Origin of the sequence: Microbulbifer elongatus (genome assembly GCF_021165935.1) — a bacterium.
In the GTDB taxonomy this organism is placed as follows: domain Bacteria; phylum Pseudomonadota; class Gammaproteobacteria; order Pseudomonadales; family Cellvibrionaceae; genus Microbulbifer; species Microbulbifer elongatus.
Window position 1 is genome coordinate 3,570,172 of the sequence record NZ_CP088953.1, and the last position, 57,671, is coordinate 3,627,842.

46 protein-coding genes (2 of these 46 only partly in view) are annotated in these 57,671 nt (G+C 56.0%); 18 read left to right on the forward strand and 28 right to left on the reverse strand.

Going from position 1 to position 57,671, the window contains the following annotated elements:
- The 3 genes from LRR79_RS14775 to LRR79_RS14785 form a co-directional block, all read right to left on the reverse strand.
- A protein-coding gene (locus LRR79_RS14775; RefSeq protein WP_231757940.1) for a thioredoxin family protein crosses the window boundary here: on the reverse strand, nucleotides 1-489 show its 5' portion. Its footprint begins 144 nt before the window's first position; 489 of the gene's 633 nt are visible here — the first part of the coding sequence; its start codon is at nucleotides 487-489; its stop codon lies off the left edge, out of view.
- Between the two features lie 40 nt (nucleotides 490-529).
- On the reverse strand, nucleotides 530-2,596 hold the full coding sequence (locus LRR79_RS14780) for a protein-disulfide reductase DsbD family protein (RefSeq protein ID WP_231757941.1): 2,067 nt from the start codon (nucleotides 2,594-2,596) through the stop codon (nucleotides 530-532).
- 200 nt (nucleotides 2,597-2,796) lie between these two features.
- Nucleotides 2,797-4,245, reverse strand: a complete 1,449-nt coding sequence (locus LRR79_RS14785; protein ID WP_231757942.1) for a catalase — start codon at nucleotides 4,243-4,245, stop codon at nucleotides 2,797-2,799.
- Between the two features lie 1,355 nt (nucleotides 4,246-5,600).
- On the opposite strand from LRR79_RS14785, the gene LRR79_RS14790 reads away from it, so the two are divergent.
- The gene (locus LRR79_RS14790) at nucleotides 5,601-6,563 is read left to right on the forward strand and encodes an IS30 family transposase (RefSeq protein WP_231757943.1); all 963 of its coding nucleotides are present in this window, start codon (nucleotides 5,601-5,603) and stop codon (nucleotides 6,561-6,563) included.
- Nucleotides 6,564-6,591: 28 nt separating this feature from the next.
- Here LRR79_RS14790 and LRR79_RS14795 read toward each other — a convergent pair whose 3' ends face one another.
- The 3 genes from LRR79_RS14795 to LRR79_RS14805 form a co-directional block, all read right to left on the reverse strand.
- On the reverse strand, nucleotides 6,592-6,999 hold the full coding sequence (locus LRR79_RS14795) for a hypothetical protein (RefSeq protein WP_231757944.1): 408 nt from the start codon (nucleotides 6,997-6,999) through the stop codon (nucleotides 6,592-6,594).
- Nucleotides 7,000-7,121: 122 nt separating this feature from the next.
- Nucleotides 7,122-7,511, reverse strand: a complete 390-nt coding sequence (locus LRR79_RS14800; RefSeq protein ID WP_231757945.1) for a hypothetical protein — start codon at nucleotides 7,509-7,511, stop codon at nucleotides 7,122-7,124.
- A 168-nt stretch (nucleotides 7,512-7,679) separates the two neighbouring features.
- On the reverse strand, nucleotides 7,680-9,236 hold the full coding sequence (locus tag LRR79_RS14805; RefSeq protein WP_456085661.1) for an IS1182 family transposase: 1,557 nt from the start codon (nucleotides 9,234-9,236) through the stop codon (nucleotides 7,680-7,682).
- Between the two features lie 660 nt (nucleotides 9,237-9,896).
- Here LRR79_RS14805 and LRR79_RS14810 point away from each other — a divergent pair.
- Nucleotides 9,897-10,142, forward strand: coding sequence for a type II toxin-antitoxin system CcdA family antitoxin (locus tag LRR79_RS14810; protein WP_231757947.1), 246 nt, complete (start codon nucleotides 9,897-9,899; stop codon nucleotides 10,140-10,142).
- Complete coding sequence (locus LRR79_RS14815) at nucleotides 10,142-10,459, forward strand: CcdB family protein (protein ID WP_231757948.1); 318 nt, start codon at nucleotides 10,142-10,144, stop codon at nucleotides 10,457-10,459. Before LRR79_RS14810 ends, LRR79_RS14815 begins: the two co-directional genes overlap by 1 nt.
- A gap of 108 nt (nucleotides 10,460-10,567) precedes the next feature.
- On the opposite strand, the gene LRR79_RS14820 is transcribed toward LRR79_RS14815, so the two are convergent.
- The 10 genes from LRR79_RS14820 to sdhC form a co-directional block, all read right to left on the reverse strand.
- A complete protein-coding gene (locus tag LRR79_RS14820; RefSeq protein WP_231757949.1) occupies nucleotides 10,568-11,242 on the reverse strand; it encodes an alpha/beta fold hydrolase in 675 nt (224 codons plus the stop codon).
- A 411-nt stretch (nucleotides 11,243-11,653) separates the two neighbouring features.
- Nucleotides 11,654-12,526, reverse strand: a complete 873-nt coding sequence (gene sucD / locus LRR79_RS14825; RefSeq protein ID WP_231757950.1) for a succinate--CoA ligase subunit alpha — start codon at nucleotides 12,524-12,526, stop codon at nucleotides 11,654-11,656.
- A gap of 2 nt (nucleotides 12,527-12,528) precedes the next feature.
- Nucleotides 12,529-13,695, reverse strand: a complete 1,167-nt coding sequence (gene sucC, locus LRR79_RS14830; RefSeq protein ID WP_231757951.1) for an ADP-forming succinate--CoA ligase subunit beta — start codon at nucleotides 13,693-13,695, stop codon at nucleotides 12,529-12,531.
- Nucleotides 13,696-13,847: 152 nt separating this feature from the next.
- Entirely contained in the window at nucleotides 13,848-15,290 is a 1,443-nt protein-coding gene (lpdA, locus tag LRR79_RS14835) for a dihydrolipoyl dehydrogenase (protein ID WP_231757952.1), read from the reverse strand.
- 173 nt (nucleotides 15,291-15,463) lie between these two features.
- Nucleotides 15,464-16,666, reverse strand: a complete 1,203-nt coding sequence (gene odhB, locus LRR79_RS14840) for a 2-oxoglutarate dehydrogenase complex dihydrolipoyllysine-residue succinyltransferase (protein WP_231757953.1) — start codon at nucleotides 16,664-16,666, stop codon at nucleotides 15,464-15,466.
- A gap of 70 nt (nucleotides 16,667-16,736) precedes the next feature.
- Entirely contained in the window at nucleotides 16,737-19,562 is a 2,826-nt protein-coding gene (locus LRR79_RS14845; protein ID WP_231757954.1) for a 2-oxoglutarate dehydrogenase E1 component, read from the reverse strand.
- 189 nt (nucleotides 19,563-19,751) lie between these two features.
- Nucleotides 19,752-20,456, reverse strand: coding sequence for a succinate dehydrogenase iron-sulfur subunit (locus tag LRR79_RS14850; RefSeq protein WP_231757955.1), 705 nt, complete (start codon nucleotides 20,454-20,456; stop codon nucleotides 19,752-19,754).
- 18 nt (nucleotides 20,457-20,474) lie between these two features.
- Nucleotides 20,475-22,247, reverse strand: a complete 1,773-nt coding sequence (gene sdhA / locus LRR79_RS14855) for a succinate dehydrogenase flavoprotein subunit (RefSeq protein WP_231757956.1) — start codon at nucleotides 22,245-22,247, stop codon at nucleotides 20,475-20,477.
- A 3-nt stretch (nucleotides 22,248-22,250) separates the two neighbouring features.
- Nucleotides 22,251-22,619 (reverse strand): succinate dehydrogenase, hydrophobic membrane anchor protein, encoded by a 369-nt coding sequence (gene sdhD / locus LRR79_RS14860; RefSeq protein ID WP_231757957.1) that lies wholly within the window; start codon nucleotides 22,617-22,619, stop codon nucleotides 22,251-22,253.
- Entirely contained in the window at nucleotides 22,613-22,987 is a 375-nt protein-coding gene (gene sdhC / locus LRR79_RS14865; protein ID WP_231757958.1) for a succinate dehydrogenase, cytochrome b556 subunit, read from the reverse strand. Before sdhC ends, sdhD begins: the two co-directional genes overlap by 7 nt.
- 657 nt (nucleotides 22,988-23,644) lie before the next feature.
- On the opposite strand from sdhC, the gene gltA reads away from it, so the two are divergent.
- From gltA to LRR79_RS14895, 6 genes are all read left to right on the forward strand, one after another.
- Nucleotides 23,645-24,934 carry a citrate synthase gene (gene gltA, locus LRR79_RS14870; protein ID WP_231757959.1) on the forward strand — a complete coding sequence of 430 codons (1,290 nt, stop codon included), beginning with the start codon at nucleotides 23,645-23,647 and terminating at the stop codon, nucleotides 24,932-24,934.
- Nucleotides 24,935-25,133: 199 nt separating this feature from the next.
- Nucleotides 25,134-26,654, forward strand: a complete 1,521-nt coding sequence (locus LRR79_RS14875) for a vanadium-dependent haloperoxidase (RefSeq protein WP_231757960.1) — start codon at nucleotides 25,134-25,136, stop codon at nucleotides 26,652-26,654.
- Between the two features lie 297 nt (nucleotides 26,655-26,951).
- Entirely contained in the window at nucleotides 26,952-27,452 is a 501-nt protein-coding gene (locus tag LRR79_RS14880) for a hemerythrin domain-containing protein (protein ID WP_231757961.1), read from the forward strand.
- Nucleotides 27,453-27,621: 169 nt separating this feature from the next.
- Nucleotides 27,622-29,652 carry an FAD-dependent oxidoreductase gene (locus LRR79_RS14885; protein WP_231757962.1) on the forward strand — a complete coding sequence of 677 codons (2,031 nt, stop codon included), beginning with the start codon at nucleotides 27,622-27,624 and terminating at the stop codon, nucleotides 29,650-29,652.
- On the forward strand, nucleotides 29,653-30,999 hold the full coding sequence (locus LRR79_RS14890) for a cytochrome c3 family protein (protein WP_231757963.1): 1,347 nt from the start codon (nucleotides 29,653-29,655) through the stop codon (nucleotides 30,997-30,999).
- An 18-nt stretch (nucleotides 31,000-31,017) separates the two neighbouring features.
- Nucleotides 31,018-31,566: a Tll0287-like domain-containing protein gene (locus tag LRR79_RS14895; RefSeq protein WP_231757964.1), complete on the forward strand. Its 549-nt coding sequence runs from the start codon at nucleotides 31,018-31,020 to the stop codon at nucleotides 31,564-31,566.
- 84 nt (nucleotides 31,567-31,650) lie between these two features.
- Here LRR79_RS14895 and LRR79_RS14900 read toward each other — a convergent pair whose 3' ends face one another.
- Nucleotides 31,651-33,228 (reverse strand): glycosyl hydrolase family 18 protein, encoded by a 1,578-nt coding sequence (locus LRR79_RS14900; protein ID WP_231757965.1) that lies wholly within the window; start codon nucleotides 33,226-33,228, stop codon nucleotides 31,651-31,653.
- A 94-nt stretch (nucleotides 33,229-33,322) separates the two neighbouring features.
- Nucleotides 33,323-36,202 (reverse strand): glycosyl hydrolase family 18 protein, encoded by a 2,880-nt coding sequence (locus LRR79_RS14905; protein WP_231757966.1) that lies wholly within the window; start codon nucleotides 36,200-36,202, stop codon nucleotides 33,323-33,325.
- Between the two features lie 795 nt (nucleotides 36,203-36,997).
- On the opposite strand from LRR79_RS14905, the gene chaB reads away from it, so the two are divergent.
- Both chaB and LRR79_RS14915 read left to right on the forward strand, forming a co-directional pair.
- Nucleotides 36,998-37,228 carry a putative cation transport regulator ChaB gene (gene chaB, locus LRR79_RS14910; protein ID WP_231757967.1) on the forward strand — a complete coding sequence of 77 codons (231 nt, stop codon included), beginning with the start codon at nucleotides 36,998-37,000 and terminating at the stop codon, nucleotides 37,226-37,228.
- Between the two features lie 162 nt (nucleotides 37,229-37,390).
- Nucleotides 37,391-37,582, forward strand: a complete 192-nt coding sequence (locus LRR79_RS14915; RefSeq protein WP_231757968.1) for a glycine zipper domain-containing protein — start codon at nucleotides 37,391-37,393, stop codon at nucleotides 37,580-37,582.
- Between the two features lie 30 nt (nucleotides 37,583-37,612).
- On the opposite strand, the gene LRR79_RS14920 is transcribed toward LRR79_RS14915, so the two are convergent.
- Nucleotides 37,613-37,828 (reverse strand): DUF3820 family protein, encoded by a 216-nt coding sequence (locus tag LRR79_RS14920; RefSeq protein WP_231757969.1) that lies wholly within the window; start codon nucleotides 37,826-37,828, stop codon nucleotides 37,613-37,615.
- A 221-nt stretch (nucleotides 37,829-38,049) separates the two neighbouring features.
- On the opposite strand from LRR79_RS14920, the gene LRR79_RS14925 reads away from it, so the two are divergent.
- Nucleotides 38,050-40,347, forward strand: a complete 2,298-nt coding sequence (locus tag LRR79_RS14925; RefSeq protein WP_407665215.1) for a S46 family peptidase — start codon at nucleotides 38,050-38,052, stop codon at nucleotides 40,345-40,347.
- A 131-nt stretch (nucleotides 40,348-40,478) separates the two neighbouring features.
- On the opposite strand, the gene LRR79_RS14930 is transcribed toward LRR79_RS14925, so the two are convergent.
- From LRR79_RS14930 to dcd, 3 genes are read right to left on the reverse strand one after another with little or no spacing between them, the layout of a single operon-like run.
- Nucleotides 40,479-40,664 carry a hypothetical protein gene (locus LRR79_RS14930; protein WP_231757971.1) on the reverse strand — a complete coding sequence of 62 codons (186 nt, stop codon included), beginning with the start codon at nucleotides 40,662-40,664 and terminating at the stop codon, nucleotides 40,479-40,481.
- 3 nt (nucleotides 40,665-40,667) lie between these two features.
- Nucleotides 40,668-41,873, reverse strand: coding sequence for a BaiN/RdsA family NAD(P)/FAD-dependent oxidoreductase (locus LRR79_RS14935; RefSeq protein ID WP_231757972.1), 1,206 nt, complete (start codon nucleotides 41,871-41,873; stop codon nucleotides 40,668-40,670).
- A gap of 18 nt (nucleotides 41,874-41,891) precedes the next feature.
- Entirely contained in the window at nucleotides 41,892-42,461 is a 570-nt protein-coding gene (gene dcd, locus LRR79_RS14940; RefSeq protein WP_043318646.1) for a dCTP deaminase, read from the reverse strand.
- Nucleotides 42,462-42,738: 277 nt separating this feature from the next.
- Between dcd and imuA the strand changes: the two genes are divergently transcribed.
- The 5 genes from imuA (at nucleotide 42,739) to LRR79_RS14965 (ending at nucleotide 48,726) form a co-directional block, all read left to right on the forward strand.
- Nucleotides 42,739-43,443 carry a translesion DNA synthesis-associated protein ImuA gene (gene imuA / locus LRR79_RS14945; RefSeq protein ID WP_231757973.1) on the forward strand — a complete coding sequence of 235 codons (705 nt, stop codon included), beginning with the start codon at nucleotides 42,739-42,741 and terminating at the stop codon, nucleotides 43,441-43,443.
- 29 nt (nucleotides 43,444-43,472) lie between these two features.
- The gene (locus LRR79_RS14950) at nucleotides 43,473-44,978 is read left to right on the forward strand and encodes a Y-family DNA polymerase (RefSeq protein WP_231757974.1); all 1,506 of its coding nucleotides are present in this window, start codon (nucleotides 43,473-43,475) and stop codon (nucleotides 44,976-44,978) included.
- Between the two features lie 106 nt (nucleotides 44,979-45,084).
- Nucleotides 45,085-45,279, forward strand: coding sequence for a type II toxin-antitoxin system RelE family toxin (locus tag LRR79_RS14955; RefSeq protein ID WP_231757975.1), 195 nt, complete (start codon nucleotides 45,085-45,087; stop codon nucleotides 45,277-45,279).
- A complete protein-coding gene (locus LRR79_RS14960; protein WP_231757976.1) occupies nucleotides 45,263-45,604 on the forward strand; it encodes a helix-turn-helix domain-containing protein in 342 nt (113 codons plus the stop codon). Before LRR79_RS14955 ends, LRR79_RS14960 begins: the two co-directional genes overlap by 17 nt.
- A 35-nt stretch (nucleotides 45,605-45,639) precedes the next feature.
- Nucleotides 45,640-48,726 (forward strand): error-prone DNA polymerase, encoded by a 3,087-nt coding sequence (locus LRR79_RS14965; RefSeq protein WP_231757977.1) that lies wholly within the window; start codon nucleotides 45,640-45,642, stop codon nucleotides 48,724-48,726.
- Nucleotides 48,727-48,738: 12 nt separating this feature from the next.
- Here LRR79_RS14965 and LRR79_RS14970 read toward each other — a convergent pair whose 3' ends face one another.
- The 6 genes from LRR79_RS14970 to arfB all read right to left on the reverse strand — a co-directional run bounded on the left by LRR79_RS14970 (nucleotide 48,739) and on the right by arfB (nucleotide 56,774).
- A complete protein-coding gene (locus LRR79_RS14970; RefSeq protein ID WP_231757978.1) occupies nucleotides 48,739-49,938 on the reverse strand; it encodes a pyridoxal phosphate-dependent aminotransferase in 1,200 nt (399 codons plus the stop codon).
- Nucleotides 49,938-51,389, reverse strand: a complete 1,452-nt coding sequence (locus LRR79_RS14975; protein ID WP_231757979.1) for an amidase — start codon at nucleotides 51,387-51,389, stop codon at nucleotides 49,938-49,940. The genes LRR79_RS14970 and LRR79_RS14975 overlap by 1 nt, the downstream gene beginning before the upstream one ends.
- A gap of 137 nt (nucleotides 51,390-51,526) precedes the next feature.
- Complete coding sequence (locus LRR79_RS14980; protein WP_231757980.1) at nucleotides 51,527-52,453, reverse strand: hypothetical protein; 927 nt, start codon at nucleotides 52,451-52,453, stop codon at nucleotides 51,527-51,529.
- Nucleotides 52,454-52,528: 75 nt separating this feature from the next.
- On the reverse strand, nucleotides 52,529-55,129 hold the full coding sequence (locus LRR79_RS14985; RefSeq protein ID WP_231757981.1) for a TonB-dependent receptor: 2,601 nt from the start codon (nucleotides 55,127-55,129) through the stop codon (nucleotides 52,529-52,531).
- Between the two features lie 180 nt (nucleotides 55,130-55,309).
- Complete coding sequence (locus tag LRR79_RS14990; protein WP_231757982.1) at nucleotides 55,310-56,368, reverse strand: Ldh family oxidoreductase; 1,059 nt, start codon at nucleotides 56,366-56,368, stop codon at nucleotides 55,310-55,312.
- Nucleotides 56,369-56,405: 37 nt separating this feature from the next.
- Complete coding sequence (arfB, locus tag LRR79_RS14995; protein ID WP_456085662.1) at nucleotides 56,406-56,774, reverse strand: alternative ribosome rescue aminoacyl-tRNA hydrolase ArfB; 369 nt, start codon at nucleotides 56,772-56,774, stop codon at nucleotides 56,406-56,408.
- Between the two features lie 159 nt (nucleotides 56,775-56,933).
- On the opposite strand from arfB, the gene LRR79_RS15000 reads away from it, so the two are divergent.
- Nucleotides 56,934-57,671 carry the start of a BCCT family transporter gene (locus LRR79_RS15000; protein ID WP_231757984.1) on the forward strand. The gene runs 1,254 nt beyond the window's last position, so only the first 738 of its 1,992 coding nucleotides appear in the window; it begins with the start codon at nucleotides 56,934-56,936; its stop codon lies beyond the right edge, outside the window.

Genomic DNA, 57,671 nt, shown 5'->3' on the forward strand with positions numbered 1-57,671 from the left:
ACCGGCGTAAACTACCTGCCCTTCCGGGTTGATGATAAACATATGTGGCGTGGTCTTGGCCCCGTAAGCGCGCCCCATACTGCCGTCGGTATCCAACAGGAAGGGAGCACTTGCCGCGAGCTTGTGGCTCTCCGCCACTTCCAATGCCTGCGCCGGCTCCAGGTAACCCTGCTTGCCTTTCGCAGAAGAGATAACGGTTAGCCAGTTGATGTCCTGGTCGGTGTATTTTTTCTGCAGTGCCTGCATATTGCCGCTACCGTAATGTTTCTTCACATAAGGACAGTCCTTGTTGAACCATTCCAGCACCAGCCACTGGCCTTTGTAGTCTTCCAGGCCGCGGGTCTCGCCTTTTGCATCCACCTCACTGAAGGCCGGTGCCTGCTCGCCGGGAACCGCAACAGCCACGGCCAACGCCGGTAGCGCAAACAGCGCGACACTGCTGATAAATTGACGAAAAGACCGTTTACCACTTACACGCTGAGTATTCACGATGACGCATCCTCTTGGTTAAAAAAAATAGGGTAAAGAATTACTTGCTGTCGAATAGAGCTTCAATCATGTCCGCTTTCAAAATCTGTGGGAGCAAAACCGGTGTGGTCTCGCCAGGTGCATACCAGGCGTAAACCGGTACCGAGTTGCGCCCCAACTCTCCCAGCGCCCGGGTGATTTCCGGGTTCTGGTCGGTCCAGTCGGCCCGCACCAGATACACGTCATTCTCCCGGAACAGCGCCTCAACCTCCTGCGACTCCAGCACCAGCTTTTTGTTCACCTGACAGGTAATACACCAGGCTGCGGTGTAGTCGATAAATACACCCTGTTCGCGGGACAATGCCTGATTGATCGCACTGCGATCGTAGGGCTGCCAATCGCTGCTCTCCTGCGCCAGTGCCGCTCCTGCGGCGCCACTGTGCTGCAGCTTGTTGGCCGCACCAAAACTCAATACCAGTGCCGCCAGTACCAGCCCCCAGGCAAGCCAGCGGCTGCCACGGAACCCATGGCGTCCGAGCCAGAATGCAAACACGATAGTCAGCATCAGCATGGCCCCGATCAGCCAACCGCTCTCGCCCACCAGGCGGCCCAGCACCCACAGCAACCAGATCACCGTGGCATACAGTGGGAATGCGAGGAACTGGCGCAGGGTTTCCATCCAGGGCCCCGGCGCCGGCAGGCGGTTTAGCAACGCGGGAAAGACACACAGCAGAACAAACGGCAATGCCAGCCCGATACCCAACCCGAGAAAGATCGCCATGGCGCCGTACGCCGGCAGCAAGGTGGCGGCGCCCAACGCGGCCCCCATAAACGGCCCGGTACACGGAGCAACCACAAACACTGCCAACACACCGGTGACGAAGGCGCCGCCGCGGCTGTTACCGGCCAGGTTCATCAGATGATGGCCGAATTCGTACAGACCACTGAAGGACAGCGCCATAACCCAGAAGAGTAGAATCAGTCCCAGCACCACCGGTGCCGACTGCAGCTGGAACCCCCAGCCAATCGCTGCGCCACCGGCCCGCAGAACCAACAGCAGCGCTCCCAGCGCGGCAAAGGTCACCAGCACCCCGGCGGCATAGCGCAGGCCCTCGTGCAGACGCTCACCGGCATGCTTTTCCGGGCCGACCAGGCCAAACAGCTTGATCGACAGTACCGGAAACACACAGGGCATCAGGTTAAGAATGGCGCCACCGGCAATGGCCGCCAGCACCAGCAGCCACAGCGGCTGCCCGCCGTCGACCAGACTCGGCGCAGCAGTGGCCGCCGCCTGAATATCCAGCTGCTCCAGCTGCCAGGACCGGGTGCCGTCGCTGATCACAAAACCGGTGCTGTCCGGTAAGGGCGCACCAGGCACTCGCTGGAAGGTGTAACCGATGGTACTGCCGGACTGTGCGATCTGGGGCGCTTTTGCGGTCAGCAGGTTCCCATCAAGGGGAAAGACCGCCGGTGTCGCTGCAGAATCGCCTTCGCTCGCTTCCAGCACCAACTGCAGGCTATCCCCTCCCGCTTCCGCGGTAACACTTCGCACGGACCACGGAAAACCGGTGTCGCCACGGACCACAACCGGAACCTGCGCGGCAAACCGATCCCGCAGTGCCTTGTCGCCGTCCGGCCACACCACCTGGTCCGCCACCGGGCGGGACAGGCTCATGGCACCGAAGCCGGGGATGCAGTCCACCTTGCACACCAGCCACTCCAGATTCACCACCAGCTCCATACGCTCGGCTTCCGGTGTCACCGTGAACAGGTAGGCCACGTCACCTTCATAGCCGAGATTGGTAAGGTGCTCGATGGGTAAACGCACCGGGAACGGCCACTGGATCTCGCCAACCTTGCCGCTGGCACCGACAAAATCAAAGCGCGGTGCCGCACCGGAATCGCCGGCGTTGCGCCAGTAGACGTGCCAGCCGGGGTCGACCTCGAAATAGAATCCGATGGTTTCCTCGCCGGGGCCAAAGGTATCCGGCGCCAGCCAGCGGACTTTTACGTGGTCCCCAGTGGCGGTTTCCTGAGCGGAAGACAGTGTGCTCCAGCCCGTAAACACACCTACAAGCAGCAGAAACAACAAGGGAAATAGAGTGCGGTGCACGGACGTATTCGACAAAAGAGACTCCACCTGACAGCCAAAACCGATCTACCGGTCATATTGTTATACGCGCCGATCATTCAAATAGATTGCCGGCCCGGCTGCAAGGGGGGATTCGATAAGGTGAGAACGAGTGCGATTAGCGGATGCCGGGGAAAGCCTGGTAGCCGGGTTTAGCCCGGCGGAAAAACAGAGGGCCCGCTGCGCGGGCCCCTTGATCAACTACCTTTCACGCCCTTTTCGATACGGTCGCCAATGTCCTTGTCGATATTGCGCCAGTATTCGAAAGCGCGCTTCAGAACTTCGTCAGAAACGCCCGCGGAAAGGTGCCCGACAGCGTTGGAGACCAGCCGCTCGCGCTCTTCATCGCTCATTACCTCGCGCACCAGAGCACCCGGCTGCACAAAGTCATCGTCCTCCGGGTGCGGGGTGTAGGCGGCGTGCATAAACTCCCCGCTGGTCTCCCACTTTTCGGTATAGGTGTGATTTGCACTGGGGCCACCTTTGCTATTCGGGGCATACACTGGATCCGTCACATTGTCGACCCGCAGCGCGCCATCCTTACTGTAACTGTGGACCGGGCATCTCGGGCGATTCACCGGGATCTGCTTGTAGTTGACCCCCATACGCGCACGGTGCGCGTCGGCATAGGAAAATACCCGCGCCTGCAGCATTTTGTCCGGGCTGAAACCGATCCCAGGCACCACGTTGTTAGGCTCAAATGCGGCCTGCTCGATCTCCGTGTGAAAATCCGTCGGGTTGCGATCCAGTACTAGCTTGCCCACTTCCTGTAACGGGTAATCCCCATGGGGCCAAACCTTGGTCAAATCGAAGGGATTAAAACGGTAATTCTTCGCCTCCTCATAGGGCATGACCTGCACGTGCAGTGTCCAGCTGGGATGATCCCCCTTGGCGATCGAATCGAAAAGATCGCGGCGGTGGGCATCGGAATCCTGGCCGGCGATGCGGTCCGCCTCTTCCTGAGTGAGCGACTCGACCCCCTGATCCGACTTGAAATGATATTTCACCCAGAAGCGCTCGCCCTTGGCATTGACCCACATATAGGTATGGCTGGAATAACCATTCATATGCCGGTACGTCTTGGGAATACCGCGATCCCCCATCAGCCAGCTCACCTGGTGCGCGGACTCTGGTGACAGGGTCCAGAAGTCCCACTGCATATCGTGGTCGCGCAGGCCATTATCAGCGCGTCGCTTCTGCGAACGGATAAAGTGCTGGAATTTCATCGGGTCGCGGATAAAGAACACTGGTGTATTGTTGCCTACCAGATCGTAGTTACCCTCGGACGTATAAAACTTCAGAGCAAAACCCCGGGGGTCACGCCAGGTATCCGGGCTACCCTTTTCCCCGGCGACCGTGGAAAACCGGATCAATGTGTCGGTTTTCGTACCGGGCTGAAACACCGCCGCCTTGGTGTAGGCGCTGACGTCTTTGGTAACGGTAAAGTGCCCAAAGGCACCGGAACCCTTGGCGTGAGGCTGACGCTCAGGAATATGCTCGCGGTTGAAGTTCGCCATCTGCTCGATCAGGTAGTGATCCTGCAGAATGATAGGGCCGTCGGGGCCCACCGTCAGTGAATGCTCATCACTGGCTACCGGAATACCGGCATCGTTGGTTGTGCGTTGCGAGTCGTCTTTTTTCACCATTTAGTCCTCTGTTTATCTTTCCGAGTGACCCCGGCGACATTTGCGGGATTCACCTAAAATCACAGAAAACCATAGTGCACTCACGTAAGCAGAACCGCCTTCGAAGCAGTTCCACAACACATTTAGGCGCCGATTGGCACTTGACCACCGCGCTGCGCCGCCTCCCCTGGCGAGCCGCAATACTACCGCTCCGCCACTGTATTGAATCTACACATTACTGTCATGGCGATACTCAGCCTGGGCACGCACGAAGTATTGATGTACTCCGCGAAAAACGTTGACACCTTTTTTAACAGGTTAATCTCGTATCTTAACTTCCAGGAATTGCCCTCTCACCACTTGACTTGCGAAAGCTAATTTTATTGCTGGGCCATCCTCCCAATAGTCTCACTTCATCCGCGACAACGTGTATAAAGCGGGACGTGCCGAGGAGGGCAGAAGGCCCAAAGTAAATTACCCGGTCTTGCATGGTTTAGTTGTCACATTGCAATGGCAAGCGAGCGACTCCTTTCAACACCACTGAGAATATAATCGGTAGCACCAACACGAAAACAGCACTATTTTCCAGAAAGTCCGCGATGCCCACCGCACCCCAGAATGGAATCTGCAAGTATAAATATAAGTAAAATCCGTACTTCAGCGGTACAAAGCACTTAGCACCACAGCTTTCACATTGTGCAGGAGACAACTTTAATGGCACAGTGAATTTGGCACCCTGACTCAGAGCCATAGTCACTTGTTAGCACCTTTGATAGGGCTCAAGCGGCCCAATGCAATCATAATATTGTTCCCAAAAATGATCCTTTTCGTATCGTATAATGGATGGTAATACTTTTTTATAATTTCTATCAGATAAATCAAAGACCAGATTTAAGGAAAAGCTATTTTCGTACTCGGACAGCGCTATATCTAGCGATCCGCCCTCCGGATCTAGCTTGCCGACCATGTTAACTGCTGGGCTATTGTTTAGCCACGGACGGGACATCGGCTTAACCTCACCTGCCCGATAGAGTTTCACGCTCACAGTTTCATTATTACTCAAGGATACTTCTAATCGGTTTCCAGACTCACTCTCCCAAAGGCCACAATATTTTTCAATATATGAGTTCATCGCGTGATCTCGAGTGATTTTTAAGTGCTAACGCCCAGCGCAGGCGCAGCCAACGCGGAGCGCCTTTTGTGTTAATGTTTGAGCGACAGCGAGTAACACAAAAGGTGCGTAGCGTTGGCTGTCGCTCTGCCGCTGTTTGTTATGTGTCCCGGATTCATATACTAACCGCGACACATTACCTAAAACTGGAGGTGATCTGCGATACTAGGGGCATTTTACTCCCGCCAAGAAGTGAATTGCACCAATGAAGTATCAACAGATCACCAGAGAAGAAAGATACACGATTGCGGCCTATCGTGCACAAGGTCTTTCCGTCAGCCATATTGCCGAGTTGACTGGACGCCACAGGAGTACTCTCTATAGGGAGTTCCAACGTAACAGCTGCCACCGAACAGATGGCGGTTATAGACCGAGCAAGGCCGACAGTCGTACTCGAGGGCGACGTAGACGATCACGTCGTAATAGGCACTACTCTGAACGCCACTTTAAACTTGTGCGAGCGTTACTTCGGAAAAAGTACAGCCCAGAGCAAATAGTCGGTTATATACGCAGACATAAATTGATGAAACGCCGGTTAAGCCACGAAACTATCTACCAGTATATCTGGAGAAATAAGAAGAATGGCGGCAATTTATGGACGCATTTACGCCAAGCCTCAAAGCAGCGTCGAAAGCGCTACAAAGCCTATGACAGCAGGGGGCGACTTGCGGATAAACGGCACATCACAGACCGACCTAAAAGTGTTGAGGGCAGGCGTTACAAGGGCCATTGGGAAATTGACACTGTTCACGGCCGGGGCAGCAACCACTGCATTGTTACATTGCTGGAGCGTAAAACGGGGTTTGTCATGATTGGAAAGCTCAAAAATAAATCAACCTATGAGCTGAACAAAAAAACTGTACGGTTAATTAACCGTGATCCGAGAAATATTAAAACTATAACCGCTGACAATGGTACTGAATTCCACCAATATAAGAAGATTGAAGACTGCTGTGCAGTAAAATTCTATTTTGCCACCCCGTACCACTCCTGGGAGCGAGGAAGCAATGAGCATGTCAATGGATTAATCAGACAATATCTTCCGAAGAATCAAAGCATGGAAGACATTACGCAGCAGCAATGTGACGCTATTGCAATGAAATTAAATAGCCGCCCCAGAAAACGGTTCGGCTACAAAACCCCAGAAGAGATGTACTATGGAAGATAACAGTTATTGTCGCGGTTCAAACTTGATACTAGGCGTGCTGGAGGAGGTTCACGCGAATTACGTCTTTGTGGACCCCGTAGACCAGTACAATACCGAGTTTTTCATTGAAATAGTGGGCCATAATTCCGTTACTCAACCTCAGCTCCCAATCCTTCAGATTTCCGTACCTAGCAAGATATAGTTGTAATTTTCTTGCCTTTCCTTTCGCCCAAAACCTGCCAATTGGATCGTTGTACCAAACCGAAGAAACTATGCCACTTTTCACATAAATTGCGACATCAAACTGAGCAGTATTTACACGATACGAAATCTCACTATCAGAACTCTCTTCGACTAGAGATCCTAGTTCCGAAATAACTGCGATACCATCATTAATAGGTTGCCCGAGATCAATTTTTGGACTTAATAGTTTCTTTGGCCAAATTGAGTTAATCATGTTGTATCGCATAACGCCCAGCGCAGGCGCAGCCAGCGCGGAGAACCTTTTGTGTTAATGTTTGAGCGCCAGCGAGTAACACAAAAGGTGCGTAGCGTTGGCTGTCGCTCTGCCGCTGATTGTTATGTGTTTTCTTGGCACTCACTTGCAGCGATGACCTCTTGCTCTTGATATGGCATATAGCCATTTTTCAGGAAATAAATTGCTAAACTTCCATACAAGAAAAACAATCCTATCGAGTTTGGCCATGGTCCGTCATTGAATAATACTTCATATGCAACCCAACCTAGAAAACAAAGTACGAAGACAGCCAAAACATAATTACAGGCTTTCATGAACGGGCCAGTGCTGCGCTTTCGCCACTTGAGGAGGAATAGAGCTGGGAATCCGATATACATCATAAATGCGGAAACTCCGGCCGCCCAATTAGGCCCTAAAAACGGATGCAAAGCCCAATATAAGGGGAAAAATAGTACAACCGAAGCAATGCCAATTAATAGAAGTCTCATCACTTACTACACATAACGAGCCTGTAGAAAAACGACTCTCACAATCGCTCTCTCTTGGCTGCTTTCAATTGACATTTCTTGATCACAATTCAATCACACATCTTTAACATAATCACGCTTGTGTGTATTTTTCGCATATTTCGGCGACACAAGTGTGGATAACCCTGCTAATCAGTGGATAGCGCCGTAATTCATCAACTTCTCGATGTTGTGCACCAGACAAAACATCTGCCATTGCCCCTGCACCTTGCGTTTGCCACGCAACGAGAAGCGATTTAATCGCTTGTTGGTACCGATATTGCCAAAGACCGGCTCCACCACCGACATGCGATGACTGTAAATCGTTTTCCCTTCCAGGCTATCGATCCGCTTCTTCATCCAGTCCATTGCGGTTTTTCCATTGGTCCAGGTAAAGGACACCTGTCGGCCGTGGCCGTCTCGGGTATCGGCCGAAGCCGGGTTACGCATGCACTGGTGTTTAATTGGGCAGTGGCGACAATCCGTCAGCCGACCTTCAAAGAAGAGCTTTCGCTTTCCTGCACTGACGTGCTCTTCTCGATAGAGCAACATTTCATTGCCAGCGGGGCAGATACAGGTCTTGCTTCTTTTATTAAGCTTGAACTCGCTCGCAGGAATCACCTGCTTAACGCCCTTTACGGTATCTCGATGACGCTTGCCATGTTTCTCTTTTTGCTTAGCAAACGCCTTGTCGCGGGAGCGGAACTGGTTATCGGGGATGTAAGCGTTGATACCTTCGCCTCTCAGCAACGCATTATTGTCCTCACTGGAAAACCCGGTATCCGCGGTGACAATCACCTGCTCCGCAAGAATGTCCTCGGCGATGCCGGCATTCCGATAGCGCGTATTAATGCCATCGAGAATTGGCTTTAATGTGTGGGTTTCCTGCCCCTCACCAAAGGCCTGCGCCTCGACAATAATCTGGTGTTTCTTGTCCACCGCCGCGACACCGTTGTACCCCTGGATGGTACCTTTGCTGGTGGTCATCTTGGCCGACTCGTTGTCGGTGATGTTACTTTTGACTTCTTTCGGCTTCTTACCCTGCCCCATCCTTGGGGCTTGCGTCTTTAGGAAGTTGTCAATCTTTTCAAAGTGCTTCTCCAAGGTTTTATTCGCCTGCTCCAGACGCTGCTTCCGCTCCCGTTCGGCGGGCTTCCTTCCATCCAGCTTCTTATGTTCCGATAGACAATGACGGATCTTCTTGCGGATCTTTGCCTGCTTTTCCTCGAGCTCTTTAAAAGTTCCAGAGTGTGACTTGCTGGCATTCGACGACATCTTGCAGCCATCAATGGCAAAGAGTTCATTACCCAAAAGACCTTCCTGGTCGCAAACCATCAGCACCTGCTCGAAGACAGACTGTATGGCATCGGGATAACTACTCACAAAGCTGGCAATACTGGTGAAGTGCGGCACGCTGTCACAGGACAGAGCTTTGAACAGTATATTATGCTCACACTGCCATTGGATCTCCCGGCTGGACGTGATGCCTTTGGAGTAAGCGAACAGGATAATCTTCAAGAGAATAGCCGGATCATATGCAGACCGACCACCATCTTCATTCTTATACTTGTCGTAGAAAGCGGAAAGATTGATACGGTTGTCGATCAGGTGATGCAGCGTGTACTCGAAGGTATTCGGCTGCAATTGATCTTCGAAATTGATTACAACCATTGTGTCCTGGCTGTAATTATAGGGCTTGAAGTTAGGCATGACGGGATCTCGAAACCGGGCCCGCAGATTTTATCAAAATCCACTAGGTTTTAAGAGTTTTTCTACAGCCTGAACGCCGCCAGCAGGGGCAGCTTACTTTGGGCGCTTTATTGCGCAAAAATGGGAGCGCAGCGACCGCGCAATAAAGTGGCCAAAGTAAGCTGTCCCGCGGAGGGCCGCAGGCCCGGAGCGTACTGCCTGGCCTGGTTATGGCTGACGCGCTCCGGAATACCTAATGGCACTTTGGCAACGCTGCCCGCCGAACTATTGAAAGAAGTCCGAACCTTCTCTCAACCAAAAACTTTCTTACTTGCACTCCACGATACTGCAGCGGACTGCCCTATTCTACCGCAACAGAGCGAACACTCTAGGAACGGAACTGCTTGAATAGCACCTTGGCAAAATGCCAAATACTGGATGCCAAAACAGTGCCGGAAATTATCTGCCGGCACAAACAACAATTTTTATGACACGGCACCATAACGCCCAGCGCAGGCGCAGCCAGCGCGGAGCGCATTTTGTGTTAATGTTTGAGCGCCAGCGAGTAACACAAAAGGTGCGTAGCGTTGGCTGTCGCTCTGCCGCTGATTGTTAAATGCATTTGCCACGAAAGGGCTATGCGCATAAACTATGCACATGACCAATGCGAGGACTGTGACCATGAAGTCAATTTATGACCATTCAGCGGCCAAGAAACCTACAAACCTTAGCCTAAACAAAGACTTACTCACTAAGGCAAAGCAGCTAAATATCAACCTTTCCGCAACGCTTGAGAAGGCTTTGGCTGTCGAGGTCAGTAAACGACAGGCTGAAGAATGGCTAAAAGCCAATCATAAAGGCCTTGAAGCCTGCAATGAGTTCGTGGAAAAGAACGGCCTTTTCTCTGACGCATTCAGGGATTTCTAGTGAGCCAGTTTACCCTCTACGAAAACACAGATAAAACCACCAGAAAGGCCTATCCATATTTTTTGGATGTGCAAACTGACCTAATCTCTGTACTGAACTCCAGAATCGTGATTCCGGTAATTCCCGCTCAGAATCTGGAGAGAGAAGCGCCAGATCGTTTGTGCCCAATTTTTCAAATTGATAGCAACGAGTACGCACTACTTACACATCAGCTAACCAGTGCTCCGGCATCAATTTTGAAGCGCCCCGTCGAAAACCTAGAAACCTTTCGCGATGAAATTATAAACGCCATAGATTTTCTGATTACTGGCATTTAACGCCCAGCGCAGGCGCAGCCAGCGCGGAGCACCTTTTGTGTTAATGTTTGAGCGACAGCGAGTAACACAAAAGGTGCGTAGCGTTGGCTGTCGCTCTGCCGCTGTTTGTTACGTGGTTGTGGCACGGACTATGACTCTCGCACATGATTCCGGGGCCGTTTGAGCAATGAAATGTCCGCCTTCAACAGATTCGACACTTAGCTCGGGATATATATTACCCAAAACTTTGACTGCATCATATGCAACCAAGCGATCATTTGTTGGCCGGATATAAACTGCTGCGGTTGATTGTTGAACTTTCGGCTCATCAAGTTCAGCAATATTCAATAAACGCCGCTTTAGAGCGCTTGGCTTGACCTGTGTAATCGCTTGCCGAACTTGATCCATTAGCACCCTATTACCACGGCCGTCAAAACATAGCATTTTCATAAGCCAGTTTGGAAATAGATTTGGCTTAAGAAAATACTCTGGTAGGACGGCAGCAAGCTTTGCGAGCACTCCGGGGCATGAAACAAAGCTAGCTATAAAAACCACTTTCGAAACTCTGGCTCCGAGAATGCTGCATAATTCATATGCAATTCTTCCGGAATATGATTCTGCGACTACTAAAACGCTTGATGATCCAATTTTTTCAGCAATCTGCTCCGCTTGCTGGCGGTAGCTCACACCCTGTATTTCATTCAGGCAAATAACTTCTCGGTCGAATTCGCTAGGGATATTCAGAATTAGCTCATTAAAGAGCAATCCCGTTCCATCCATTCCTGGTAGAAATACAATTTTCAAAGTTTATTTACTATCACGTAACAGTTTTATTCATACGCCATAGGCTTTTGTTGCAGAAGCAATTGTTCCTCGGCACAGAAATCAACACCCCAACAAAAATAACCAAGAATCAATAACCTATAGAAACAGGCCATCACATTCATGCGAGCAAAAGAAGCCCATGGCTTTTGTTCTTGTTTTCCAAATGGCTTGTATGAAATACCCTAACCTTTTGTATATCAATGGTTTAGCCTATCTCATTCCCTGCACACAAGCCATAGGCTGCTGAACACAGGACTTTACCGTCCGCCGGAAGCAAGAATGTCAGTTTTGACACTAATTACACAGTTATTGATTCGCAAGACTTGTGGAGGGTAATTTCAGGCATAAAAAAAGCCGCCCGAAGGCGGCTTTTCAGAAAGGAATAGCTGATTACCAGCCAGTTACTTCCTTCAGTGCGTCGCCGATTTGCGCCAGGGAGCGTACGGTTTTAACACCGGCGTCTTCCAGAGCAGCAAATTTTTCGTCTGCGGTACCTTTACCACCGGAAATGATCGCACCGGCGTGGCCCATGCGCTTTCCGGGAGGTGCGGTTACACCCGCGATATAGGAAACCACCGGCTTGGTGACGTTTGCCTTGATGTAAGCAGCCGCTTCTTCTTCCGCGGAACCGCCGATCTCACCAATCATTACGATGGCTTCAGTCTGCGGGTCGTTCTGGAACATTTCCAGAATATCGATGAAGTTGGAACCCGGGATGGGGTCACCGCCAATGCCCACACAGGTGGACTGGCCGAAACCGTGGTCGGTAGTCTGCTTTACGGCTTCGTAAGTCAGAGTACCGGAGCGGGAAACGATGCCCACTTTGCCCGGCTTGTGGATGTGGCCCGGCATGATGCCGATTTTGCACTCACCGGGAGTGATCACGCCCGGGCAGTTCGGGCCAATCAGGCGCACGCCCAGCTCGTCACACTTAACCTTGGCATCCAGCATATCCATGGTAGGAATGCCTTCGGTGATGCACACGATCAGCTTGATGCCGCCGTTGGCTGCTTCCAGGATGGAATCCTTACAGAAAGGCGCCGGTACGTAGATAACAGACGCTTCTGCGCCAGTCGCTTCTACGGCTTCTTTCACGGTGTCGAATACTGGCAGGCCCAGGTGAGTCTGGCCGCCTTTGCCCGGGGTAACACCGCCGACCATTTTTGTACCGTACTCGATGGCTTGCTCGGAGTGGAAAGTACCCTGGGAGCCGGTGAAGCCCTGGCAGATGACTTTAGTATCTTTGTTAATCAGTACTGACATGATTATTTACCCTCCGCAGCTTTAACCACTTGCTCTGCCGCGTCGGTCAGGCTGGTGGCAGCGATGATGTTCAGGCCGCTGTCGCTCAGAACCTTGGCACCCAGGTCTGCGTTGTTACCTTCGAGGCGAACAACAACCGGGATAGTAACGCCAACTTCTTTCACTGCGCCGATTACGCCTTCCGCGATCATGTCGCAGCGTACGATGCCGCCGAAGATGTTGATCAGAACGGCTTTAACGTTGTCATCGGACAGGATGATTTTGAACGCTTCAACAACGCGCTCTTTAGTCGCGCCGCCGCCAACGTCCAGGAAGTTGGCAGGCTTGCCGCCGTGCAGGTTGACGATGTCCATGGTACCCATGGCCAGGCCAGCACCGTTCACCATGCAACCGATGTTGCCATCGAGGGCTACGTAGTTGAGGTCCCACTTGGCTGCGTGTGCTTCGCGCTCGTCTTCCTGAGACGGGTCGTGCATTTCACGCAGGTCCGGGTGACGGTACAGCGCATTGCTGTCGATTACGATCTTGGCGTCCAGGCAGTGCAGGTTCTTCTCTGGAGTGATTACCAGAGGGTTGATTTCCAGCAGGGCCAGGTCTTTTTCTTCAAACATTTTCGCCAGACCCAGGAAGATCTTGGTGAATTGTTTGATCTGGTCGCCTTCGAGGCCCAGTTTGAAGGCCAGCTCACGGCCCTGGTATGGCTGAGCGCCTACCAGCGGGTCGATGGTGGCTTTCAGGATTTTTTCCGGGGTCTCTTCCGCGACTTTCTCGATTTCAACACCGCCTTCGGTGGACGCCATGAAAACGATGCGACGAGTAGCGCGGTCAAGTACCGCACCCAGGTACAGTTCCTGGTCGATATCGGTGCAGCTTTCCACGAGGATGCGGGAAACCGGCTGGCCGTTTTCGTCTGTCTGATAAGTTACCAGGTTGTTACCCAGCCACTTCTTCGCAAATTCTTCAATTTCCGCTTTGGAATCTACCAGCTTTACGCCGCCCGCTTTACCGCGGCCACCAGCGTGTACCTGGGCTTTAACAACCCACTTGTCGCCGCCGATTTCGTCTGCTGCCGCTGCTGCCGCTGCCGGGGTTTCCGCTGCAATGCCTTTGGAAACCGGCAATCCGTATGCTGCAAACAGTTGTTTGCCCTGATACTCATGCAAGTTCATAGTCAATACCAATTCACATTTGAAATGTGTTTACCAATTTGCAGATTGCTCTGCACCTTTAGACAGAAGCCTGATTCTGCTTCATTACAAAATCAGCCCCCTGAAATGAATCCGGGGCGGAAACTGCTTTCCGCCCCGGTATAACGGGTCGCTTACTTGCGCTTTTTACGGTTGGCCATGTGAATGGCGTGACCGTTAACGGCGAGGGCCGCTTCCTTGACCGCTTCAGAGAAGGTCGGGTGACCGAATACGGTCATGCCGATGTCTTCCGCGCTGGAACCAAATTCCATGGCAATCGCTACCTGTTGCACCAGATCAGAGGCGCTCGGGCCTACGATGTGGGCACCCAGTACTCGATCGGTCTCAGCGTGGGCGATGATTTTCACCATGCCGCCGGACTCGTTTGCAGCAACTGCACGGCCAACCGCCAGGAACGGGAACACACCGACGTTATAGGGCTCGCCATCGGCTTTCACCTGCTCTTCGGTGCGGCCAACTGCGGCGATTTCCGGGTGGGTGTAGATCACGTTCGGGATCACGTCGTAGTTCATCATCGGCTTCTGACCGGCGATGCGCTCGGCAACCACCACGCCCTCTTCAGACGCTTTGTGGGCCAGCATCGGGCCGCGCACCACGTCACCGATCGCCCATACGCCCGGTGCAGAAGTCATGCAGAGGTCGTTGACGTAGATGAAACCACGCTCGTCCAGCTTTACACCGGCGTCTTCAGACAGCAGGCCTTCGGTGTACGGACGACGGCCCACACAGACGATCAGCTTGTCGAAGGTTTCGGTCTGTTCGTTGCCGTCTTTATCCTGATAGGTAACAACGACTTCTTTGCCTTTTACTTCACTGCCGGTAACGCGGCAGGAAAGGCGAATGTCGAGGCCCTGCTTCTTGAAGATTTTCTGAGATTCTTTGGCAATCTGCTGATCCATGATTGCCAGAAAGCTGTCCAGGGCTTCCAGAACAACCACGTCGGAGCCCAGGCGATTCCATACGGAGCCCAGTTCCAGGCCGATGACACCCGCGCCGATCACACCGAGACGCTTGGGCACTTCGGTGAATTCCAGTGCGCCGGTGGAGTCAACAATCACTTTGTTGTCCACAGGTGCCGGCGGGATATTTACTGGCACGGAGCCGGAAGCCAGAATCACATTCTCGGCTTCGTAAGTGGTGGTCTTGCCGTCTTTGTCGGTGACTTCCACTTTCTTGCCAGCCAGCAGCTTGCCGGTACCCTGGATCGAGGTCACCTTGTTGGCCATAAAGAGACCTGAGATGCCACCAGACATCTGCTTGACGACGCCTTCTTTGCGCTCGATCATTTTCTTGACGTCAATCTTTACCTTGCCGGTATCGATGCCGTGTACGTCGAGAGAGTCCTTGGCCTCGTGGTATTTCCAAGAGCTGTCCAGCAGCGCCTTGGAAGGAATACAGCCCACGTTCAGGCAGGTACCGCCATTCACGGTCTTGCCTTCTTGATTTACCCATTTTTCAACACAGGCAGTTTTCAGACCCAGCTGCGCTGCGCGGATTGCGGCCACATAACCACCGGGGCCGGAGCCGATTACAATTACGTCAAATTTTTCTGACATGGTCTGTTCCAAATTTGAGTGGATTCAACGTATGCGAATATTTCATCGCATAACCGGGGAGCTTCCCGGTATTCCCTGAGACGGTCTTGATGCCGTTGATGCCAGCGCGAGCGGCTGACTCATTTTTCATGGCGGCAGTCACAACTGCCGCCCTGTCTCCAAAATAGATCTGCTTATACTTCCAGCAGAATACGCGCAGGATCTTCGATCATTTCCTTGATCGCCACCAGGAAGCCCACCGCTTCCTTACCATCGATCAGACGGTGATCGTAAGACAGCGCCAGGTACATCATTGGCAGGATTTCTACCTTGCCGTCGACCGCCATCGGGCGCTCCTGGATTTTGTGCATACCCAGAATCGCCGTTTGCGGCGGATTCAGAATCGGGGTGGACAGCAAGGAACCAAACACACCACCGTTGGTGATGGTGAAGGTGCCACCGGTCACCTCTTCGATAGACAGCTTGCCATCGCGGGCACGTACGCCCAGATCACGGATATTGTTTTCCATGTCCGCCAAGCCCATGTTCTCTGCGTTGCGCAGAATGGGTACGACCAGACCTTTCGGAGAGGAAACCGCTACACCAATATCCTGGTAGCCGTGGTAAACGATGTCGTTACCGTCGATAGAGGCATTCACTGCAGAGTAACGCTTCAGCGCCTCTACCGCAGCCTTCACGAAGAAACCCATAAAGCCCAGGCGAGTACCGTTGTGGGTTTTCTCGAACAGGTCTTTGTAGTTCTTGCGCAGATCCATGATCGGCTTCATGTTCACTTCGTTGAAGGTCGTGAGCATGGCAGTGGACTGGGAGGCGTCAAGCAGGCGCTCGGCGATGCGTTTGCGCATGCGGGTCATAGGCACGCGCTTCTCAACGCGTTCACCTGCAGCGACTTCAACCTGAGCCGCGGCAGCCGGAGCACTTGCCGCGGGGGCGGAGCCGGCTTTCATCACGTCTTCTTTCAGAACGCGACCACCTTTACCAGTGCCTTCGACACCGGCCAGGTCTACACCTTTTTCTGCTGCCATTTTCTTGGCAGACGGCATGGCGATTTTCTCACCGCTGGCAGCCGGGGCTTCCGCGGCCGGTGCTTCGGCTGGAGCCGGTGCGGCTTCAGAGGAATCACCTGCGCTGCCGCCGGCACCTTCCTCAAATTTGGCGATAACTTCATTGGACAGAACGGTATCGCCCTCACCCTTGATAATTTCGCTAATGGCGCCGTCAGCCGGTGCCACAACTTCCAGCACAACTTTGTCGGTTTCAATATCCACGATCAGTTCATCGCGGGACACAGCTTCACCCGGTTGCTTGTGCCAGGTGGCGATAGTGCCGTCCTGAACAGATTCCGGGAATGTTGGCGCTTTAATCTCGATGGTCATTGTTCCTGTTTCCTGAGATTGTCTTGGGCGCCAGATTGACCAACGCCCTGCTCTTCGTTGTACTGCTGCCTTAATCGACAGTCAGCGCCTCGTTGATGAACGTATTCTGTTCTTCCAAGTGGGTGGACATATAGCCCGCCGCCGGTGCAGCAGAGGCTGCGCGGCCGACATACTCCAGTTCCAGCTTGGGATGTGCTTCTTTCAGCAGGCGACGCAAGTGGTGTTGGCTGGAGTACCAGGCGCCCTGGTTCATGGGCTCTTCCTGACACCAGGCAACACTCTTGATGTTCTTGAACGCGGAAACCGCAGACAGGAACTCGTCGTCCGGGAATGGGTACAGCTGCTCCAGACGTACCAGGGCAACGTCTTCCTGTTCCCGCTCCATGCGTGCTTCCAGCAGATGGTAATAGACCTTACCGGAGCAGATCACCAGACGCTTCACCTTGGTGGCGTCCACGGCGTCATCCTGGATCACATTGTGGAATTTGCCATTGGCGAGTTCGTCGAGACTGGAAGTGGCCAGCTTGTGACGCAGGATCCATTTCGGGCTCATGATCACCAGCGGGCGACGCATGGGGCGAACTGCCTGCCGACGCAGCAGGTGGAAAATCTGTGCTGGGGTCGTGGCATTACACACCTGGATGTTGTGCTCGGCGCACAGCTGCATGAAACGCTCGAGACGCGCAGAGGAGTGCTCCGGGCCCTGACCCTCATAGCCGTGCGGCAGCAGCATCACCAGGCCGCACATACGGCCCCACTTGTGCTCGCCGGAAGTGATGAACTGGTCGATTACTACCTGCGCACCGTTGGCGAAATCACCGAACTGCGCCTCCCACACCACCAGGGATTTCGGGGTGGTGGTGGCATAGCCGTACTCGAACGCCAGCACCGCTTCTTCCGACAGCAGCGAGTCGTAAATATCAAAACGCGGCTGCCCCTCGTACATATGCTGCAGAGGTACATAGCTCTGGCCGTCTTTCTGGCTGTGAATCACCGCATGGCGGTGCGAGAAGGTACCGCGGCCCACATCCTCGCCGGTGAAGCGGACCATATAGCCCTCTTCCAGCAGGGTGCCATACGCCAGAGTTTCCGCCATGCCCCAGTTCAGCGGCAGGCCGCCACCGGCCATCTTGCGGCGGTCGTCGTAAATTTTGGATACCTGACGCTGCATCACGATGCCATCGGGCACCGTGGTCATACGAGTGGCCACGTCCTTCAGCTTCTTCATCGGGAAGCTGGTATCACCTTCAGCGGTCCACTCGTGGTTCAGGTAAGGGCGCCAGTCCACAAACATGGAAGAATCCGGCTCTTTCACCAGCCCCGTGGCGACGTCTTCGCCACGATCCAGTTTGTCCCGGTAATCATTTGCCAGCTTGTCCGCGGCCGCCTTGTCCAGTACGCCTTCTGCGATCAGTTTTTCTGCATACAGAGTGCGGGTGGTTTTATGCTTGCGGATGGTCTGATACATCAGCGGCTGAGTGCCGGAAGGATCATCGGTCTCGTTGTGGCCGCGACGGCGGTAGCACACCAGGTCGATCACGATGTCTTTCTTGAATTCGTAGCGGTAATCGACCGCCAGCAGACCGGCCAGCACCACGGCTTCCGGGTCGTCGCCGTTTACGTGCAGTACCGGGGCGTCGATCATCTTCGCCACATCGGTACAGTATTCGGTGGAGCGGGCGTCTTCGCGCTTGCTGGTCGTGAAGCCCACCTGGTTGTTGAGCACCAGGTGAATGGTACCGCCGGTGTAATAACCACGGGTCTGGGACATCTGCAGGGTTTCCTGCACGACACCCTGACCGGCAAAGGCCGCATCACCGTGGATATTGATCGGCATGACCTTCTCGCCGGTGCTGTCGCCACGACGATCCTGACGGGCACGCACGGAACCTTCCACTACCGGCGCACAGATTTCCAGGTGCGAGGGGTTGAAAGCCAGTGCCAGGTGCACTTCGCCACCGGGGGTCATCACGTTGGAAGAGAAGCCCTGGTGGTATTTCACATCGCCGGAGGTATCCAGGGTCTTTTTGCCCTCAAATTCCTCAAACAGGTCCGCCGGGTTTTTACCCAGAATGTTGACCAGGGTGTTCAGACGCCCACGGTGGGCCATCCCAATTACGATTTCCTTGACCGCGTAGGTGCCGGAGCGGCGGATCAGAGCGTCCATCAGCGGAATCAGACTCTCGCCACCTTCCACACCAAAACGCTTGGTACCCGGGTACTTGGAATCCAGGTGACGCTCCAGGCCTTCCGCAGCAGACAGGCGCTGCAGAATTTCGGTGCGGATGTCGTTGCCGAAGGTAGGCTTAGACTGGCTGCGCTCCAGTCGCTGCTGGAACCACTGCTGCTCGTCCAGGTTGGACAAGTGCATGATCTCGGCACCGAGATTGCCGCAGTAGGTGTTTTCCAGGCCTTCGACAATCTCGCGCAGAGTCGCTTCATCTTTACCGAAGAAAAGATCGCCCGTCTGGAAAGTGGTGTCAAAGTCGCCTTCGGTAAGGCCGTGGTAATTCAACTGCAGATCCGGCACCTGCTCGCGCGCCATGATACCCAGCGGGTCAAGGGTGGCCTTCTTGTGGCCGCGGTGTCGATAAGAGTTGATCAGTTGCAGAACTTTAATCTGCTTGCGCTCGTGTTCAATATTGACCGAGCCGGCGCCGGGGGCGGCGAGGGGGCGGGTACGGTTTTTCGCCAGCAGCTCGAAATGCTGGCGAATCGCAGCGTGGGAAACATCACCGCCATTTACCCGCGGCAGACTGTCAAAGTAGCTGCGCCATTCTTCCGGTACACCACTGGGATCGTGCAGATAGGTCTCGTACAGATCTTCCACGTACCCGGCGTTGCCACCAGAGATATGCGAAGTCCGCCAGAGCGCCTCCATAGAGCTTTCGTGCATTAATGCCTACCTCAATTGACGGCGCGCACCCTTGAATTTTGCGCCGCTCTTTCCTGTCTTTTCACTCACAAAAGGGGAGGTGCTGAAAAGACACCTCCCCTTTTTCGTATAGACCTGACACCTGCGCTGCTGTCGGCCTAATTGTGATTATTTTTGGTGGGAAACCCGCGTTCCCCTGAAGGGCAATCCCTACACGGCGCGGGTTATCAGCATGTTGCGGATATGTCCGATCGCCCGGGTGGGGTTCAAACCTTTGGGGCAAACGTTGACGCAGTTCTGGATACCGTGACAGCGGAATACACTGAACGGATCATCCAGATTGCCAAGGCGCTCGTCGGTGGCGTCGTCACGGCTGTCCGCCAAGAAGCGGTAAGCCTGCAACAGACCCGCCGGGCCGATGAACTTGTCCGGGTTCCACCAGAAAGAAGGACAAGACGTGGAACAACAGGCGCAGAGAATACACTCGTACAGGCCATCCAGTTTTGCGCGATCTTCCGGGGACTGCAGGCGCTCGATGGCCGGAGCCGGAGAGCTGTTCTGCAGGTAAGGTTCAATTTTCTTGTACTGGGTGTAGAACTGCTCCATATCGACCACCAGATCACGAATGACCGGCAGTCCAGGCAGCGGACGCAGTACCAGCTTGCCTTTCGGCGCCGCTTCCGAGATCGGCATGATACAGGCAAGACCGTTCTTACCGGAAATATTCATACCATCAGAGCCACAAACACCTTCACGGCAGGAGCGGCGGAACGCCAGAGTGGGATCCTGAGCCTTCAGCAGTTCGAGTACGTCCAGCACCATCAGGTCTTTGCCCTGGGTGTCCAGTTCGTAGTCCTGCATATAGGGCGCAGAATCGGTTTCCGGGTTGTAACGGTAGATGCTTACTTTCAACATTTTCTTTCCGCTCCCGAATTAGTAGGTACGCGCTTTCGGCTCGAAAGCGTCTACGGTGTTGGGCGCGAAGTTGACCGCGCGCTTGCCAACACGTTTTTCCGCCGGGAAGAACATGGAGTGACACAGCCAGTTCTCGTCGTCGCGCTCCTGGAAGTCCTCACGGGCGTGAGCGCCGCGGCTCTCGGTCCGTACCTCTGCCGCGATGGCAGTGGCTTCCGCCACTTCCAGCAGGTTCTGCAGTTCCAGCGCTTCGATACGCGCGGTGTTGAACGCTTTGGACTTGTCGTCCAGACGCACATTGGCAATGCGCTCTCGCAGGTCTTCCAGCTTCTTCACACCTTCGGCCATGTAGTCGCCGCGACGGAATACACCGAAGTGATTCTGCATCACGCCCTGCAGCTCGGTGCGCAGGCTCGCAGCGGACTCACCGTCGTTGGTGGTTTCGAGGCGATTCAGGCGCGCCATGGCCGCTTCGATATCGGACTCGGACGCTTCGCGGTTTTCGATACCTTCACGCAGCGCCTGTTCGATAAACAGACCGGACGCGCGACCGAACACCACCAGGTCCAGCAGGGAGTTACCACCCAGGCGGTTGGCACCGTGTACAGATACGCAGGCAACTTCACCACAGGCGTAGAAGCCATCGATGACCTGGTCGTTGCCAGAGGCATCCTGGGTCAGGGCCTGACCGTGCACGTTGGTGGGGATACCACCCATCATATAGTGACAGGTCGGCACGACCGGAATCGGCTCTTTGACCGGGTCGGTATGGGCAAAGGTCTTGGCCAGCTCACAGATACCCGGCAGGCGGCTGTGCAGCAGCTCTTCACCCAGATGGTCGAGCTTCAGGAACACGTGGTCGCCATTGGGGCCGGCACCGCGGCCATCCAGAATCTCGAGCACCATGGAACGAGCAACAACGTCGCGGGATGCCAGATCTTTGGCATTCGGGGCATAACGCTCCATAAAGCGCTCGCCGTCCTTATTAATGAGGTAACCACCCTCACCGCGACAACCTTCGGTGACCAGTACACCTGCGCCGGCAATACCGGTGGGGTGGAACTGCCACATTTCGATGTCCTGCACCGGCATGCCAGCGCGCAGCGCCATACCAACACCGTCACCGGTATTGATATGCGCATTGGTGGTGGAGGCAAAGATTCGGCCCGCACCACCAGTGGCGAATACGGTCGCCTTGGACTTGATGAACACGACTTCGCCGTCTTCGATGCAGATGGCGATCACACCGACCACAGCACCGTCCTGGTTCTTCACCAGGTCCACCGCGAACCACTCGTTCAGGAATACGGTATTGTGCTTGACGTTGTTCTGATAAAGGGTGTGCAGCAGAGCGTGACCGGTACGGTCCGCCGCCGCGCAGGTGCGTGCAGCCTGACCACCGCGACCGTAGTCCTTGGACTGGCCGCCGAAGGGACGCTGATAAATACGCCCTTCTTTAGTACGGGAGAACGGCAGGCCCATATGTTCCAGCTCGAACACCGCTTCGGGGCCTACGGAACACATGTATTCGATCGCGTCTTGGTCACCGATATAGTCGGAGCCTTTGACGGTGTCATACATGTGCCAGCGCCAATCATCATTGGGGTCATCACTGGCGATCGCGCAGGTGATACCGCCCTGGGCAGACACCGTATGAGAACGGGTCGGGAATACTTTGGTGATCACCGCAGTCTTGAAGCCAGACTGGGCCATCTGCAGCGCCGCGCGCATACCTGCGCCGCCGCCGCCGATCACGATACCGTCAAAGGTTATTGTTCGCATATTCGACATGGTTTACACACCCCACAGAATTTCAAAGCCCCACACTGCGTAGAACACGGCAACCGCGCCCAGCAGTACTTCAACCAGGATGCGCAAAACAGTCGCTTTGCCGCCCATCATCCGGTTAGTGAGGTAATCGGTAACCACGGACCAGAGACCGATCCAGGCATGAGCAAGGGTGGAAATCAGGGCAACCAGACTGAATACGCGTACCCAGCGCTGTTCAAACAGCGCGGACCAGCTGGCGTAACCAAAATCTTTGGAGAGAAAAATGAAACCCACTATAAAGAGGGTGTAAGCCACCAGTACCACGGCACTGACGCGCTGAATAAACCAGTCGTACAGACCACTGCGGCCGAAGCCAGTAACTGCCTTTACCATACGAGAACCCCCGCTAGCAGGATGAGCACAACAGAAAGCACCAGTACGATGACCGCACCGCGGCGACCACCTTCCAGGCTCTCACCCACACCCAGATCCATGATCAGGTGACGCACACCTGCGACCAGGTGGTAGATCAGTGCGGCCAATGAAGCCCACAACACGAGCTTGGCCGGAACGCTGGTAAAAAACGCAGCTACTTTATTAAAACCCTGCTCGGATTCCAGACTGGAGTCCAGCATGCACAGAAGAAGTGCAACGACAGCGAAAAGCACCACACCGGAAATACGGTGCAGAATGGAAACCAACGCTGGTGCGGGGAGCTTGATAGTAGAAATGTCTAAATTGACAGGTCTGTTTTTGTTCACAGGAAAAACACCTTGTTGCCCTGAAAGACGGGGCGCCCGTTAGTTCTCTGTTTACCGGGCGAGCTTGCTGATCACTATCCACGCAACCTGACGAGGTCTTGTACAAAGTGGCCTTACCAAGGCGCAAGCCGCGCGGATTATAGGCATTCAAAATTCAAAACACAACGAACGGCGAGCCGGTCGAGGCGGCTTTGTACCAGTTGCAATTCGCGTCACACACCAGACCATGGTATGAGACACGACATTTCGCCTGATCCCCGCGCGCCCAAATTTACACGCCAGAATCCCCTCCCAAGCAGGCAAAATCCCTGCCACATTCGTCCTGCACGGAAGATCCTGCGGACCTCAAATTGGTCAACCAATTCGATTTGGTTTGACAATTTGAGGCGCGGCACTTAAGTTTGGCCGCGCTCAAAAGCCCGCTAGCCCCATATCCGCGTCCGGATGCCGCCAACGAAGGCCTTCCGAGCCCGCAGAATCCGGCACTTTCCGGGTTTTGCTTGCGATCAGAAAACGTCTGGATACACCTTCCCATAAAAAGGTGATCACAGATGTACGCGGATTGCGCCCCTCCCCGGGCCGTGGAATCACCGAATTCATTTAGTGATTTGTGTGGAAATAAAAAGCTGGCGAAAGAATAGTTTTTAGGAGTCCACAATGTCCGACAAGAAAGCTCAACTCACGGTCGACGGTATCGACGCACCTTACGACCTGCCGGTCTACTCAGGCACTGCCGGTCCCGACGTTGTTGACGTCAGCAGCCTGGCCAGCAAGGGCCTGTTCACCTACGACCCGGGCTTCATGTCCACCGCCTCCTGCGAATCCAAAATCACCTATATCGATGGCGCCAAGGGTGTTCTGCTGCACCGCGGCTACCCCATTGAGCAGCTGGCAGAGAAATCCGATTATCTGGAAACCTGCTACCTGCTGATGAACGGCGAGCTGCCGAACGCCGAGCAGAAGAAAGAGTACGTAAACAGCATCATGAACCACACCATGGTGCATGAGTCTCTGGTCAACTTCTTCAAGGGCTTCCGCTACGATGCTCACCCGATGGCCATGATGTGTGGCGTTGTCGGCGCTCTCGCCTCTTTCTATCACGACTCCCTGGACATCACCGACCCGGAGCACCGCAAAATCTCCGCGGATCGACTGATCGCCAAGATGCCGACCCTGGCCGCCATGTGCTACAAGCACAGCAAAGGTCAGCCGTTCATGTACCCGGACAACAGCCTGAGCTACTCCGAGAACTTCCTGCACATGATGTTCGGCAACCCCTGTGAGCCGAGCAAGATCGATCCGATTGTGGCCAAGGCCATGGACGTGATCTTCCTGCTGCACGCCGATCACGAGCAGAACGCGTCTACTTCTACCGTGCGTCTGGCCGGCTCCTCCGGTGCCAACCCCTTCGCCTGTATCTCCTCTGGCATCGCGACCCTGTGGGGCCCGGCACACGGCGGCGCCAATGAAGCGGTACTGAACATGCTGCAGGAAATCGGCGATGAAAGCCGTATCGACGAGTATGTTGCCAAGGCCAAGGACAAAAACGATCCGTTCCGCCTGATGGGCTTCGGACACCGCGTCTACAAAAACTTCGACCCGCGCTCCCGCGTCATGCAGGGCATCTGCGACGAAGTTCTGGGTGCGATGGGTGCCGAGAATGATCCGCTGCTGCGCATTGCCAAGAAGCTGGAAAAGATTGCCCTGGAAGACGAGTACTTCGTCGAGAAGAAACTCTACCCGAACGTAGACTTCTATTCCGGCATCATCATGAAAGCGATCGGTATCCCAACCGACATGTTCACTGTGATCTTTGCAACCGGCCGTACCGCCGGCTGGATCGCCCACTGGAACGAAATGATCTCCAATCCTTACAAGATTGGCCGTCCGCGCCAGCTGTACACAGGCTACACCGCGCGCGACTACGTCTCTCTGGAAAACCGCTAAGCGCTCATCCAGCAAAAAACCCGGCAAATGCCGGGTTTTTTTATGCCCTCAGGTTAGCGCTTTTCCTGATGAGCCCGCATAAAACAAATAATGGCGTTTTACACCTCGAGTCTGTGACCAAGCATTCACCTATTTATTGTATAACCCGGGGGACCGGCACCTATCCCGGTATTTCGAACACCAATTCAGGAATATATACATGAAAATAGGGATGTTACTCCGTGCAGTGCTTTGCGGCACCGCACTGGCTTTTTGCGCTTTACATACCCAGGCCCAACCCACTACGCCACCGCCAGTGGATCTCGATCATGGCAACGCCGCCATTGAAGCGGTCATTCCATACGTCGCGCCTGTCACATTTCAATACGTATCCGCCACCGGCGGCGACGCCACCCTGGTGCTGCGGATCACCACCCAGATCACCAACGCCTGGTTTGATGCCAGCGCCCCCTATCACCCCAGTGCGGTGGGCGTTTACTCACGGCTCGGGCGGCGCCCGGCGAATGAGTCGGCAAACAACCGCAATATCAATATCGCGCTGCTGTACGCCAGCTACCGGGTCCTGAACACCCTGCTACCCTTGCAGCACACCACCTGGCGCGCCATGCTGGAAGTCCAGGGCCTGGACCCGGACGATAACAGCACCGATCTCACCACCCCCATCGGCATCGGCAATGCCGCCGGCATGGCCGTTGCCGAAGGGCGGCTGCGGGATGGCATGAACCAGGTGGGCGATGAAACCCGATCTGGCCCCCTGCGCGCAGCCAATCCAATGCCCTACATGGATTACACCGGCTACCAACCAATCAATACTGCCTATACCCTATTCAACCCCTCCCGCTGGCAGCCTGATATTCAGCGCAAGGGGATGGGGCTGTATAAAATTCAGCAGTTTGTCACTCCGCAATATGCGTTCACCGAACCTTACTCGTACAAGTCCCCCCGCAGATACCGCGCCCTTCCTCCGATCGCGAGTTTTCACTGGAATTTTGCCGCCTACAAACAGCAGGCCGATGAGGTTCTCGTTGCATCGGCCAATCTCACCGACGAACAGAAGCTGATGGCAGAACTGTTCGACAACAAAATCGAATCACTGGGATTCTCCGCGGGATTTGCGGCGCTGTCACAGGAACTCAGTCTTATGGAGTTTATCCATTTCGACTTCCTGACCAATATGGCCGCCCATGACGCAGGGATTTTTGTATGGCAGGAGAAGCGCCGCTACGATGCCGTACGCCCTTTCAGCGCCATCCAATATATCTACGGCAAGCAGCCCGTTACCGCCTGGGGTGGCCCCGGGCAAGGCACCCAGAGCATTCCCGCGAACACCTGGAAGTCTTACCTGGAAGAAGCCGACCACCCGGAGTACCCCTCTGCGTCTACATGCTTTTGCACCGCCCATGCGCAGTCCGCGCGGCAGTACCTGGGCAGTGACGCACTGAACTGGAGTGTCCCCTACACTGCCGGGTCTTCCCGTATCGAGCCTGGGGTTACCCCCGCCAGTGACATGACCCTGGAATTCCCCACCTGGACTTCGCTGGAAGAGAACTGTGGCCAGAGCCGGGTATGGGCAGGCGTACATTTTCAGGCCGCCGTGGATGAAGGGCGCCGCATCTGCGGTGTATTCGGAGACAATGCCTATAACTACCTACAAACGTTGATTGCAGGCACCGCGCCTGTGCGGGAGCCGGCAAACAGACTGCGCGGGCGTCGCAGGTAATCGCTAAGCCGCCGGTAAACAACCCCCCCACCGGCGACGGTGCGGGGGTATCCGGCAGAGAAAACCGGCAACTGCCGGTTTTTTTTGTATCTGCACATTGGCAACGCGGCGCTCATAGCCACCGGGCTTTCGGGCTCAAGTTTTTTTGTGACGAGCCTCACACCCAGAACAACAAAGAGGCACATCTGTCCAAAAAATAAGTTAAAAAATGCGCCTGTGGAAAAAATTACCGGAGAACTCCCGGTCAGCAAAATTTATTCTCGAGACCATCAATTCCAGTAGTGAGAGAAACCTCCCATGTTCCGACTCTTCTCCAACAAGTCCCGCGATACCGACAAAGAGCAGGATAGCAGCAGTAATAGTCGGCGCACGATCAAGTACGACCCCTCGCTGATTCTGGCCCTCAAGAACGACCACCACGAGTTGATCAATATCTATCAGCGCATATGGTCGGAAGGATATGAGCAGCAGAACTATCGCAAACTGTCTGAACTGCTCGGGGTATTCAAGTCGACCTTTCAGGCGCACCTGATTAAAGAAAATGTCAGCTTCTACGTGTACCTTGAGCAATCCCTTGCCGAGGATCGCCACACGCTTCAGATCGTCAAAGACTTCCGTACCGATATGAACGATATCGCGAACGCGGTAGTCCAGTTTTGCAAGCGTTATTCACGGGAGAATCTCACTCGTGAGGAGTTGACCCGCTTTAAAGGGGAATACGAGAAAATTGGTGAAGCACTCACCCGTCGGGTCTCGCTTGAGGAAAAAGAACTGTACACATTGTACAACCCAAACTGATCGGCGTAGCACCAACAGACTGTGATGAAATTTTGGGAGTATGCTCACTCCTTATAGGGTAAATCAGGGACGATCCACCCAACGAAACTAAAACAATAATAACGGGTAAAGACATGGCTCGAGGTATGGCTTCACAGAGTGAAGCGAAGAACTACTCGGGAGGTGAACCGTGACAAATGACCTTCCAGAAATTGATCACGAGCGAAATCAGCTCGAGGTTGGCAGGCCGTTATCCGAACAGCAGGATTACCCGACTTATGTGGTTGTCGGTGCGGGGCCGGTCGGTGTTCGTTGCACGCAGCGTTTACTCGAGTACAGCAGCGATGCTCAGGTCGTACTGATCGGAGGCGAGAGCAACCAGCCATATAACCGCGTGCGCCTGTCTCAGTATCTGGCGGATAATCTCGAATCGTCCGAGCTGGACAACCCCGTCTCTCGTGAACCCCACCCGCGTCTCGCAGAGTTTTACGGTCGCAATATTACCGAAATCGACCGAGCGCAGAAGCTTCTGATCGATGCAGAGGGGCAGCACCAGCCTTACAGCAAGCTCATACTGGCAACCGGGTCCACACCGGTAATGCCGGAGCTCCCGGGTATCGGACTGAAAAATGTCGTTGGGTTTCGCGACCTTCAGGATGCTCACGATCTGATCAGATTGCGAGAAACGGTGCAAACCTTCGTTGTTGTTGGTGCCGGCGCCCTGGGGCTGGAGGCTGCCGCTGCGCTTAAAACCAGTAACAACCGTGTGGTTTTGCTGGCGCGGAGGGGGCTATTGGGGAATCGCCTCTCCAGCACTGCCAACCGCTACTTGAGCGCCGCGCTTTCTGCACTTCAGGTTGAAGTGCTCGAAGGTATCGGGCTGGTCAGCTGTGCGGGCAGCCACTCGGTGGAACAGATTACCCTTTCCGATGGCAGCACCCTCCGCACCGACTGTGTGGTTCTCTGCACCGGTATCAGTCCGGAAACCACCCTTGCGACCCGATCCGGGCTCGCTACAAGACGTGGCATCCTGGTTTCTCCCTATCTGCAGACCAGTGACCCCGATATCTATGCGGTAGGGGAATGCGCAGAGTATGACGATCAACTCTACCAGTTGGTACGCCCGGGGTTTGAACAGGCCGAGATTTGCAGCAGACATATCACCGCCACCACAGAACAAGCACGAAATGTGCCTCCCTATCGCGGCAGCCGCAACGACATCCAACTAAAGATTTCCCATATTCCCTGCCTCGTCATCGGGGAAACGGAACAGGACAATCCTCACGAAACCCAGGTACATACCTTTGAAAACCGCTTCAAGGGCCATTACCGGGAGTTGTATGTACGCAATGGCCGGCTTACAGGCGCGGTCATGGTGGGAAGCTGGGAAGAATCCCACTTGCTGAAGCAGGCCATTGAAGACAGTGCCAGTGTCAGCGAACGGCAGCTCACCAATTTCCGCGAGCACGGCCATCTCTGGCAGAAAGCCGCCGTGCAGACCATCAAACAGCAGCCGGACAGCTACCTGGTCTGTCAGTGTAATGGCGTCAGTAAAGGGGAACTCTGCGGTGTCATCGCCCGCGGTAAACGCACCCTGCAGGACCTGGAGCTGGAAACCAATGCCGGCTCCGCGTGCGGCAGTTGTCGCCCCCTGATGGCCGAACTGCTGGATCTGCCGGCGCCTAATCTGGTGATGCGCCACGCACGCGGTATTCTGGTGATCTCGGTACTTTCTCTCATCTTGATTGCCATTGCGGTAGTGGCCCCTCCCCCGCCCATTTCCGACAGTGTGCAGGTCAGCTGGTATCTGAAAAAGATCTGGTACGACAGCTTCTGGAAACAGGTCAGTGGCTATACCTTGCTGACGCTATGCCTGTTGACAGCGAGTCTTTCGATGCGCAAACGCCTGCAGCGCATCAACCTCGGGCACCTCGACCACTGGCGCTATATCCACAGTGTCATCGGTTTCGCCGCACTGCTGGTCCTGTTGGTGCACACCGGATTCCGCTTGGGAGAAAATCTGAACCTGGCGTTGATGCTGGTGTTCCTTGCCGCCACCTGCACCGGCTCGCTGGTCGGGGTATTTATGGCTCGCAATCACCACTGGACAGATCTGAAGCTGCGCGAGCATCGCAAATGGTGGTCAAGAGTCCATTACGCGTTGCTCTGGACCCTGCCGATCTTGCTTTTCTATCATATCTTCGCCGTGTACTACTTCTAGATGAAAAATTATAAATTCAAATTCTGGCATTACGGCTTGATAGTCACTCTCGCTGCCGCGGTGCTGATCACCTACAACCTCCAGGCTGATGACAAATCCTTCTTTCTCAGTGGCGAGGTCACTCATGGGCACCATCAGATCGAGATGGCCTGTTCGACCTGTCACGGCGATGGCTTCGCCGGCCAGGAGTTCATCCAGAACGCCTGTGTGGGGTGCCACCAGGATGAGCTGATCCAGGCAAACGATAGCCATCCCCGCAGTAAGTTCCTGGATCCGCGTAACGCCGGTCTACTGGCACACCTGGATGCACGCCAGTGTATTTCCTGTCATACCGAACATAAGCCCGAGATCACTCATGAGATGGGGGTATCTCTTGCGGGGGATTTTTGTTTTCACTGCCACAGCGATATCGCCGAGAACCGCCCGAACCACTCCGGTTTAGGTTTTGAGACCTGTGCCAGCGCAGGCTGCCATAACTATCACGATAACCGCTACCTGTACGAGGAGTTCCTTGCTTCGCACATCGACAGTCCGGCATTGATTCCCGGAGGTCAGCTGCCGATGAAATCGCTTGTGCTCAAGTGGCACGCTGAAAACCGCGACGGAACCGCGCTTAGCGCAACCGATGCAGATTTTCCCGCTGACACCACCGGCTCTCAGCTGGCGGTACCGGTTGCGTCGGCCACCCAGGCCTGGAGCAATTCAGCCCACGCGCTTTCCGGGACCAACTGCACTGCCTGTCACCAAAGCGGAGAGACCGGGCTGGAGGCGGCGGTCGTCGTGGAGAACTGTGGCGACTGCCATAGCCGCCAGCTCGCACAGTTCACCCGCGGCAAACACGGCATGCGACTTTCTGCAGACCTTCCACAATCGCGTCCCATGAATGTTCAGGAAGCGAAATTGCCAATGCACCCCCACGCTATCGAATTGGCGAAGGAACTGAGCTGCACCAGTTGCCACAACCCCCATGATCTCGATACCCGTGTCGCCTCGGTGGAGGCCTGCCTGGGCTGTCACAACGACACTCATAGCGTGGCGTATCAGGAGTCAGAACATTTTCGCCTCTGGAATGATCAACGCTCTGGCGGTGTCAGCTGCGCGAATTGCCATATGCCAAGAGAAGAGCACCAAGGGGAGATTCTGGTAAATCACAACCAGAATCACAACCTGCGTCCAAATGAAAAAATGCTACCGGTTTGCCTGAATTGTCACGGTGTTGAGTTTGCTGTGGCCGCGCTTGCGGACAAGGCGCTGATCGAAAACAACTTTTCTGCCCCCCCGGCAATAGAGCACAAGACTTTCGAGATGATTCGCGAGCGTATAGCCCGGATTAAAACCACTCAGTAATCCCATCAGGAGGGGAACATGCGTAGTCTCATTTCCATCGTTATTTCAGCCGCACTTTTATCCGGCTGTGGAGAAAAAAGTGGTATCGCACCGGAAAGAATGGCAAATGCCATTTTTGCGGTTATCGAAGCAGACAGAGCCAGCTACACCAACTATGTGGTGAATCGTCTCGCCAATGAAGAAAAGGTCATTAAAGCGGAGGAGCACTGGAAGGACAGTAAAGCGCTGCCACTTCCCGCGCAAATGATGCGTATGGGTGCCGAGCGTGTGGCGGAACAGGAGTCCGGCTTCAACTATGCACTGCTGTCCCAGTGGGCCATCAATAAACAGAACAAGCCCCGGACGGAACTGGAACAACAGGGCCTGGAGTTTATCAATGAGAACCCCGGGGAAAATTTCTACGGTACGGAAACCCTGGGAGATACTGAGTACTTCACTGCCATATACCCTGACGTTGCTGTATCCCCGGCCTGTGTCAGTTGTCACAACGAGCACGTCGACAGTCCTCGCACCGATTTCGAGATTGGTGACACGATGGGCGGTGTTGTTATTCGGTTCCCCCTCTGAGTAGGTGATCGCTTCGGATTACCAGCGCTACTGAAATGAAAAGCCCCGGAAATTCCGGGGCTTTTCATTTTTATCTCGGTTCTGTCAGGGCAGGTTGTGCACGTGACTGCCTACGGGTCCCGAGAAAATACCCCCGTCGTGCATATCCCAGTTGATCGACCAGGTCATGACGCCATTGAAGGTGGGGTACGCCTGTGACGGTGTGAGTGTGTCACAGTGCAGCTGCTGGGTCAGGCAATCCAGAGCGCGGTTGATGTCCGCGGGCGTTGCATGGCCACTGCCCGCTGCACTGGGGCCGGAGGGCAGTGCAAGTCCAACCTGATCCGGGCGCAGACCTTCAAAGAAACCCGCATCCCCGTAGCCGAGCGGAAAGCCCTCGATCAACATCAATGCGGAAGACACCATCATGTCCACGGTGCCGGCCGCATAGGCCTGCCCTCGATAGGGAGTTGCGAGACCGCCGTTGTTGTACAGCTGCACATGCAACAGATCCAGCTCGTCGCGAAGCTGATCAATCATCGGCAGATAGGCACCCCAGATTCCGGTGTAGGAAACATACCCCCCCTGTACATAGGGGTGCTCCGGTGCCATGGACAGGTACATTCCGGGATAACGCTGCTTCAGCTGCTTGACCGCATTGACCATATTCTGGATCACCGGAGCACCGTGCATGACGCCGGCGCCGGATTCCAGGTCAATATCGATTCCATCAAAGCCATACTCATCAATCATCGCCGCGGTGCTGTTGACGAAGTTGGTGACGTTTTCTTCGGTGTTGAGGGTCACTGTGCCCTTCTCACCACCGTAGGAGGCGATCACGATTTTTCCGGCGGCACGCTTGGCGGCAATGTCGGCAATAAACTGCTGCTTGTCGAGACCCGGATCGAGGTTGAATTCGATACTGCCATTGCCGGCGTCGTCAACAAAAGCCACCACAATCACGTCCCATACATCAGAAACCTCACTGATGCGATACAGACCGGATCCGTTGTCAAAATTGTGCCAGTAACCCACCAGCGCATGCTTCGGCAGCAGGCCGCTGTTACCCCCTGAAGAGCTGCCACCAGACGAACTGCCGGAACTGGACGACGAGCTCGAGCCGCCACTGGATGAACTGCTGGAAGATGAGGAGCTACCGCAGTCACCGACCTGACTCCAGGCGTCCTGCCAGTGCGCACCCACCCCGGGCTCATAGGCCCAGGCGGCGCTGGAAGAACACCATCCGGCAATGTTGCACTGAAATTCCAGGCCAACATTCTGCACCCGTTGGCCCGCGGTGTAGCTGGTACCCGCCACGTACTCTATTGAGGTACAGGAGCCGCCACCGGATCCACCGCTGGAGCTCGATGAAGAGCTGGAAGAAGAACTCGATGACGATGAACTGGAGGAGCTGGACGACGAGCTTGACGATGAGCTGGACGAGGACGAGCCGCCATCACAGGCACCGTCGTAACCCCACACATCCCAGGTGCCGGAATGGGTTGCCGGGTTTTCGTTTTGTGTCCACCATTTGGCGGTATAGGCGTTGCCCAGGTGCTGAACCGAATCGTCTCCTACATAAATACCGGCACTCTGCCATTCCGGTCGTGCACTGCAGTCTACTGCCGCGGCCTCGATTGAAAACAACCCGAGCGCAAGCAGGCTCATGAATTGCCTTTTCATAGCGTTTTCCTAAGTTATTTTTGGAAGGTTTGCTTACACAAACATCGAAAAGAACAGAGGGCGCCGTGGCGCCCTCTGTTTACGGCTTTAACACTTAGTTACAAGTGGCGTCGCCAATTTCTTCCCAGTCGGAAGACGTGCTCGGCTCCTGCCCCTGGGTCCACCACTTGGCGCGGTAGCGCTTGCCATCGTGGTTGACTTCGTCACCACCGTTGTAGGCAGTGCTGGCATTCCAGGGCACTTCCACGTCGCTGATCAGCTTCCAGTCCGCGGCGCTGAAGCCCGGCTCCTGCTGGGTCCAGTACTTGGCTTCCCATACCAGGTCGTCGTGGCTGACCTCATCACCACCGAGGTAGGTGCTGCCGGACTGCCAGGCCGGGTAGTTACCCGCATTCGGGTCGGTCATTTCACAACCGCCACCACCGGTGCTGTTGGTTACGGTCACGGTGACATTGGCGCTGGCACTGTCGATACCATCACTCACGGTTACCGTCAGGGTGAAGTCGGTATCGGCTTCTACCTGCGGTGCTGTGATTGTGATGGTGTCGCCGGTACCGCTTTCCATACCACTCCAGGTGTAGGTCAGCGTGTCGCCATCGGCATCGGTACCCACTGCGGTAATCGAATCGGTAGCCCCCTCCTGAATGGTGACCTGGGCCGGAGCCGTGACTTCAGGGGGCGTGTTGGCATCCGGTGGCAGCAGGAAGATGCTGACCTGGTCCGGGGTGTCATCGCTCAGGGCACCGTCGCTGACGCTCAGCTCGAACACCAGCTCCTGCTCGGCGGACACTTCGGCCGCAGAGAAGCTCGGGTTGACCGCAGAGGTGCTGCTCAGGCTTACCGGCGCGCCGGAAATCTGGGACCAGCTGTACGTCAGTGCATCGCCATCCGGGTCACTGGACGCGCTGCCGTCGAGGGTAACGGTGGCTGGGGTGACAACAATCTGATCGGCCCCGGCATCGGCGCTGGGCGCCTGATTCGGCTGGTCGGCAAGTACCGTAATCACCACCTGATCGGTGTCGCTGGCACCGCTGTCGTCGCTGACGGTCAACTCAAACACCAGATCTTCATCGGCAGCAACGGAAGGTGCGGTGAAGCCGGCGGAAACGCTGCTGGCGTTCTGCAGGCTGACACTGGCGCCGGAAACCTGCGCCCAGCTGTAGGTGAGCGGATCGCCGTCCAGATCACTGGAGCTGCTGCCATTCAGGGTGACACTTGCACCACCATCTACAGACTGGTCGCCGCCGGCCCGCGCGGTCGGCGCGCGGTTGTTTTGACCACCACCGTGACCAAGCCCTTCATGCATGGCATTGAGGATGTCGCCGTTGTCCGCGTCGATTTCCCACGAGAACAGTCCCGCCAGGTTATTGGCCTGGACATAGGCGCCCTTGGCCAGAACAGAGCGGCGGTTGTCGTAGGTAATCAGGTCGCCGGTGCTCGGCTTGAACATGTAAGGCGCTTCGGCGGTTTCGTCGTAGTACTCTTCCCACTCACCGGTGGCGAGGCGTTCAACGATATCGCGGTAATCCACGACACCCGCTTCCCATGTGCCATTCACAGCACCGGTGGCAGTACCGGTCATGTGATCGTTGCCGGTCCAACCGTTGACCCCGGTCCAGCCACGGCCGTACATGGCCGCACCCACCACCAGTTTGCCCGGATCCACACCGAGGTTCAGCATATTCTGAACGCCGTTGTGGGTGGTGTAGTCGGTATCAGGACGCCAGGACGGTGCGTACAGTGCCGTTTGGTGACCCAATGTTTCCAGGCTGAATGCGCCATAGAAGTCGTAGGTCATCATGAAGATGTAATCCATGTACTGCTGTACATCGGCATAATCCACATCTTCGATCTTGTCGGAACCCGCACCAATAGCGGAAGTGAGCTGATACTCGCGACCAGTTTCCTGCTCGAGTCCGTCGAGCATGGCGCGCAGGTCGCGCATCAGCAGGCGATAGGTTTCGCCATCGGTAGCAGGATCGCCCAGATTCGGGTTGGCGCCCTGGCCGCCGGGGTATTCCCAGTCGATATCCACACCGTCGAAAAATTTCCAGGTGCGCATGAATTCTTCTACGGAATCGACGAAAGTCTGACGCTTGGCAGCATCACCGAAGAAGTAGAAGGGGTCTGACAGGGTCCAACCGCCAATGGAAGGCAGAATTTTCAGGTCCGGATAGGCCTGTTTCAGTGCCATCAGCTGACCAAAATTACCTTTATATGGGTCGGAGTAAGTCTGGCCGGTTTGTGATTTCTGCACCGCGGCAAACGGATCGTGCAGGGATACTTTGAAATCTTCGCGCCCGGAGCAGGAACGCTGCAGCGCCTGGAAAGAGCCTTCGATTTCCTTCAGGCTGTCATTGATACCGTCACCGCCACAGATTGGAATAAAGCCGTAGATGATGTGGGTCAGGTTGTAGGACGGCATCATGTCCACGGAGAATTTGCGCCCGTAGACCCCCCATTCCACGAAGTAGGTACCCACTACGGAATTGCTGGTATTTTCGTAGGGCTGGTTGTTCTCTCCAGCAGTAATAGTCAGCGGATCCAGATGGCTGCCATCGGTATCGGCCACCACGATGTCCGTAACCGCCGAAGTTGCGCAACCGTCGTCATTACACAGTGCAACCTGCAGCGCATACTGACCACCTTCGGCCACCTGCAGGGTGGCGGATCCGGTCTGAGTGCCGCCGCCAGAGACTGGCTGTTCCAGTACCACTTGCCCGTTGAGCAGATACTGGGCGGTGGTGGCGGGGTCGCCGGACCATTTGGTCCACTCAACCGGCACTTCCGCATAGTCGTTTACCGTTATCAGCTGCTCATAGGCAGTGGCCGCGTCGTCCACCTCGATGATGGCAAAGCTGGTTTCCATCCACTCGATGGTGGGTGCGCCAGGTGCGGCGATGGCGGTGGAGCTGGTGGCGAGACCGAGCGCAAGGAGCGTGCGGCGCCAGTGGCTGGGAGTAAGCCCTTTCATTGATGTTCACCTTGTCGTTATCTTTTATTGATCAGGATCTATCAATGAGAGCAGCGGTGTATTGTCCGTAATACCTCAACGGGCAGCGCTGCCCCCGATTGAACGGCATTCAAATACAACTCTATGCCGGTACTTCTTATCTCTTGCCGCATCCCTATGGCAGCAACAGGTACCTCCGAATGCCCGTCTGTGGCCCGGGCGAATGACAGCGATGTCATTTTTAATAAAAAACATGACAGCGGTGTCATGACTTTTTCACAATACGCCCGCTTACGCGGATTGACCAGCCCCCTTTGGCAGCCCTGAGAGGTAAGTCACATGGAAGACGGTGTTTCTGGCATGTATTTTTTGTTTTTGTGGCGTTTGCGGATGTAAAAGCTCCAGGCAAGAAAAGAAAAGCGGCCGAACGCAGTCGACCGCTTCACCCCATTTTCCAATCAAGCTGACTGAAACTTCCCGCTGTGTGCCTCGCTGAAGTCATTTTTTCAGACCAGTGGCTACCCGCTGTGGGCCTATTTACGGTCATGTTCAGTCTCAGTTACGGACCGCTTGTTGTTGGCACTCCACCTCGTCTCGCGATGGGGGAGTCTTCCCGGGACTGATACCAGTGTAGGGTGGCTCCACCCGGTCCCAAATTTTTTCATACCTCGGCCGGGCCTTCCTTATTAATGCGGCGCCACCTGCCTACCCGCCCCCCGGGTCCGTCGTTCTTCCCCCAACCTCAACGCCCGGGAATTACTGACCGCTACATGGCAATCCTACACTCGCGATATCCGTCTATTGAGGAGGTCCACCATGCCCTACGACAGCCGCTCAGCACTGCCCGACAATGTCAGAAGTGTGCTGCCCCCACACGCCCAGGATATTTACCAATCCGCGTTCAATAGCGCGTGGGACCAATATGCGGACCCGGACGACCGGAGGGGAGATAAAAGCCGGGAAGAAGTCGCTCACGCAGTGGCCTGGTCTGCGGTGAGGGAAAAGTACGAGAAAGGCGACGACGATCAGTGGCACAAAAAGCACTGACCCCCTGCGAATTTCAGTTGGGAGCCGGATGCCGGCACCATACACTCCAAGCGCTATGTCAGAGCAAGTACAAGCGGAGTATTTATGCAATTCCAGACACTAAAACGCGCCGGAGTAACATGTGCCCTGGCGCTTTCCCTAACAACTGCCGGCTGTGCCAATATGAGCGACACGGATCGCCGGGTAGGTACCGGCATCGGTATTGGTGCGGTAACCGGGGCACTGGTAACCGGCGGCGATATTGGCGGTGCCGCAGTGGGTGCTGCGTTAGGTGGTGCTGGTGGTTGGCTTTACGATCGCGAGAAGAAAAAACACTACTACTATGATAGCCGCGGGCGTCGGGTCTACCGTTAATCAGACTCAGACAGTGGGCTCCTCAGGAGCTCACTGTTTTTTTAACGGTTTTACCAGTCCCTCCAGCCCCTCGATTTTTATTTCCAGGGTCAGCGCCATCAGGTGCCCAAGCCGCCCCTCGGGGAAAGCTTTCCTGGCAAACCACAACAGATACTCTTCAGGCAGATCAATAAGTACACGCCCGGCATACTTGCCAAAGGGCATTTCCGTGCGTGCGATATCGACCAGGTCCTGCTTATCAAGCATGTTTGCCTCAAAAACTCCCATCCATTTCCCGCTGGATTCTACACTGGAATAAACCTGCCCCGGTATCGGCTCCTCTGGGCGCACGATCAATTTTTGTGTCCACGGATCTATGGCAGTATGTAGGTGCAGGCCACCTCTGTGGCCGACCATTTTTTGTGCAGCCGGGAAGATCCCCCAATAACCACAAAAACGATCCTGATAAATCCGCTGAAGGAATGACAGTGAACAACATCAAGCTCACACAAAAATTCGGGCTGGCGCTATCCATTGCCCTGCTCACCGCCTGTGGCAAACCCGCACAGGAAGATGCCTCTTCCGCAGAGGCTAGCACCGAGAAGGGTGCCCCTGTGGCCGAGACCGTCTCCACCGAAGGCATGTGGATGCCGCGCCAGCTACCGGAAATCGGTGACAAGCTCAAAGACCTCGGCCTGGAGCTGGATCCGAAAACCATGACGGATCTGACCAAATTCCCGATGAATGCCGTGGTGAGCCTGGGTGGCTGCTCCGCAAGCTTCGTCTCCCCGCAGGGCCTGGTCGCCACCAACCACCACTGCGCCTACGGCTCCATTTCCTACAACTCCACCGAAGACAACGACCTGCTGGCCAACGGCTTCCTCGCCAAAACCCTGGAAGAGGAAGTACCTGCCGCACCGGGGTCGCGTATCTATGTCACCGTGGACATGAACGAAGTCACAGACAAGATCAACAGCAAGCTCAGCGATGACATGGACGGCGCCACCCGCTTCAAAGCCATCGAAGACGCGGAAAAGGCGCTGGTGGCCGAGTGTGAATCCGACCCGGGCCACCGCTGCGAGGTCTACAGCTATTACGGCGGTGCCAGCTACTACCTGATCAAACAGCTGGCCATTCGCGATGTGCGTCTGGTGCACGCACCGGCGGCTTCCATCGGCAAGTTCGGCGGTGACATCGACAACTGGATGTGGCCGCGTCATACCGGCGACTACTCCTTCCTCCGCGCCTATGTCGGCCCGGATGGAAAACCTGCCGACTTCTCCAAAGACAATGTGCCTTACAAGCCCAAGCACCACCTGACGGTCGCTACCGAAGGGCCGAAAGAAGGCGATTTCGTGATGGTTGCGGGCTACCCGGGGCGCACCAACCGCTACCGCACCGCGGAAGAAGTCAGCAACAACTTCAGCTGGTATTACCCCACCATGCAGAAAGTGCTGGCGGAGTGGTCTGAGGTGATCGGTTCAGCCACCGAGGACAACAAGGATGCAGCACTCAAGTACGCAAGTCTGGTTGCCGGCCTCAATAACTACGCGAAAAATTTCACCGGTATGATGGAAGGCTACGAGCGCAGCGATCTGCTACAGCGCAAGCAGCAACTGGAAAAAGATCTGCAGGCCTGGATCGAAGCCAATCCGGAATCCCAGAAGAAGTACGCATCGGTCATCGCGGACCTGAAACAGCTGATCGCCGAAGAGCAATCCACTCAGGAGCGCGACCTCCTGCTGGGCTATATGAACCGCTCGGCCATGCTGAGTAGCGCACAGCGCCTCTACCGTCTCAGCCTTGAGAAACAAAAGCCGAACATAGAGCGTGAACCCGGTTACCAGGAGCGCGACATGACCCGCTTTAGCGAGAGCATGAAGCGCATCGAACGGAGCTTCGAGCCAAGTGTGGACCAGGCCATCTGGACCTACTTCCTCGAGCGCTATAACGCCCTGCCCCAGGACCAGCACCTGGAGAGTTTCGACAACTTCTTCGACGGAGAACTGAGTGGCGAGGCGCTGCAGAAAAAGCTATCCGCCATGTACGAAAAGACCGGGCTCACCGATACCGAAACCCGGCTCGCGTGGATGGAGAAATCCCCGGAGGAGTTCCGCAACAGCGATGACCCGTTCATTCAGCTGGCCGTGGCGACCTATGATGACCGTCTCGCGATCGAACAGCATGAGAAAGCCATGGCCGGCCGTTTTGCCGAACTGCGCCCACAGTATATGGATCTGCTGATTGCCTATTACAACGAGCAGGGCAAACCGGTCTATCCGGATGCCAACAGCTCCCTGCGCCTCACCTACGGTCTGGTCAAAGGCTACACACCTCCTGCAGGCACCATCAAAGGTCCTGCGGATGGCAACGACGGCAAGGATGGCTTTGTGCCTTTCACGACCCTGCGCGGTATCGAAGCCAAGTACACCGGTGAAGACCCCTTCGATGCGCCCCAGGCACAACTGGACGCGATCAAGAACAAGGAGTACGGGCGCTTCTATGATGAAGACCTGGATTCCGTTCCGGTGAACTTCCTGAGCACCGTGGATATCACCGGCGGTAACTCAGGCTCTGCCACCATGAATGGCAAGGGCGAGTTTATCGGTCTGGTTTTCGATGGCACCTACGACAGCATCAACGCGGACTGGGATTTCAATGACAATACCCGCGCGATTCATGTGGATGTGGAATATATGCTGTGGGTGACGGAAAACGTTGACCACGCCGATAATCTGCTGGAAGAGATGGGGGTTGCTGCACCAGAGGGAGAATCCCCACAATAACCGCAGACTGACCGCCCGATTTAAAATATCGCCATCCCGGACTCGTTCCGGGATCCAGCGGCAAGGGAGTGGCAAGAGAACGCCAAATCTCTGCGCAACTGGATACCGGCATTCACCGGTATGGCGATTGCCTACACGAGTTCTGTTTTCGTTTTTCCACACCGCTGACAACGGTACTCCGTGACCAGTTTCCCCTGCTTCACATCAAACTTGCGTTCGGTCACCACCTTCCACTTGTGAAAACCGTCGCGACATAAACTGCTGCCCTTGTGCTTTTCCCAGGCGGTTTTACGCTTGAATTGCAGTACCTCACCCACAGATCAGACCTCCCCGCCAGCCGCGTGGGCAGACGCCCAGGCCCATTGAAAGTTAAACCCGCCCAACCAGCCTGTCACGTCGAGCACTTCACCAATAAAGTAGAGCCCCGCTTGCTTCATACTTTGCATACTCCGGGATGACACCTCATTGGTATCCACGCCACCAAGGGTGACTTCTGCGGTGCGGTAGCCTTCCGTGCCCTCGGGGATCAGCGTCCAGATCTGCAGCTTTTCGCCTACATCCTTTAGCGCCTGTTCGCTGTACTGCTTGAGTGGTTTGCTTTCCAGGCCATTTCTCTGCAGGAAAAACTGTACCAGCTTTTTGCTCCACAACTCCGCCAGCACCGTATGCAGAAAGCTCTCCTGCTTTTTGCCGCGCTGCTCACAGAGCCACCCGGACAGATCCAGCCCCGGTGCGAGGTTGAAGCTGACCGGCATCCCCTCTTTCCAGTGGCTGGAGATCTGTAACACCGCCGGGCCACTCAGGCCCTTGTGGGTAAACAGCATCTGCTCCTGGAAATGGCCCTCGGCACAGCTGGCATTCACTGCCAGTGAGGTCCCGGGTAATTCCTGCTGCCGCGCCAGTGCACGCTTGTTCAATGTGAAAGGCACCAGTGCGGCGCGAGTGGGAATAATGTTGTGGCCGAACTGCTTGGCGAGGTCGTAGCCAAATCCGGTGGCGCCCATGGTGGGGATCGACAGGCCGCCGGTGGCGACTACCAGGGATTCACACACCACTTTGCCAAGAGAGGTGTGCACCTCAAAGCCTTTCGCACCCTCTTCATTAAGAGGCTCAACACGCTGGATCTCACAGCGGGTGCGAATCTGGGCTTTCGCTTCGCGGCACTCCGCCAGCAGCAGATCGACAATATCCCGGGATTTATTGTCGCAGAACAACTGCCCCAGGGTTTTCTCGTGGTAGGGGATTCCGTGTTTTTCCACCAGGGCAATAAAGTCCCACTGGGTATAGCGGGCCAGGGCGGATTTACAGAAGTGCGGATTTTCGCTGTAGAAGTTGTCCGGCGCCGTGTACAGGTTGGTGAAGTTGCAGCGGCCGCCGCCGGACATCAGGATCTTTTTGCCGACCTTGTTGGCGTGGTCCAGCACCAGCACGCTGCGGCCACGCTTGCCCGCCACCGCGGCACACATCAGGCCGGCGGCGCCGGCGCCGATGATCAGTACATCGGCCTGGGTGGGAAGGTCTGTCATTTGCTGGTGGTCTAAGGATCAGGTCTTCGGCAGAGTAACGCCGCGCTGGCCCTGGTATTTACCACCGCGGTCTTTATACGACACATCGCAGATTTCATCGGATTCGAAGAACAGCATCTGTGCCACGCCTTCATTCGCGTAGATCTTCGCCGGCAGGTTGGTGGTGTTGGAGAATTCCAAGGTCACATGCCCTTCCCACTCCGGCTCCAGCGGCGTCACATTCACGATGATGCCGCAGCGGGCGTAGGTGGACTTGCCCAGGCAGATGGTCAGCACCGAACGCGGGATGCGGAAGTACTCCACGGTGCGCGCCAGGGCGAAAGAGTTGGGCGGGATGACACAGTAGTCGCCCTGCACATCCACGAAGCTGTCTTCATCAAACGCCTTCGGGTCCACGGTGGCGGAGTGCACGTTGGTGAAGATCTTGAACTCGTTGGCACAGCGCACATCGTAGCCGTAACTGGAGGTGCCGTAGGAGATCAGGCGATCGCCGGAGGCCCCGTGGCGTACCTGGCCCGGTTCGAAGGGCTCGATCATACCCTCATTCTCAGCCATACGACGAATCCACTTATCGGATTTGATGCTCACCCTGTCCCCTCGCTTATCTGGTATTGGTCCATTTCTGGCGGTCATTTAAAGAGGCCGAATCATAGCCGTTTTACCTTGTTCAAAAAAGTGCCACAGAGGCGTGTCGAATTTGACGCACACAGACCTGGTGCGGGCTTGCCGACACTGGACGACTACTGTATAAATTACCAGTAGACACTGTATACCCATACAGCAAAACCCTATCAGACCCCCCGTGTGGAGCGAGCCGATCGTGAACAGCGCCGAAAACTTTTTGCAAAACAAGCAGTTAGGCGATTTGCCAGGACAGCAGGCCAGCAGCAAACCCCGGTCCCCCGGGCAAGAACCGCCACAGCCATTGCAGCAGCTGCTGACCCGCCCGGACATCTGGCAGCTGGCCAGTGGCCAGCGCCACCCCCGCAGCGGCATCAGCACCGGTTACCGTGGGCTGGACGCCTTGCTGGCGGGGCACGGCTGGCCCCACGCTGCCAGCACGGAACTTCTGGTCGACAAGGCCGGCATTGGCGAGATGTCCCTGCTTCTCCCGACCCTGGCGGAGCTGACCCGGCAAGGGCGTATGGTGATCCTGATCAATCCACCACATATCCCCTACGCACCGGCACTGGTACAGGCTGGCGTACAACTGGAAAAGCTGCTGATCCTGCACCCCCGTGGGCAGCGGGACCAACTGTGGGCGGCAGAGCAATCTCTGCAATCCGGAGTCTGTGGTGCGCTGATCCAGTGGCAGAACAGGGAAACCCCAGCAGACAAAGACCTGCGCCGCCTGCAGGTAGCCGCCCGCGATGGCGACTGTCTGCACTTCCATTTCCGCCCCGGCTCCTGTGCGCAAACGCCCTCCCCCGCGGCACTGCGCCTGCAACTGAAAAGCGACGGCGAGCAACTGGCGCTGCACCTGTTCAAACAGCTGAGCGGCAGGTCCGGCCAACGGGTGCACCTGGCGCGCAACCCGGATCTGGTGCGACGGGATCAGCCACTGCACTGAATATGCAATGCAACGGTGAGGAATACCCCATGCTCTGGCTCTGTATCCAGCTCCCCAAACTCCCACTGGAAGCACTGACCCGCGCCCACCGCGCCAGTGATGGCGCCGCCGTGGCGGTGGCCCAGAACAGCCTTGTGATTGAGGCCAACCAGACCGCTGCGGCACAGAATGTGGAGCCCGGGCTCAGTATCGCCACCGCCTGCGCCTACTGCACGGATCTGCAGCTGCTGGAACGGGATCCGCAGCGGGAAGAACAACTACTGCAACAACTGGCGCAATGGGCCTACAGCTTTACACCGGTGGTATCCCCGCGCAGTGCCGAGCGCGAACAGAATCAGCCCGACAGCAACTTCGCCTGCCTGTATCTGGAGATCAGCGGCAGCCTCAAGGCACACCACGGTCTCGCGTCTCTGCTACAACAGCTGGGCAAAGAACTGCGCAAGATGCGCATCCACCACTTTATGGGTCTGGGACACAGCCCCAGCGCCGCCCACCTGCTTAGCCAACTGCCGGAACACCGCCAGTGGCTGGCCGAAGCCAGAACCGCTCCCACGCCCCAGCAGTGGCGCCAGTGGATCAGCTTCGCCCCCAGCAAACTGCTCGACTGCAATCACAAGGCCATCGCCAAGCTCTATGCCTGCGGCATCAAGCGCGTCAGCCAGTTGCTGGCGATTCCCCTGTCGGAAGTGGGTGGCCGTTTTGGGCGCGGGTTTATCGACTACCTCGCCCGCCTGAATGGCACCCGCCCGGATCCGGTACCGAGCTTCGAGCCACCGGCGGAATTCCACAGCGAACTGTTTTTCCCCAGCCCACTGGATAACAGTGAACAACTGCTGTTCCCCGCCGGCCGCCTGGTGCGCGAACTGTGCCGGCAGCTGCAGCGGCGGCAGTTGTACAGCCAGCAACTGTGCTGGGTGCTGGATTACGGCAGCCGCGGCCACCAGCAGGTCCCCGTGGAAATCTCCCGCCCGCTGCTCGATCCCCAGCGCCTGATCGCGCTGACAAAGTTACAGTTTGAACGGGTAGAACTGAAAGAACCGGTACAGACGCTGACCCTCAAGTGCCAGCAGTTGCGCCCCATCGAAAGTCACAGCCTGCGGGAGGATTTTTTTGACGAGGGCAGTAAGCTGCACGAGAGCTATCAGCTGATCGACAAGCTCAAGGCGCGCCTCGGGCACCAGGCCCTCTCCGGCGTCACTCTCAAGGAAAGCTATCTTCCGGAACAGGCCTGGCAGAGCGCCGACAGTCTCACCCTGCAGAGCAAAGCCCGCGGCCACCAGCTCACCCCGGTAAACGCCCCCCGCCCCAACTGGCTGCTGCCGAGGCCCGACCGTATCCAGCAGCGCGACCACAAGCTGTTTTACGACGGCGAGCTGCAGCTGCTGCAGGGCCCGGAGCGTATCGACGGCTACTGGTGGCAACACCACCGCCACGCCCGCGACTACTACATCGCCCGCGGCGCCCACGGCAGCCTTTACTGGGTATTCCAGGACCTGGCATCAGAGGATTGGTACCTGCACGGGGTCTACTCTTAAACTTATAAACGTTGAATAAACTTATATTTAACTTATACTCTTCATGAACGCAATCCAGTGGACACCTAAGGCCACTCGCCAACTACGCAAACTCAAGGACCCAGAGTTGCGAAAGCGTATATACCGAGGTACGCAGGTGCTGACCGACTTTCCCCACTGCCAGGGGGTGAAGCAACTAGTCAACTACCGGTACGCCTACCGGCTGCGCATCGGCAACTACCGGGTCTTTTTCGAGTTCGCGAGCGAGATCAAGGTCGTCAGTATTGAAGAGGTTAAAAAGCGCGATGAGCGAACCTATTAAAGCGACAGCTCATGTACAGATCATCAACGGAGCCGATGGGAAACCCGAGTATGCCGTTATTCCTTATCAGGAATTTCTGCACCTTTATTCTCAGCAGGAACAGCTAATCCCCAATGCCGTCGTCGGTAAAGTGATTGAGCAAGGTCTGTCTCCGATGCGAGCCTGGCGAGAATATCTGAAGCTCACACAGGCCGAAGTCGCCGAGACACTGAGAATCACACAGGCTGCCTATGCCCAGCTCGAAAGCAGTGAGCGCCCTAGAAAATCTACGCTACAGCGGGTCGCCTCTGCCCTTGGCATATCGACGGAACAGTTGAATATCTAACCCGCCCCTGGCAAGGGGCAAAAGCCCCGGGGCATATGCAGTACGCCGAACTTTTTTGCCAGAGTAACTTTTCATTTCTGCAGGGTGCCTCGCATCCACAGGAGCTGGTTGCGGCCGCACATACACTCGGTTACCGCGCGATTGCGATTACCGACGAATGCTCTATGGCGGGGGTGGTGCGGGCCTATGCCGAGCTGGAAAAACTTCAAGCCGCGGGCAGTCAGTTAAAGCTGCTTTGTGGCAGCTTCTTTCGCCTGGAGGAAGAGTCTCAGCAAGTGGTTTTGCTCGCAACGGACAAAGCCGCTTACAGCGAAATCTGCCAGCTGATTTCCACCTCGCGTCTGCGCGCCGAAAAGGGCCAGTACCAGACGTTTATTCCGGACCTACTCAATCACTGCAAACATGCGCTATGCCTGTGGTTGCCAGGCAGCGAGCCTTTCACACTGCCCGATACCCTGAAACAGCACTTCGGCAAGCGGCTCTATATTGCTCTGAGTCATCATCTGCTACCCGGTGAAAACTGCCGGCAACAGCAACTGTTGCGCTTTGCCGAATATCACGGCCTGCCACTGGTCGCCACCAACGCGGTGCTGATGCACAGCCGCAGCCGCAAACCCCTGCAGGATGTACTCAATGCCAACTACCATAACTGCACCCTGGATCAGCTGGGTTACCGCCTGCAGCAGAATGCAGAGCGCTACCTGCGCAGCCTGCCGGAAATCGCGGCACTTTATCCACAGCGCGCCATCGACAACACACTGAAAATTGCTGAGCAATGCACCTTCAGCCTGAAAGAGCTGCAGTACCACTACCCGTCAGAGGTTTTGGCCAGTAACAAAACCGCCAGTGAATACCTGCGCGAGCTGGTGGAGACTGGCGTTCATACGCGCTGGCCCCAGGGGCCGGAGGCGCGCATTCGCCAGCAGATCGAAACCGAGCTGGCACTGATCGCCGAGCTCCAGTATGAACATTACTTCCTCACGATTTACGACATCGTCCAGTATGCGCGCAAACAACACATCCTCTACCAGGGCCGCGGCTCCGCGGCCAACTCGGTGGTGTGCTACTGCCTGTTTATCACCGAGATTGACCCCCACAAGATCGGGCTGCTGTTCGAGCGCTTTATTTCCCGGGAACGCAACGAGCCACCGGATATTGATGTGGACTTCGAGCACGAGCGGCGCGAGGAAATCATTCAATACATTTACCGCAAATACGGCCGCGAACGCGCCGGGCTGGCGGCCACCAAAATCACCTACCGCTTTAAAAGCGCGCTGCGGGATATTGGCAAGGCACTGGGCCTGGGCGCGGCGACGATTGAGCAGCTGCAGGCCCAGCGCAGCTGGTGGGACAAGCTGGAAGATTTCCCACAGCAGATGAAGAAGGCCGGGATTGCCCCCCACAGTGTGGCCGGGCGGATGCTGCCCAGATTGCTGGAACAGATTTATGGCTTCCCCCGCCACCTGTCCCAGCATGTGGGCGGTTTTGTGATTACCGAACTGCCGCTCAGTCAACTGGTGCCCATCGAGAATGCCGCCATGGATGACCGCACCATTATCCAATGGGACAAGGAAGACATTGAAGATCTGAAGCTGATGAAGGTGGATATTCTCGCCCTGGGCATGCTCACCGCCCTGCGCAAATCCCTGACCTATATGGCCCTGTACGGCAAACGTATGCGCCTGCAGGACATCCCCGCGGATGACCCGGCGGTGTATGCCATGATGTGCCGCGCTGATACCGTGGGGGTATTCCAGATCGAATCCCGCGCGCAGATGAGTATGCTGCCGCGCCTGCAACCGCAGACGTTTTACGAGCTGGTGATCGAGATTGCCATTGTGCGCCCGGGGCCGATTCAGGGTGGCATGGTACATCCCTATCTGCGTCGCAAGCAGAAACTGGAGCCGATCAATTATCCGCACGAAAACCTGCGCCCAGTACTGGAGCGCACCTTGGGCGTACCGATTTTCCAGGAGCAGGTAATCAAACTCTCCATGGTGGCAGCGGGTTTCAGCGGGGGCGAGGCCGATGCCCTGCGCCGCGCCATGGCCAGCTGGGGGAAAAATGGCAACCTGCTGCAGTTTCGGGACAAGTTGATCAACGGCATGCTCGCCAATGGCTACGAACACAGCCTGGCGGAACAACTGTTCGAGCAGATGAAAGGTTTCGGGTCTTACGGTTTTCCGGAATCCCACTCCGCCAGCTTCGGCCTGCTCGCCTACTTTTCCGCGTGGATCAAATGCCACCACCCCGCCGCGTTCTATACGGGCTTACTCAACAGCCAGCCCATGGGCTTTTACGCGCCGGCACAACTGGTGTACGACGCCCAGCGCCACAATGTGAAAGTGCTGCCACTGGATGTAAACCACAGTGGCTGGCATCACAGCCTGGCGCTGACGGCGAATACAGACGGCCAGATGGCGGAGACTCCCGCCATTCGCCTGGGCTTGCGGCTGGTAAAAGGGCTGGCCGAGGAAACGGTGGCTATCATTGAAACAGAAAGAATCCGGGGCGAATTCCAGTCATTGCAGGACTTCAGCGAGCGGGTGGATATCCCAAAACAACAGAGTGCCATCCTCGCCCACGCCAACTGTTTTTACAGTATTGGCGAGAACCGTTTCCACAGCACCTGGCAGGCACTGAACACACAGCTGGAGCACACCAGCCCGCCACAGCACCAGCCGGAAACCAGCCAGGAAGACAATATCTACAGCGATTACCAGAGTACCGGCCTGACCCTGCGCGAGCACCCGGTGGCCCTGCTGCGCAGGCAAAAACGCTTTAACAACCTGGTGCGCGCTTGCGATCTGGAGAGGCGCAGGGATGGTGACAGAGTCCGGGTCCTCGGACTGGTTACCTGTCGGCAGCGCCCGGGCAGCGCAGCGGGCGTACTTTTCCTCACTCTGGAGGATGAAACCGGTGTGATCAATGTGGTGCTTTGGCAGCAGGTGCAGGAGCGCTATCGAAAGGAAATTCTCAGTGGAAAGGTTCTACTGATTGAAGGGAACCTTCAGATCAGCCGCGATGCCGGAGAACAGCAATTTCCGGTAATCCACCTGATCGGCAAGAAGCTCGACGGTATTACCTGGAAGGAAATCCAGCCTGTGCGCAGTTTTCGCTGAGAGAAGCCCCGGTCAACCAAAGTCCTGCTTTTCCATCCACGGAATAATCCGCTCAAAAGCGCGCTCGATATTTTCAATGGATGTGGCATAACTGAAGCGCAGGGCATTGCGACAGCTCTCGCCAAAGGTATCGCCGGCAATGGTGCAGACACCGGTTTCCCGCAGCAGCCGCAGGGCCACATTGTTTCCGTTTACGCCTTCCGGCAGTGCGGGAAACATATAGAAGGCGCCTTCCGGTACGTAGCCTTCTAAAAATGGGGTTTCATCCACCAGTTCCACCAGACGATTGCGCCGCTTTTTGTAGGTGTTCACTGTATCCTTGACAAAGCTTCGGTCGCCTTTCAGTGCAGCAACACCGCCCCACTGGCAGGGCGTGTTCGCAACCGTGGTGGTAAACATGTGATAGCGGCGCAGTTTGCGAATCGCGCCCTGACTGGCAATCAACCAGCCCACGCGCATGCCCGCCATGCTGAAGGTTTTGGAAAAGCTGCTCATCACCATCACATGGTCCAGATCCGAGCAACAGGACAGGACGCTGGCGTAGTCCCTGTCGTCATAAATCAGGTGATCGTAGACCTCATCACTGATTACATAAATTCCACGGTAGGCCGCTTCCTGCACAATGGTCTCCACGGTTTCCCGTGGATAAACCGTACCGGTGGGATTACTGGGGGAGTTCAGGATGATCGCATGGGTATTGGTGTCGATCGCATCAATCACTTCCTGCGGATCCAGCTGGTGATTGTTTTCCGCCCGTGTGGGAATGTATTTTACTTCCCCGCCATTCATGCGAATCAGTGGTGCATACAACATAAATGAGGGATCGGGCACGATAAATTCACGGCCCGGAGCAGATACCGCGGTCAACGCCAGATAAATCGCCTCGGTGGCGCCAGTGGTGATCAGAATATTCTCCGGGCTGATCGGGCGTCCGGAACGTTCACCGTAATATTCCGCCAGCGCATCCAACAACTCCGGCAGACCGGCATCCATGGTGTAACCGGTCTGACCTGCATTGAGTGCGTCCACCGTGGACTGCACCACATGGGGTGGGGTTGGCGCATCCGGCTGACCGATGGAAAGATGGATCACGTCCTCCATGGAGGCAGCCATATTGACCATCTTCCGAATACCCGGCACCGGAATCGTCAGCAGTGCCGGGTTCCAGACCGGATCTTCCGACTCGTAAAAATCAAAATCCACACGACTCATTAGCCAACCCCCTCGCCAACCTCTTCTTCCGAGCGATCGTAAAAAAGAGCCGGGCGCTTGTCGGTCAATGGCGCTGCCAGCTGATAGGCCTGCGCGGCCCGCAGTACAGTGCGATCATCAAAACGGGCGCCGACCAGCTGTAAACCGATGGGCAGACCGCCACTATCGAAGCCACAGGGCACAGAAATTCCCGGTTGTCCGGTCATGTTGAACGGGTAAGTAAAGGGGGTCCAGGAAGGCCAGCGGGTGCTGGGCCAATCTTCCGGGACTTCGCGACCGGCGGTAAACGCCGTAATCGGCAGGGTCGGCGTCAACAACAGGTCGTACTTTTTGTGGAAAGCCGCCATGCGCTCACACAGGGCGGCGCGCTCGTTCATTGCTTCCAGGTAGTCCAGCATGGACAGCTGCGCCGCTTTTTCCGATACCGCAACCAACTGTGGATCCATCAGCGCGCGCTGCTTTTTACTGATATTGCGTAACGCGTTGGCCGCACCGCCGTAAAACAGGTGGCCAAATGCCGCCAGCGGATCATCGAAACCGGGGGCCACCTCGGTGACTTCAGCCCCCAGGGACTGCAGCAGCTTGGCCGCTGCACGTACACTCTCCTCCACTTCGCGGTCTACCTGCACATAGCCCAGGGTCGCGCTGAACGCGATATGCAGCCCACGCAACAGATCCTGAGGCTCCCCTTCCAGGGCTGCCAGATAATCGATATTGCGGCGGGGAATGGCATTGATATCCCGACAGTCCGCTTCCGAAAGTACATTCATCATCAATGCACAATCCGCGACCGTCCAGGTCATGGGACCCGCATGGGCGAGTGTTCCGAAAGGACTTGCGGGCCAGTGTGGCACTTCCCCAAAACTCGGTTTGAGACCCACGAGCCCACTGAAGCCCGCGGGAATACGAATCGAACCACCGGCATCCGTGCCCAGTGCCAGAGGCCCCATGCCCAACGGCACTGCCGCGGCACTGCCACCACTGGAGCCTCCGGCGGTCTTATCCGGATTCCAGGGGTTGCGGGTAACCCCGTCCACCGGGTTGTCGGTCACCCCTTTCCAGCCAAATTCCGGTGTGGTGGTTTTCCCCAGGGGCACGGCGCCGTTGCGATTTAACGCCGCCACGCTGGGCGCTTCCTTGCCCAGGGTGGATTTCGGGTCGATGGTTTTGGACCCCTTGATGGTGGGCCATTGGGGCGTGAGGAAAACATCCTTGATGGCAACGGGAACACCATCGAGTAAACCTTTCGGGTTTCCGTCCTGATACCGCTGCTCGGACTCCCGCGCGAATGCCAGCGTGGTTTCTTCGTCCACCAGGTTGTAGGCGTTCACCACCGGATTACACCGCTCGATCTGCGCTAACATGGCCTGGGTTGCTTCAACCGGAGAGAATTGTTTGTCCTTGTACCCCTTGATCAATTCCAGTGCAGTCAGTCGAAGGAACTCGGTCATCGGCGCTATTCTCCGTGTTGTATATTCGCCTAAAACGATTGGGATACGGTCTTTTTATGACGCGTCCCCCAAATGTAGACCTAAACGGCGCCGTTTCGGCAAAATACACGTCGAACAACCCGCCCCGATACAGCCGCTCAATCCCGCTTGAACTGACCAGGACCCCGTACCCGACTGACAATGGCAGCATTGTCCGGCGCCGTCACTTGTGGGACCTGCATACGGAACACCTTTCGATCCCGTTTGCGGATACCCCAGATCTCTCGCTGGTCACTACTGCGATCCCAGGCAATTCCCTGCCCGTGTATTTCCGGCGCATCAATCGTAGCGACCCAGCGCAGTTCCGATCCATGGGCCGGAATCTGCATAACATAAATTTCAGGGTGGTCGTGACCGGTAAGATACAGATAGCCATCCGGCCCCCAGCTGCCACCGGAATTGCTCATCGGCGCGATGCGCTCGAGGACCTTTTCCGGCAGGGTCCAGCGCGCCAGCACCTGAAACCTGTCATCCATTTTCACCACCTGTGTGCGTACGGTCTGGCCATAAGGGCGCTCCTGCCCTTTCTGTACCTTGTCGTAATTTCCGAAGGCGCCCCACCAGTGACCGTTATAGCGATCCAGCCAGGTAAATGAGCCGAGACCTATACCGAAGCTGTGCGTGGCCACATGCTCCATGGTGTTGGTATCCCACACTTCCACTGAACTGGTCATGGGCCAGACCGGGTAATTGGAGTGCGATGCGTAGAGCTTGCCTTCCCATACCATGCCACTATCCATATGGATGAGAGGGCCCTGCTCGCTGATACCATCCCACTGCAGCACCGGTGCGCCATCGGACCTGCGATGCTTGGTAATGCGGAAATTATTCACCGCATAAAAAAACTGTTTATCTACCGCAATTCCCTGCCTCGCATCGAAGGTATCGAATGTCTGCAGGGTGGTCGCACGCAAGCGCTCATCCGCCGCAATCGGTAATGCGACGACCCATAACAGCAGCAGCTGCGTGGTACGTTTAAATCTGGCGTTGCTTCTCAACCCTGTAAAATACTCTGCCAATTTCATGCCAACCTTTTCCTCTCAGAATGCAGAAATAAAAAAGGCCCTCCCAGAGGAGAGCCCATTCATCGGTCGAATACGTCAGAAGGCGTAAGTGGCACCCAGATAATAGGTGGAGCCAACATACTCGTACTCGGTATTCATACGCGCATCGCCACCCTGGAATTCGGTGGTGGGTTCGTTGTTCAGGTTATTGATATCCAGGTAGACCGAGAAGTTGTCCGTGGCCGCATAGGAGGCACGGAAATCCCAGCGTCCAAACTCACCCTGTTCAATATCGTCCGCCACGTTTTCCAGGCTGTTGAGATCCGTCAGGAAAGAGGCGTTGTAGTTGTAGGTAAGCCCGGCATAGAAACCGTAGTTTTCAAAAAAGAGGGTAAAGCTTTGAATTTCCTCCGGCTGCCCTTCCAGCTTGCGATTTACCCCCAGGTTGCTGTCAAAGAAGGTCGCATCGATATCCGTATAGGAGTAACTGGCCCCCAATCCGTTGAACGGCGCAGGCAGATTGACCAACTGATGCTGGAGATTGAATTCATAGCCGGTAATCTCTGCGGTATCCGCGTTCTTGACGGTGCGCACGGTTAATTCTTCCACACCGTAGTCACTGCCCAGATACACCCCGCCGTCAATTACCTGCTCGTCACTGACGATAATGTTATCGATGTCCTTGTGGAACCAGGCCAGGGAGATCACGCTGGACTCACTGGGGTACCACTCCATGGAAAGGTCGTAGTTATCCGCCTCATAGGGCAACAGGTCCGGATTGCCGATGGACAGCACCGCGTCCCCGTCGTCGTTGAATCCAAACTGGGAGCTGGCGCTGAGGTCGGCATAATCCGGGCGCCCGAGGCTGGTAGTGAAAGATGCGCGGGCGATCAGGTCATCCCGGATCAGATATTTGGCCACCAGTGACGGCAGCAGCACATCACTGTCACCCTCGATCGACACGGTGGAGTAATTGCCTTCCGCGTCCTGTTGCGAGGCACTGGAGGCAAGATCGGTCTGCTCGTAGCGCAGGCCCGCAATCACATCCAGGCGATCGAAACGCAGGGTATTCATCACATAGGCCGCAGAGGTGGTCTCTTCCACAGTGCGGTCGCTCCCCAGCTGGGCAGCGACATTGCCGCTGTCGGCATCAAACAGGCCCGGGTTGCTGACATACAGCGCATTCAATGCGTCGAGATCAAACCAGAGATTGTCCTGGCGCATGCCATTGACATCGTTCTGGAAGCTGCCATCGGTCACCGGATAATTGCTCAGCGAATCGCGGATCACACCGTAATCCCGATTGCCGAAATCAAAGTGCTTTTCATTGGCGGTCACCTTCAGGCCGAATTTCACGCTCGACTCGGCTCCAGCAACGTCGTACAAACGCTCCACGTCGAAACGCGCACTCTGGATGTCCTGCTCTGCACGATCATTCTGATAGCCGACCGAGTCAAAGCGCAGGTTCTCGGCCACGTTGTGCACCGCCGCGCCTGGATTGATCTCGACAACGCCATCGCCGTTAACGACAAAACTGTCCGGGCCCATCACCACAGAATCATCCTGACGGAAAGACCAGTCCGAGTTGGTTTCGTGCAGCTCGCTGCGGCTCAGGTTGACACCGTAATCCAGTTTCCACAGGTCCAGATCCGTATTGCCCGCGAGACTGAAGTTGGCCAGGGTTTTCTCCACATCCTCACGACGCAGGTCCGCGCGGATATAGGTGCCGCCCTCGGCCATATACACCCTATCGCCCTCTACACGGTCGATCAGGTCCGCATCCTGCTCAATACCCTGACGGAAGCGATTGCGGTGCTGGAACTCTTCGAATTCACTGTAAAAGCCCTGAGCGAGAATATCGGTGGTGTCATTGAGGCGGTATTCCAGGCCACCGATCAGGGTGACGCGGTCGCGTCCGATCACGTAGTAGTTGTTTTTGGTCTGCTCCGGGAACATCAGGCCATCCACTTCGGCCCAGTCGTCCTGATAGATACCCTGCGCCAGATACTCCCGTTCGGTTGAGGAGGCGCCCAGGTTCCAGCCCAGGTTTTCGCGGATTTTTCCGGAGACGGCCAGGTCGAAGTTCTGAGGATTTTTACCGTCGTAATACGGATTTTCCTGATCCGCCTCTTCCAATCCCATGCGCACGTTTGCGGTTGCATTGAATTCGTCGCCTTCCAGGGGGCGCTTGGTCACGATATTGATGGCGCCGCCGATGCCCTCACCGTCCATGTCCGCGGTCTTCGCCTTATACACTTCCACGCGCTGCAACAACTCACCACCGAGAAGGTCCAACGGCATGGAGCGACCGCTGCCATCTTTTTCCGGGGATCCGGTGACAAAGCCATTGACGTTCACCCGGTTCCAGTCCGGTTTGATACCGCGAATCGACGCGAAGCGACCTTCACCTTTTTCAATAAGAATGGAGACACCGGGCAGGCGATTCAGGGATTCCGCCGCGTTCTTGTCCGGCAGGCGGCCAAGGTCGTCGGTCGCCAGGGCGTCCATCACCACCGACATGTCACGCTTGATATCCAGTGCCCGCGTACGGGACAAACGCTGACCGGTGACCGCCACTTCTTCGAGCGCGGTCGCTGCCGTTGTCGCCGCGGCATCCTGTGCGCTGGCGATATTGGTGCTGGCAAGGACTGCCAGGGTGAGAGTCGATACAGGAAATAGGTGACGCAAAGACGCCATGATTGCCCCCAGAGAGTGTCGTTGAGAAGTCGACGGGATCTCTTGGCCCCGCCGTGTAGTTGACAGCACAATACGGGGGCAAAATGACACTAAGGTGCCACTAAAATGACCGGTCAATGAACAGTAGATGACCAGCGTGCCCGGCAATCCGGGGTTTACCAGCCATTTACCGGAAAACGATTATCCGTCACCCATCACGGCCGGCATGGGAATGGCGTATTCTCTGGAGAGCTGCTGCAGGTCTTCTTCGATGGTGGGATAAAGAGAGACGCCCTGTGCCATCTGCTCACGCCGCAACGCCCAGGCCCGCTTGCCGGGTACACGGGCGGAACCGCCCTCATCCGTTGCGCAGGACTCCCACAAGTGGGTCAGCGCTGCAGTCTGGCGAAGGAAGTTCTGCTCACTGCCAAACGCCTTGGGGTCAATGATCTGCAGGAATACCGAATTGGCTTCATCGTCTCCCTTCACCTCATCGGCGCGACCGTAACCACCGAGCCCCATGGTAAGCACTTCCAGCATGGCGGACAGGGCCGCACCTTTATAACCGTGGTCTGCACCACCCACCGGCAGTATGCTGCCGCCATCGGCAAATGCCGCCGGATCGTCGGAGAGGTTGCCATCGCGGTCTTTGAGGTATTTCTCCGGCAATGTATCACCTTCCCGCTCCGCGCGCGCCACATAGCCACCAGCGGTGACGGACATACTGATATCAAACAGTAACGGGTAATCCGCGGCCGGTGCGCAGAAAGCGATGGGGTTGGCGGAAAACAGTGGGGTTTTACAGCCCTGGGGAGAAACCGTCTCTTCCGCGGGGGTGGAACAGGTGAGGATCCCCACGCAATTGCGCTCCACAATTCGCGGCAGATACGCCGCCAGGCAGGCGATATGCTGGCTGCGGCGAATGGTCGCCGTCACCACACCGTGCTCTCGGATTCTCTCCAGAGCCTGATCAATGGCCTGATTGACAATCCAGGGACCCGGCAAAAAGTCCGCATCCCAGTTAAAGGTATTACCGCGATCCGACAACACGTTGGGTTCTCCCTCGATGCGCGAGGCCCCGCTTTGCAACCACTTGAGATTACTCGCTACCCGGTGCAGCCCATGGGTGGTAAATCCCATCAGATCGGCCTGCAGGAAAGTTTCCGCCATCACATCGGCACGTGCTCGGGCGAGGCCCGTCGAGGCAAACAGGTCGCTGGCAAACTGTTTCAGGTCACGCGCGTTGTATCGGGTGGACATGTATTCTCCTTTTATCGGCGTTTTTCGGCGTTGACGATCATTGATCGGATACTTTTCCCCGCAGGGATTTTATCTGCCCTCGGCGGGACTTCTGCTTTAAACGGCGCTCGCGGGATCCCCGTGTGGGCTTGGTGGCGACCCGCTTCTTCGGGACTTTCGCGACGCTGACAATCAGTTCGCCCAACCGCTCCAGCACATCCGCGCGGTTTTTCTCCTGGGTGCGGAATCTCTGCCCCTTGATCACCACAACGCCATCGGCGGTGATGCGCTGGTCGCGTAAGCCTAGCAGGCGCTCTTTGATTGCCGGAGGCAAACTGGAAGCGCGAATATCGAAACGCAGGTGAATTGCGGTGGAGACCTTGTTGACGTTTTGCCCACCGGCACCGCCGGATCGCATCGCGTGCATATCGACCTCTTCCAGAGGGATTTCCAGGTTTTGAGAAATTTTCCACATATTAAGGGGCAGTATAATGAGCTGTGTTTATAACGCTAACTTTCGTCTATGCTGTGAGCAAAAGGCGCAAATTTATACCTCTATCAGGGGTAGCACATGTTAGGAACCGGCATGCCTGAGACCACCGACAACAGTAAACAACCGGCCCACTTCAACCCGCCGGTATTTTACTCGGCCACTGCGGTACTGCTGATGATGGTCGCCTATGCCGTTCTGGCTCCCGACCACGCGACATCCACGTTTAAAACCATGCAGACGTGGATCGTAACGCATATGAGCTGGTACTACGTGTTAACGGTGGCGGTGATTCTGATTGGCACCATTGTCATCGCCATGTCGCGCTTTGGTGAAATAAAGATGGGGCCGGAGCACGCGGAGCCCGAGTACGATTTTACCTCCTGGTTCGCCATGCTGTTTTCCGCTGGTATGGGGATAGGATTACTGTTTTTCGGCGTGGCCGAGCCGGTCATGCACTACCTGCAGCCACCGGTTGGGGAGACCGGCACCGTATTTGCCGCCCGCGAAGCCATGGTGCTGACCTTTTTCCACTGGGGCTTCCACGCCTGGGCCATCTACGCCATTGTGGCCCTGATACTCGCCTACTTCAGCTATCGCCACAAACTCCCTCTCACCCTGCGCTCCGCCCTGTATCCGCTGATAGGTGAACGTATCTACGGTCCCATCGGCCATGCCGTGGATGTGTTCGCCATTGTCGGTACCGTGTGCGGTGTCGCCACTACGCTCGGCTACGGCGTATTGCAGATCAACTCCGGGCTCAATCACCTGTTCGGGCTACCAGTGGGACAGTCGGTGCAGGTCGTATTGATTGTGGTTACCACCATTCTCGCC

What these genes read in the sequence shown, in the direction of transcription:
- LRR79_RS14900 (WP_231757965.1), bottom strand. Translation starts at nt 33,228, where the DNA reads ATGAAAAGGCAATTCATGAGCCTGCTTGCGCTCGGGTTGTTTTCAATC.
- LRR79_RS14950 (WP_231757974.1), top strand. Translation starts at nt 43,473, where the DNA reads ATGCTCTGGCTCTGTATCCAGCTCCCCAAACTCCCACTGGAAGCACTG.
- LRR79_RS14850 (WP_231757955.1), bottom strand. Translation starts at nt 20,456, where the DNA reads ATGTTGAAAGTAAGCATCTACCGTTACAACCCGGAAACCGATTCTGCG.
- gltA (WP_231757959.1), top strand. Translation starts at nt 23,645, where the DNA reads ATGTCCGACAAGAAAGCTCAACTCACGGTCGACGGTATCGACGCACCT.
- arfB (WP_456085662.1), bottom strand. Translation starts at nt 56,774, where the DNA reads ATGCACGCGATGCGATCCGGCGGTGCCGGTGGGCAAAACGTCAACAAG.
- sdhD (WP_231757957.1), bottom strand. Translation starts at nt 22,619, where the DNA reads ATGGTAAAGGCAGTTACTGGCTTCGGCCGCAGTGGTCTGTACGACTGG.
- LRR79_RS14890 (WP_231757963.1), top strand. Translation starts at nt 29,653, where the DNA reads ATGAAAAATTATAAATTCAAATTCTGGCATTACGGCTTGATAGTCACT.
- LRR79_RS14795 (WP_231757944.1), bottom strand. Translation starts at nt 6,999, where the DNA reads ATGATTAACTCAATTTGGCCAAAGAAACTATTAAGTCCAAAAATTGAT.
- LRR79_RS14980 (WP_231757980.1), bottom strand. Translation starts at nt 52,453, where the DNA reads ATGAAATTGGCAGAGTATTTTACAGGGTTGAGAAGCAACGCCAGATTT.
- LRR79_RS14975 (WP_231757979.1), bottom strand. Translation starts at nt 51,389, where the DNA reads ATGACCGAGTTCCTTCGACTGACTGCACTGGAATTGATCAAGGGGTAC.
- LRR79_RS14785 (WP_231757942.1), bottom strand. Translation starts at nt 4,245, where the DNA reads ATGGTGAAAAAAGACGACTCGCAACGCACAACCAACGATGCCGGTATT.
- LRR79_RS14905 (WP_231757966.1), bottom strand. Translation starts at nt 36,202, where the DNA reads ATGAAAGGGCTTACTCCCAGCCACTGGCGCCGCACGCTCCTTGCGCTC.
- LRR79_RS14990 (WP_231757982.1), bottom strand. Translation starts at nt 56,368, where the DNA reads ATGTCCACCCGATACAACGCGCGTGACCTGAAACAGTTTGCCAGCGAC.
- LRR79_RS14810 (WP_231757947.1), top strand. Translation starts at nt 9,897, where the DNA reads ATGAAGTCAATTTATGACCATTCAGCGGCCAAGAAACCTACAAACCTT.
- LRR79_RS14960 (WP_231757976.1), top strand. Translation starts at nt 45,263, where the DNA reads ATGAGCGAACCTATTAAAGCGACAGCTCATGTACAGATCATCAACGGA.
- LRR79_RS14920 (WP_231757969.1), bottom strand. Translation starts at nt 37,828, where the DNA reads ATGCTTGATAAGCAGGACCTGGTCGATATCGCACGCACGGAAATGCCC.
- chaB (WP_231757967.1), top strand. Translation starts at nt 36,998, where the DNA reads ATGCCCTACGACAGCCGCTCAGCACTGCCCGACAATGTCAGAAGTGTG.
- LRR79_RS14970 (WP_231757978.1), bottom strand. Translation starts at nt 49,938, where the DNA reads ATGAGTCGTGTGGATTTTGATTTTTACGAGTCGGAAGATCCGGTCTGG.
- odhB (WP_231757953.1), bottom strand. Translation starts at nt 16,666, where the DNA reads ATGACCATCGAGATTAAAGCGCCAACATTCCCGGAATCTGTTCAGGAC.
- sucC (WP_231757951.1), bottom strand. Translation starts at nt 13,695, where the DNA reads ATGAACTTGCATGAGTATCAGGGCAAACAACTGTTTGCAGCATACGGA.
- LRR79_RS14790 (WP_231757943.1), top strand. Translation starts at nt 5,601, where the DNA reads ATGAAGTATCAACAGATCACCAGAGAAGAAAGATACACGATTGCGGCC.
- LRR79_RS14895 (WP_231757964.1), top strand. Translation starts at nt 31,018, where the DNA reads ATGCGTAGTCTCATTTCCATCGTTATTTCAGCCGCACTTTTATCCGGC.
- LRR79_RS14845 (WP_231757954.1), bottom strand. Translation starts at nt 19,562, where the DNA reads ATGCACGAAAGCTCTATGGAGGCGCTCTGGCGGACTTCGCATATCTCT.
- LRR79_RS14985 (WP_231757981.1), bottom strand. Translation starts at nt 55,129, where the DNA reads ATGGCGTCTTTGCGTCACCTATTTCCTGTATCGACTCTCACCCTGGCA.
- sucD (WP_231757950.1), bottom strand. Translation starts at nt 12,526, where the DNA reads ATGTCAGTACTGATTAACAAAGATACTAAAGTCATCTGCCAGGGCTTC.
- LRR79_RS14880 (WP_231757961.1), top strand. Translation starts at nt 26,952, where the DNA reads ATGTTCCGACTCTTCTCCAACAAGTCCCGCGATACCGACAAAGAGCAG.
- LRR79_RS14935 (WP_231757972.1), bottom strand. Translation starts at nt 41,873, where the DNA reads ATGACAGACCTTCCCACCCAGGCCGATGTACTGATCATCGGCGCCGGC.
- LRR79_RS14805 (WP_456085661.1), bottom strand. Translation starts at nt 9,236, where the DNA reads ATGCCTAACTTCAAGCCCTATAATTACAGCCAGGACACAATGGTTGTA.
- lpdA (WP_231757952.1), bottom strand. Translation starts at nt 15,290, where the DNA reads ATGTCAGAAAAATTTGACGTAATTGTAATCGGCTCCGGCCCCGGTGGT.
- sdhA (WP_231757956.1), bottom strand. Translation starts at nt 22,247, where the DNA reads ATGTCGAATATGCGAACAATAACCTTTGACGGTATCGTGATCGGCGGC.
- LRR79_RS14875 (WP_231757960.1), top strand. Translation starts at nt 25,134, where the DNA reads ATGAAAATAGGGATGTTACTCCGTGCAGTGCTTTGCGGCACCGCACTG.
- LRR79_RS14965 (WP_231757977.1), top strand. Translation starts at nt 45,640, where the DNA reads ATGCAGTACGCCGAACTTTTTTGCCAGAGTAACTTTTCATTTCTGCAG.
- LRR79_RS14915 (WP_231757968.1), top strand. Translation starts at nt 37,391, where the DNA reads ATGAGCGACACGGATCGCCGGGTAGGTACCGGCATCGGTATTGGTGCG.